The following is a 57,671-nucleotide window of genomic DNA, read 5'->3' as shown; positions in this document are numbered from 1 at the left end:
CTCAAACGGGGGAGATTCAAAAGGCGCGCTGATGAGCATCAGTTGATCTTCGAGCTGAGTTGAGGTCTTTACAGGCACCCCCGGAAAGAGGTCACGAGACAAATCTATCCTCCACGGTTGTGGGCACCCATCTTCCGAAAATCACCACATAGCTGCCAATGCTGGGTTTAATCGAGTCGAATACGGACTGGGTCCTTCGGTTGCGTCGTCAGCGACGGAACGACTTCCAGTGGCACCTCCGAAACTAACTCAAACTGATACTCTCGGAGGATCATCGCCAAGATGAGCTTCGCTTCCAACAGCGCGAACCGATCCCCGAGACATCGACGCGGCCCTGCCGCAAACGGAAAATATGCCCCTGGAGACAACGTGTCCTCGAACTTCTCCGTCCACCGACCCGGACGGAACTCGTCCGGCTGATCGAAGAATCGGTCGTCGCGATGGACGACCCACTGGTTGAGCGCAAGAATCGAACCCGATGGAATTCGATATCCTCCGAGGACGTCATCCGCGATTGGTTCTCGGAAAACTCCGTACACCGGTGGATACAGTCGCAGTGACTCTTTCACGACTCGGTCCAGCTCTACGCACTCCGCGACACCATCGACGAAGCCGTCGTCGAGCCCGCGAACCATCGACGTGATCCGCGCGGCCACACCAGGATTCCGTCCGAGTAGATACCCCGTGAACGTCAGCGCGAGCGCCGTCGTCTCATGCCCCGCCACAAGCAACGTCACAATCTCGTCCCGCATCTCGTCTTCACTCCACCCACCTTCATTTTCGAGCAAGTGAGTAACGACGGTTCGACGCCCAATCTTTCCGGTCCGGTGCGCGTCGATAATCTTCTGCACAGCAGCCTCCAGCGTGTCTAACGCACGCCGATATCTCATGTTCTCCGGAGTTGGAATCCACTCCGGGAGGTAAACATAGGTCTGGCTGATGCGCTCAAAGTGTCTCAGAACCCGTGTGAACGCGATTTCGAGTTCAGTTGCATCCTCGGCAAGATCGACGCCGAACAACGCGTCCGCGATGATACGGAGGGTTAGTCGTTTCATCTCTTCTTCGAGGTTGATGACATCGCCGGACGACCAGCTGTTCAGGAGGCGTTCGGTGTGCGAGCGAATCCGACGCGCGTAGCCTGGCATCCGGTCAGGGTGGAACGCCGGCTCCAGACCCCGACGATGAGTCCGCCACTCGTCACCTTCCGCGAGGACGAGGCCGTTGCCGAGAAGCGAGTTCGTCACGAGTTTCTGGAAACCTCCTTTCCGGTAGTTCTGGTTGTTTGCGATGAGGACGCGTTCAATATCGTCAGGATTCGAAAGCAGGATCACGGTTTGTCCGGCAACGTCGAGTTGGACGACATCACCGTACTCTACTGTGAGGTCTGTGAACCAGTCGAGGGGGTTCGCACGGAAGAATTGGATTGTGTGGCCGAGAACCGGTTGGCCGGGCGGACTGGGAGGATTGCCCGCGTTCGATGGATTTCCCCGACCGTCGATGGGTGTGGTCATTGGGGAGCGTCGACCGTGACGCGCGTTGCGTGATCAAGATATTGGGTATACTCTTCGCGAGCCCATCGGACTGCGTCCGTAGAATCGTTCGTCAACACGCCGCGCACACCCCCATTCTCGTGAACTGTGATGCCAGCGAGAGGGTGTTTATCGCGCTCCATGATCCAAAGCGCGTAAGGGAGCTCTTGATCAGTAACGTAGAAGTCGAAGTGGTCAGTCATATCCATCGCGCTGAATTGGTCTTGGTAGTACTCGCGGAGGGAGTCTAGCGTGCTTTCCTGGAGAAGGATTTCCGATTGAAGCCCATGATCACGGACGAGACTGGTGAGAACGTCCGTGTAGAGGGAAAGGATGACGGGAGCGAGACCAACGAGTCGATCGGTGGTTTCGAGCTGCGTGATACTCGCTTCGAGTGCTGACTCTGGGGCGTGGGGTGCGGCGGCCTGTACGGTAACTCCGTTAAAAAAGACAGGGTCGATATGGGCGTCATCAGGAAGAGCATTGAGGAAATCTCTTGCGCGGACAGCGCCGTCCATCGTCTCTTTGTAACGTTCGTGTTCAGTGAGGCTCACACGCCCGATTTGGGTGAGCTGGTAGTCACCTCTATGTCGTTCGATGCAACCTATCTCTTCGAGCGTGTTAATCGCTCGATCTATTGTCGAGCGGGATAAACCAACAGTCTCAATGAGTTGTGGCTTCGTCTGAGGCGTGGTCGCAAGAGCGGTGAGGACTTTGTGTCGTTTGTGGAGCGTTGCCCGGAGTTCAGTACTGTCCCCCGATTTGGGCATATTCCACGTCTCTAGTTCGAATCTAATAAATGTAATCACATCGATTAATCAAATGAAACGCCTCTGACTGTGAGCCATGTGCTACAGCAGGAGACTTACTGCGAGCCCGCCATTCAGGCACGTCGCGACCCACCCAATATGAAACCATCGTGAAACGTAGTCCGACTGTTCAAGTTCTGATTGTCCATTGATCAGTCGGTAGAGTTGTCCATACCATCCGGTCACCACTAAGAGCAGGACGCCTCCGGTGAAGTATCCCTGATTGAACACGAGCAAACTCGCAAAGAGAGTGAACACTGACGCAAGTAGGATACTTCGCGGAATGCCGAGTGTTTGCGTGAATGTCGAGAGGCCATACTCTCGATCGTAGAACGTATCGCCAGCTTGGTGTAGAACATGATAGGCAAACGTGTAGCAGATGATCGCGGTGAGCGTGAGCGCCAGTTCGAGAGTCAGGGGCGTCCCTGAGAGAATCGCGACTGGGAGAACGACACAGGCGACGTCAACACCCGTCGTCGTGATATGGTTGAAGACGCCGCGCTCCTTGACACGTGGTGGATACGAGTAAATAAATCCGAGAAACGTCATCGTTGCCCCGCAGGCGATGTAGAGGAAGGTTCCAGTCGTGCCCGTGAGCCAACTCCAGAGGACAAGTCCCAAAGTGATTTCAGAGACGAGGAGTGTGAATGCAGTGTCTCTGCCGAGGTGGGCCACGGCCTTTGCGATGTATGACTTTTCCGGGTTCTGAGAGTCGAGATCTTGGTCATGAAGTGCATCCGCGATGGAAGCCTGCATCTTCGATAGCATGACCGCGGTGAATATAACACCGATCGAGAAGAAGTGCTCATCGAGAGCGTCTAGCGGATAGGGGGCGAGTCCGAGTCCGACAGCGAAGTACGTAACATTGTAACCGAGAGTTTCGGAAAGGCGGTTGATATCAAATAATGCACGAAGTGTCTGTATCGTCGCGAATTCATCGTTTGAATTGGGAATGTATGACATATTCGGGACGTGTGAAACTCGCCGAACAAGCCAAATTAGCTCACCTACCGGTGAAATCACCGGGGGCCGGTGACCTGGTTATGGAATAATGGCATGACCATCGGGAAATGTAACGCTTATGAATCGAATAATATCTATTACCGTTCCAGGACAGCAAGTTTTCTTTCGATGTAAGCAGCTATCTTCAATTGATGAAGTTTTCAGATAGCGGTTATTTTACCAAAACGTGGGTGTTATACTATCCACCGTCTGTATATTCAGTAGTTAATGTAACGATGCCTGCCTCTAATCTCTCAATGCCGTATGACAGACCGAAACAACACATCGAAGCCCGTCAACCGCCGTCGCGTCCTGAAAATGACTGGTCTAGCTACTAGCGCTCTCACGATCCCTGGTGTTACTACTGCTCAATCGAATTCTTCCTCAACGGCCACGCCTACTTCCAGTCCCGAGGGTGACGAGCCAGAAATCACTGAGGAGGAGCGGAGGGAGATCAAGGAAAAACAGAAGGCACTAGAAAAGCAGATCCGAGAAGATTCTGAGCGTGTTTATCAAGAACGTCACAGAAAGATGATGGATGCTCAGAGATCCGGTTCTGGGGGTCCCTCAACGCAGGACATCGTCAGTAGTTCTACAGTCCCTGATCTGGACTGTGGCGGAAGTGTCGGAATTCAACAAGCAAACTGGGTGAACAGTAACTCCTCCACGTGGGCTCAAGTAGGCTCTTGGAGCAACTCGTACACCCAGCAGAGTGGGCTGACAAACAAAGCGTTCGCTGTTACTGACGCAGTCGCAGGAGACGATCTTTGGGCGTGGGCAGAAACCGGCCTTGTTTTCGACGCAAAAGGTACTGGTCGAGTGAAGGGTACCTCTCAGGGCTTTGTTCGTGGACAGAACTACCTCAAGGGATGCGGTGCAGGCTACGCTGACGCCAAACTCGACTACTATCTTCTGGGGTACAACCTGACTGACGGAAAGGTTGTCGATGGTCCGACAAATGGGACTCAAACAATCGAGAAGTTCGGTGTAGGGGTTGCAGGATTCCCAAAGAACAGGAATAAATCCTATAGCCAGTCACTTGAGTTCGATGTTGAGGCGGGTAAACGCTACCTCTTCGTCGCGAAGGTCTACAGTACAGCGCTTGCCATCGGCTGCTGGCAAGCCATCTCCGACTCAGACGATAAATACGAGGCTGTCCTCGACCCAGCAGACTGGAACGGTTACCACCAGATGTACAACATGGGTCTAAGCTGGCAATCTTGTAGGTAATCTGCACACAACATCTATACTTCTTCATATTGTAGAGATAGTATGAAACGAGAAACCACGCTGTCAGGAAGGGGGCTTATTAGCCTAATTGTAGGCTTCTTTCTCACAATGATTATTGATTGGGGAGCGTTAGAACCAATAGGGATCTCTGGCGTGATGAGGCTCTACACCCTTGGTGGAACATATCTTGCAATAGTAACCATCGTTTATATTGTAATCAGCTTTACTGAACCCATTGCAATCAAGAAAGGTCTTCCAGTTTCGACGACAATTAACGTAGTTTACGAGGTTGCAACCGCGGCAATATTCTGGACAATAGGCGTCTTTATCGGCGTTGGGGTGATAGATTATCTCTTCCCCCAGAGCAATTATCTTGTCGAAGGAGCAGCGGTTGTAGGTCTATTTGCTGTCATTCTGGGAGAATACACGTTATGGCGTGGTAGGATTGGGCGCAATAGAACTGCTAGCCCTTAACCGCCTCTTCACAATTCTTCCTTAGTCATAACGGGAAACCGTAGTAAAAATCATTTCTGGAGCGGTCAACACGAGGGCTTTTCTTCCAGTTTTGACCGAACACCAGAGTTCCATTCTAGAGAATACCTCCTTGGCCACTTTCCAGGGTCACAGCCTTGGATATAAGTCTCTCAAATCTCACTACCTCCTACCGAGCGAATTGCCAACGTTGAGCGCAAGGTTGAGATGGAGAATGATAATGGATAGGAAGTTGTGGTTGACTCGGTAATGTCTACGTCGGTCGCAGCCCGCCTACGATGCAGTTTCTATACGCTTCTTGGTTAATAGGCGAAGGTAGCTGTCTTTGCGTCGAATACTCTAGATTGGACTGGGTATGGCTAAGGCAGTCTACCTGGGCACTATCGGCGATATCGATTACGGTTGTACACTTTCGGCAATTGGTCTGCAGATCTATGACCGAAGAAAAAAGTGGTTAGAGTAGGTCAAACGGCTTTCTCTCGAGAAGAGCAGAGACGTTTTCACTGGTCTTGAGCTGGGTGTCACAGTCGAGGCAGTTGATTGAGTCGAACTCTATCTGGTTCAGTGGTTGGTGGCGGCCGCAGTTCGGGCATTCGAGCTCGACGTATTTGGTCCGGCTCATCACAAGTCCACCTCCGTTTCAACCCATTCAGAGCTACGATTCATTGTGTTTTAGCGATGCTTCTGTGTCCTTCATCGCTCCGAGCAGATGCCGATACTGTACCGGTACCATCGATCCTTTCTTTGTGGATTCGAGGGCTGACTGCCGAGTTGCATCTTTGACTACGCCCTCTAAGTCAGAAGCCGAGTAGCCTTGGCTCCAGTCAACCAGTTTCTCCCAGTCGATACCTTCCCAGTCAACTTCACGCTCGTCCTCCTCCAGTTGGACTTTGAGAATCTGTTTTCGTGCATCGCGGTTCGGCGGTCCGAGATGGAACTTTTTGTTGAAGCGACCAGTACGAGTGATCGCCGAGTCAAGGTCCTCGATTCTGTTTGTGGCCGCGATCACCAAGATTTGGCTGCCCTGGATATCTTGTAGCTGGGTGAGGAGTTCGTTGACGATCTGTCGCTCCGTCTGTGTCTTCCTGTTACCGGTGGATCGGTCGGAAGCCAATGAATCGATTTCGTCGATGAATACAACGCAGGGTTCACGACTTCGGGCCTCATCGAACAGCTTCCGCACTGTCTTCGGTGCCTCGCCAACGTATTTCGAGGTGATATCGCTGGCACTGATCTCAGCATAGTCGAATCCGAGTTCGCCCGCGAAACACTCCGCGAGATAGCTTTTCCCTGTACCCGGGGGACCAAAGAACAGGATTCCGTTTTCCATGCCTATTGCCTGTTTCCGGTAGAAATCTGGCTTCTCCAGCGGCATCTTCACGTCCTCGATGAGTTCCTGCTTCAGCTCCTCCATCCCGCCGACATCGCTGAGATCGACATCAGGAACATCGTCGAAAAACTTTGAATCAGACGTAGATGGATTTTGATTCGAAGAAGACTGGTCTCCGGTATTCTTCTCGCTATCGTTTTCAGTAGGGTCGGGGGTTTCTGTCTCGATGAGCCCCATTCTCTGCATTAGACGGTGCGAGTTGGCTCTGAGATCGTCTGCTTGGCAGAGGTGGGCCTTCACAACTTGTTGGCCCTGTACTTCGCTGGCAAGCCTCTCGTGGATTTCAGCGGCCTTCGAGAAATGGAATGCTGCTCTCTTCGGGTTTTCTCCTAGTGCTTTCTGGGCTTCCATCTTGTGCTCGTCAAGCTGTTCTTCCAGGATCTCCATCGCCTCTTCGCTCATCACCTCTTCTCACCTCCGAACAGTTCTTGGCGGCGTCTAACCCTCTCAGCCTTCTCGTCTATACGCCGCTTCTGCTTCATCCGGTACGTAGTATCGGTAGATTCCTTCCCGGCGAGATAGCTGTTCAACCGGGAGGCCCAGCTATAGCAGTACTGAGCACGTTCTGGATCAGATCTCTGCAATCGGTCTCCCCGGCCTTCATACCGGTCGGCGGATTTCTTCATCTCTGCAACCCGTTCACGGCTTGATTCAGTCATTGGCAGTCGGAGGGCCTTCTTCCCCGGGAGAACTGCCTGCACTACCTCCGGCTTCCAGGTTATTCAGCTCCTTTTCGATCTGGTCATCGATCGCAGAGTTGAGATCGCCGCCGAGCTCGAAGCTGTCCGATCGGATATCTTCGGCCTCCAGCATCTCGGCCTCTTTCTTAATGTCATCCAGGTCAAGGCTGATGCCGGTGGAGTCGTCCATCATGTCGAACTCCATCTGGATCTCCTCCATGGTCTGTCCGATCTCGTCCTGATTGAACGACGAACTCTGCAAGGCGTTAGAGATAGCGTCCGCGTTCATGCCTCCGATATCGATCTCGAAGCCGAACTCCTCCATCGGGGAGTCGAAGATCCGCTTTTCCTTCGCCTTCAGACTCAGCTTGGTGAGAAACAATTGTTGAGCCATCAGATTATCGAACAGCTCTGAGAAGAACGATTTGTGCATCTCCGCCTCTTTCGCCTTCGCAACGTACCTCAGCTTCCGCTGATTCTTCGACTCCACGGCCTTCTGCAAGTACTTCTTCTTCTGTCGATGATGCTTGTCCGCCTTCCGCTCGACCTTCTTAATCACCTTATCCCTATGATCCAGTTCGGTGTCGATATCTTCGAGCGTGTACCGCGTGCCGAACACACCGTTCGGCCTTTTCAATAGTCCAATGCTTTCGCGGAGCTGTTTTCGGAACTTCATAGGTTGATCTCACTATCAGATGGCTTTTCGGGGGTGTGACGGCTAAATTCGGGTTCTACTGCGAGGAAGACTGTGAATACCCCAAGTAGCACTCCGCAGAACGAGATGATCATGTAGACTTCTGGGTGCTGAACCAGGTCGTACACAACTGGTGGCGGGTTCTGCAGGTGCCAGTACTCTCCAAACCCGAACACACCGATTCCGAGGACTGCGGTCAATACTCCGAGGCCGTAATGGCGTTCCATCGCTCCATAGACCAGGAGCATTCCAGCGAATCCTGCGAATCCGTGGATTCCGAGCGTTACCAGTATTTCAGGTAGGAATCCGTTCTCGGTGACTGGAAGCAGCTGGGTCTGAAACATGGCTTCAGCTATTTGCATGGTTTCTTCAATTTCTCACCCGGGTATCTCGACATGGTTTGGTTCCTGAGAGCACGGCTGAGCGGAGAAAAACTGCCGGAACAAGCTGCCGGTTCGAGAGACCAAAATACGCTCCTCAGTAGATTATGGCTGAGATTTCGGGTTATTAGTTGATTCATTGTTGAGCATGGTTTTGAGAAGTCTTCGGTCGACTTCTCGACGCAGAATATACCGCCGAACTATGTTAAGACTTTTGCTTATTTATAGGATAAACCGCAAATCATTGCGGCGAAGATATACTGGGTGTATATCAACAATGGACCGAGAAACCTGTCTCAAGCTGATAATGAGTATTGAGCACCCTGAGGAAGTCGCCCAGATCTTATCTGCGCTGGATACTCCAAACCGAGTTCACACCTTCAACAAACTCCACAGTGACACCGCTCCGAAAGATATCGCAGACGAACTAGATGTGACTCGAAGCGCTATCCAACCATATCTCACCGACTTCAAAGAAGCTGACCTAGTAGAGGTCTCCGGGAAAGAATACCAGTTCACCGAGAAAGGAGAGAAAGTCTATCAGCTACTCGAACAGCTGGACCGAATGTTCCAAGACCTCACCGAACTACAAGAATTCCTTATCGAGAACCCGGAGATCATCCCCCAGGAGGTACTTGACGAGATTGAGAGACGACGTCAAAATAAGGGGAGCTAATGAGGACGACGTGCGATTCGATACTTGCGGGAGGATAAGAGCTCGTTGAGGAAGCATTTTGTCCGCCTCGAAAAAATCTGAGCCACTCAGATTTATCGGTCTGGTTCTGGCTGGTATAACGGTTTGGCGTTCTCCGCCCAATCTATGGTTTGCTGCATCTGGTCCATTTCCTCTTCATAGTTGTCGGGAAGGGCTTCTTCGAGTTGATCGTTCAATTCGGAAAGATTCTGTACTATTTTTGTGCTGGCTCCTGAGCTTGATCCGTCGCTAACGTCAATGACCTCGCAGAGGGCGCGTTCTATCTGTTGGAGGTCACTGAGATACTGCTGCCTAAGGATTTGCGCTTCCGCTTCTTGCTTCTCACGTAACTCGACGAAACGTTGGCCTTTCTCGTCCAGCTTCCTAAGCTTGGATCTCAAACCCTCGTTATCCAGTTTTCCATCAAGCTCAGATTCGAGAGAATTCCAAGTCTGTTCGAGTTGGTTACGAGCTCCGACGATTTCAGGAAGATCTACCTCACTCGTCCTGCAAGGGTCATTCTCGGCCTCCTCTGATTCAATTTGATCTCCTACCTTGTTACCGGTTGGGCTAACCGCTCGTTCTCGTATCTGTTCATCGTCAAATCCGAATGCCTGTCGAAGGAACTTGTCGTCAACTATTTCCTTAGACTCATCCGGAATATGGTCCTTCGTGTCGTCCCCGTTGTGAAACCAGTCAAGGAATCTCATTCTATCACAGTTATCTCAGTTGTCTGGTTGGTCGAGCTTTCTCCTGACGAACTTCTTAAAACCTGTAAGCTCGTTCTCTAACGAATCCACTCTCTTCTCCAGTTCACGTATAGTACAGCCTAGCTCCTGAGCATTCAGATCCTTGTACCGGGTGAGCTCTTCCCCGCTATTTCTCTCCAAATATTTCTTACCGGCATCAGTCAGTTCAGCTTGCTTCGGAGCCTCAAACTTTTGTAGAGTTCCGTTGATAACACGTTCCACCATTCCGTCCGGCTTCTCCACTGTGATCAGACTGAGGTCCTGCAGTTTCTGGAAACAGTAGTTCACCTCCGCATTCGACAACGTGGTCGCATCGGTGATCAACTGAATATCGTCGTCACCGTCGCTGATATACTGGAGGACAGTACGGTCCTTCTCACGGATCTGATCGAAGATGTCCGTCATCCGCTTTCACCTTCCAGAAGAACACACGGCTGACCGAGAGCGCTACAATAACCGTCTTCACGGTGAATGCAGTACTCCTCTAATTCCTCTTCGCTGAACTCGCCGAGCTCCGGGCACTCAATATCTACGCCATCCGTATGTTCAACGAGATCGTCTTCTCGGATTTCAAGCACCCGGTACTCAGCGTCCGCTAGTCGCTCAACATCAGTAAGCGGATCTCCATCTTCATCAGTGTAGTAATCAAAGCTGCCCTGCCCATCCTCATGCGTGTCTCCTCGTCGATTGACGGGGTCAGAGACTATATTCTCCAGCTTCGCCTGGTTACCTTCCTCAACCACGTAGAACACTTCGACACCGGCTTCGAGACCGCGCTCAAGATTCCGAAGTATCTTGACCGGCCGACTCAGAGTGCCGTGCTCTGCCTCCAGGAACCCGACCGTCTCACCGCTTGTATCGATTATTCGGCCGTCCGGTCTCTCCGTTCCCTCCGGCTGATCCAGGAGCGACACACGTCCCACCAGGTCACGTTGCTGCAACTGCTCCTTCGCCTGAATTAGTAGCTCCCGGTGTTTCTCCCCGCCAGCGTTCGCACTGCTGCCCAGAGACTGCTCCAGTTCGGTATGACTGGTCCGACCGCTCGAAGCACTTTGCTCTCGGAGCACCTGCTTCACCTTGTCACGGCTACGGTCTGCCGGCCACGGAGGCAGGGTCTTGATAAACGCCATCTCCTTTCGAGAACCGTTGCTGCTGGGCTTCGACACTGCTGCGCGGTAGTCACCAAGTGACTGCAGCTCCTCTTTTGACACATCGCGGAGCATCCGCGACAGCTTCGTCAAATCCTCGCTCTCCGCAGGATCGAACACCAGCTTAGTCCGGCAGTTCCCAGTAACGGCCTGCCGCATCGGCTTCGGCAGCTGATCGATATATTGGACTGCGCCCCAGAACCCGAACCTGTACTCGCGGCCCTCGGATAGGATCTCGTCGAACCCGGATCCCTCGCTGGCGAAGTTATCCAGCTCATCGACGTACAGGAAGTACGGCTCCCGCTCTTCTGCTGGCATACTCACCCTGCTCTGAATCGACGCCCATATTTTTGTGATTACCAAGCTGCCGACTAACTGGGAGACCTGTTTCCCGATTTCTCCCTTCTGAATCTCGACGAGAATGATCTTCTCGTCCTCAACAGCCTGCTTGAAATTGACCGACGATTGCTTAGCTGAAATGATTTCGCGGATAGTGGAGTCCATCACGAAGTCGTTCAGCCGACGCTGCAATGGCTCGAGCTCGTTCTTCCCGTAGTCGTCACGCACCGTTTTCAGCTGTTCACGAACAACCGGGTCCTCCACTTTGTCGATCAGTTCCTGGAGCGCCTCCTGCTCAGTAATACATCGGAAGACATCCAGCAGAGTGTACTCCTCATCGTGTTTCAGATTCTGATTGATAGTCGCCCGAAGCAGCGTCTCCAAGATACGACCGAACCGGTCACCCCAGTTCTCGCTCTGACGCTTGAACAAACCGATTAGATAGGAGACAACCAGGCCTTGCTGAGTATTCTTCTGCTGCTCGGTGAGATTGTCTGCGCTGTCTGATTTCAAGACGTTGATGCCGGGAATGCTCTTGCCAGCGGGATTGACGTAGATGATGTCGTCCAGCCGGTCCTCAGGTAGTTTAGCTACAAGCTCCTTGATCAGATCACCTTTCGGATTAATCAGGGTGAAGCCGTGGCCTTTCTCGGCGTCTTGGAGCGCGGCGTGCATCATTTCCGCGGACTTTCCGGTACCGGTAGCACCGATTTCAAGCGTGTGCTTCAGCCGTTGAGGATCGTCAATACCGATATCCGACTCGTATCCCTGATCGGTGCGGACACCGAGGTAGGTGGTATTACTATTCTTCGAGGATTTCACGAGCAGCTTGGTATCTTCAGGTTTCATGGACGGGCCTCCACGATATTCGACTGACTGCGGTCGGGAAGCGATGCGAGCGCTCCCACCTCCTCCACAGACGCTCGAAACCCAGCATCAAGGTCAGACAGCTGACGGTCCCTCACCGCTTTCAGCAGCCGGAAAATCGACACTGAACGAACCGATTTGAAACGTTTGACTCCGAGCTTCTGACGTGATTCTGAGTGATTGTACTGGTTGAAGCATCCTGCAAGCTCCCGAATCCGACTACCGGTGTACTCACCCGCCCCAATAGCTACGACTCTAAGCCGGACGTTGTACAATGGTCCGGCGGCTTTCTCCTCAAGCAGCTTCGCACGTTTCTTCTCCAGTGGAGTTGCGGTCCGTTCACCGACCAACAGCTGCTTCTTGTTTCGGAGCTTCCGGCCTCGGTTGAACGCCTCCCGCCGACTCCATCTCCGTCGGACTGGGTGACCTGCAACCGGTTGGAATAGGAGTTGGACGACGAACTTCGTGTCCTGCATTGCGTTCTGGTGAAGAGAACCCACCAGCTTGTTCACCGGCGGGCTATCGAAATCCGTCTCCAACGGGTTCCAGTCCCTCCTCAACAGCTCAGCCTGGCCGACGCCAATAGTCTCATCCTCAAAGACAGGCAGGCCATTGGTACTGCTTTCCTGGATTTCGGTCGTTGAAGCCGCATCTGTGAGGTGGTTACGAAGCTTTCGGTCCAGTCGAACTGAAGGGGTGCTGAACTGGAATTGGAGCTGCCCTGGTCGATGCCGCCGGATCTCGTAAGCGATGACCGGCGACGCATTTCGCAGGCCGAACCATTTTGTACTGGCCTCGGTCGCTCCTCTAATTACTGAGTCAAGTCGAGCTGGCGGAGTCTCACGTGGTGGCCGGACCTGGATGCTGTACCAGCCTTTGTTGCTGTGCTGGAGTTGCTGAGCCTGTTCCTCTGATGCCGTGATCTGAGACTTCCGAATTTTCATTGGTTTCTGATGGTAGCGGCGGATGAATCTGAAACGGTTCTACGGGCCTCCGATGCACTGATGATCAGGTCGTGCTCTTTGTCGGTAGATTGAACTCGGAGCTTGGCGTCAACCTGATCCGAGACTTTCAGCAGGGACTCGCTGTACGGTGCATCGTCCCCTGTGGCAAGGCCCTGAATCTTCTGAGCCTCCTGCTGAGAGAGATCGAAGTAGTCACGCATCGACTCCGTGACGTTATCGTGGTTCATCAGCACCTTCCCCGGCATGTTGTCGAGGATGTCCCTACCCTCCCGGTAGTCGGTGAAGTGTCGGGCACTCTGACTGATCGCCGTAATCGCCGTGTTCGTATCACGCGCCTCCAAGACAAACTGGTTGAACGCGTGGCGGCCGGCCTCATGCTCCAACAGCCGCTTCGCCTCGTCGATCAGGATCAGGGTCTTTCGGTCGTCACGGCTGGCAGCCGAGTACATCTGCTTCAACCCGTCAACCATGTGCTCAACGCTCTCCAGATCACCACGGTCCTCGGGGACCAACACGGCGTAATCCGAGTCGAAACTGTACTCGGTGTCACTCCCGAGAGTCTGCGCAGTACCGCCGAGGTAATTGATCAACGCAGCGTATTCCTGCTTCGGATCAACCGCGTACACCTGCAGATTTGGATGCACGAGCAAGAGTCGGAGCAGCTCCAGCTTCGCGGCGTACGACTTCCCAGAACCGGTTACTCCCATCCGAGCCATTGAATGACTTTTCCAGCCCCATCTATCGAGAACGACCGGCGTTCGGTCGCTGCTATCAACTCCGTAGACAACCCCAATATCCTCAATCCCGTGAGTGGCGAACGGGAACCCTGCCGCCGCTGAGATACCGGGCATCAGCAGCGACTCATCAAGCGGGTCACCGGTCAACGGGTTCTCAGTCCTCGCCGCAAGATCGGTCCGGGTAACCGGCTGCCGGTAGTCAATCTGAAGCGTGTCCAACCGCCGGACCAGCCTCTCGAACGTCTCGCGACATTCCTGCTTGTCCTCGCTATGGGCAGTCAAAACTGCCTCGTAATCAACGACAACGTCCTCCTGTTTCGCCAGCAGATCCTGAATCTGATCGATTTCCTCGCCTATCCGCCGCAATTTGCTGGTGCTGCGGCCGTTCGAGATGTGGGTAGAGAGCTCAGCGTCCTGCTTCCGCTTCAGCTTCTCCAACGTCTTCACAGCGTCCCCAGTCTTCCGAGGCTCGATGACCTGGGTGACATCGACCTTGCCGTCGATACGGAGCATAGACAGCGGCCATCCCAGCGGAACGTTGTTCGCGAACTCGTGGACGTAGACCGACTTCCGGTACCCATCCGCGTCGCTACCAGCCTTCTGAGTCCACGTTACCCCGGTCGAGAAGCTGTGGCTATTCGTCTCAACGAATTCCTCAAGTTGGTCTCCAGCCAGTCCATCGACGTTCAGACCTGCGGCCTCTAACTCGGTGCGTAGATGCTTGCACCGCCGGATAAGCCCCGAGACCTGACTACAATGGTCCTGCTCATTATCATCACCGACTCGATTACGGATGGTATCAGGAACCCAGCTCGACAGCCAGCCGGTTTTACCCTTCTCAACTCGGATTACGACGTAGTGAGTAGTCGCCGTCAGTCCACGGTCGGAGAGCGAATCCACGTACCTGCTGTAGCTCTCCTGCAGTTCCCCATGACCCGTGGCCTTCTCCTCAACGTACTCTCGGTAGTCATCGAGATCAAGATCCTGTTGACACGAGTAGACGTGCACGGGATGATCAACCGATTTGAATATATCCCGGTACGTCGCTCGTAGAGCCTTCTGCCGCCCCGGTTTCTGCATCTCCAGGTGCGTCGGATCAACCTCAAGGACTGCGGTTAGAGCGCTATCAGCACCGGAGAAATAACCGAGTTCCCGGCCCTCAACCTCGATAGAGCCGCGTGATTCACCGAGGTACCGCACAAAGTTTCCGATCAGGTTGTCCAGGGTCTGCCTGTACGGCCGTAGCCTCCACCACGCTAACCCTATTAGACCGGCTGCACCATACACGAGACCAGGATGAACCGGCGGCGCTGTCTGCACAACTGCGTGAGCTGCAGCTGCCGGCACTCCCATCCTGATGATGTCCTTCGGCGTGAAATAACCGAAAAACCGGATAGGAGTATTCAGTCGGCTGGGCATCCCGGTTTGAACGGTATCCTTAGTCATCGTTCTCCGACCAGTCGAAATCACCAAACTTGTTCGATCCACTCTCACCGCCGAACCGGGAACTCCGCCTCATCGAGTGATCCATACGGGAGCTACCGCTGGATCTGAAATCCCGAACCTGCCTCCGAGCGCTACGTTTTACCCCATTGCTCAGAATGTACGCCTGTCCGATCGCAGCCTGAGAGGCTCCGTACAGGTGATAGGGAACCAGCAGCATCAGCGTGAACGCCGCCAAGCTGTACACCCAGTTCTCGAGGGCCTGAATGCTCCCCGAGCTACCGGCGAGAGCCAAGCCGAACTTCAGCACCAGCATATCCAATGGAGCCATAGCTAATGCCGTCCACCACCCACTGATGAACGCATCCGCGTACTTCCGGCTGGTCGGGAACGCCCAGGCAACTGCGATCAAGGGGCTGATTGCCGCGACGAACAGCAGGTAGACGTTTCTGATCGCGAACGCAACGATCAGCACCAGCAGCAGCACGGCTTTCGCCGCGAGCAGGATAATCAGCTGAAACGTAACCGAGGATAGTTCTGTCTCCGTGAACATCAGCTTGTCAGGAGCGAAGCCCTGAGTCAACGCATTCGTCAAATCGACCGACAGCTGCAGCACCGGGAGAGAGACGGCCGCGAACCCGACCGCGATGACTATCCGGGGAAGCGTGGCCCGTAGCTTCTCGTAACTGACCAGCGGGAACACCCCGTCGGTGATGTAGAGCAGACCGGTCGCGGTGGCTGCTACCGTAGCGAACCCGAGAGCAACCGGCATCAATTCCCCGTGGACTTCCTGAACCGCAGAGTTCGGATGGACGTTGGGCGTATGCATTAGGATCTGCGGCAAGATCTGGAACAATTGAGTCAACAGGAACCGGACTGGATCCAAGATTAGCGCTTTCAACACCTCATCAACGGTCTCGCCGACCACCTCCTGCAACAAGTCCTCAAGACCGTCCAGCAGATCGTCCACTAATTCGTCGATGTCGATGACTTCGATCTCCGGCCCTCCGCTTGACTCACCTCCGCTCTCCGCCTCCGGCGTGTCGTCAGATTCGTGAGGCACTGTTGGAACTCTATGAAGGCGTTTAGCTGAGCGGTTGGGAGATGAACTGGATGGCGGCTCCTGCCGAAAGCAGGATGATGACGCCAATGATCGTCGACTTTCCGATGCTCTTCGCCGCCCCCGGTTTGTGCATGATGTACATGATTCCCGCTGCGGCCATGCCGACGACCGCGGCCGCCAGGCCAACGCTCTCCAGCAACTGGCTGATCCTATTCAGTAAGTCCACGATCTGCTGGAGGTCTCCCGTCCCGCTACCGGACTGGGCCAGCACAGGGCTCTGAGAAAGGACAAAACCTGCTGCACCTGCTACCAGATGCGTGATCTCCTGGTAGACAGCACTTCTACCGTTCGTATCGGGCTCTTTCGCCCCTCTACTCCTCTCAGCCAGGGTCTGCAATGGACCTTTCATGGCCTGACTCTGGATTGTAGCTATACTCAAAAATCAACATCCTAATTCGGATGTTTCGTCACCAAAGACAGATCTGGCTGCGATTGTAGTGTTCGAAACGCAGATAATGTCGAGGATGGAACTAAAGTCAGAACTGGTGTGGTAGTCCCTAACAGTTATGCATTTGATTCTGGTTAGAGTTTCGTAGATGAGCTCAGGAAGCAAGGAACCAGAGGGTCTGCTGCTCAGCTCCACGACTAGGGAGGGTAGTAAGCTGCCAATCCCGGAGAAGTGCCGCGAACACCTATGCGTCGGCTACCCTGATGACCCTACCTCACTCTGGGGCTACTTACCTGATCTTTCTTTGGCCCTACTCACCAAGACCTGGCCGCCCAGAATAGAGCAAGACGCTGTCCTAATTGGCACGTACGAGGTTAGCGACGGCCGAATCTTTATCGCTGATGAAATCGCAGAGAATACCCAGCTCAGTCAAGAGAGCGGCCAGACGGTCTACTTCTTCATAGACGGCGATATTGAGGGCGAGCAGATGGCTTTCGTAATGTCGGAAGTGCAAGCGTGGCGGCTTCTACCTGTTGATAACCTACCGGAAGATCCAGATATAGATCAGGAAGAATTTGAGGAGACGGTGATTAGAGACCAGCCTGGATTCCTGTCTGGACTGTAGAGGAATGAAAGTCAGCGAGCAGAGATGGCGTATCGAAGGTCAAGCCCTCTCTGCCAGTAAAGTACGAGACAGAATCCATGATTGCTGCGACGAATCAAGAACCGAATACTGGGAAAACGACGGCCAAGAAATCTGGTCCCAACCTCTAAAAAACGGGATACATCAACGAAAATTCCGGTACTCCCCAGCAGATGGCATTATCATAGAGGAGCTCCACACGGCAGACTGGACAAAATCTCTCGCCCCCTTCTTTGCCCTCGCCATAACTGTCTCAACAGCGTTCTTCCTTAGTCTCGACCGCCCGATCGTCCTCACCACGCTCAACGATACACACTCCTTCATCTTCCCGAAGCGACCTGCTCTGATTTCAGCTCTATTCTACTACTGCATCGGATTCCTCGCTCAGATTGGCTTAGATATAATCTCCGGTGGATATGGACTCAACTCGGATACCAGCTTCCGGCTCAAGATACCTGAAGACGCCAGAATCGAATCCATCAAATGGGACCGCTACTCACAGATCGCAACCTTCTCTCGATTCTCCCTCGTCTGGGTTGCCGGACTCGCCTTATTCGTTGACAACTTCCTGCTCAAAGTTTCGTTGCCTCTCTCCCTGGTAGTAGTCGGTGGACTCTACCTCGCTCAAACCTCTTTGAGCCAATCCAAATCTGTAAATTGGCCGACCGCACTAACCCTGATTCCATTCCTCAGCATGGCGTTCTTCGTATTCCCTCTCTTTACAAGTTGGCTGACTCCTCACTTCCTGCTGGCCGCGTACCTCCAACCCATAGTCTCTTGGGTATTTATCGTCACTACGATACTGGCGCTGTTCACAGGCATCGGATACGTCTGCAGAGGCTGCAACTTTCTGATACAGAATCTGAAGCAAAGCGAACCAAGCTGGTTCGAAAATAGAACGCTGGCCTACGCCGCCCTCACCGCTTACATAACTACAACTGCCCTTATCGTGACAGGGACCCTCATCTCACTCAACCAGCTCACTCTCGAGCTTACCAACTCTTCCTTCCTCCCAGCATTTCTCTCATCCCAACCCACGGAGAACATCTACTCGTCCGCGGCCAAATCCCTCGCTTCATCCGAGACCCCAGATTGGAGCCCGCTCAACTACACAACTGCGATATATACCATCCTCCTCTCACCAGTACTCATCTTCCTCGGAATGTGGATCTACAGCGTAGCAAACCATGCTCGTTCCCGACTACAATTAAACTCAGAACTCAAACACGGCGAAACCTTGCGATCCGAAGCAGTACCTCGAAGGGTCGATGCTGCAATCATAGAGGACGGTGGCTTCCCCGCTGCATACTCTGGATCACTATTCTTCGGCCTCAAACACTTCATCACCGTCAACCAGCCAATGGTCGATCTACTAAACGAGAAGGAACTGGACGCAATCATAGCCCACGAAGCCTACCACATCCAGAACCGGGACTGGGCAGCAAACCTCCTCGCCGGAATATTTTCACTATTATTCCTCGGCCGAAACACCCTGCTCGTATTCCGCGGCTACCCAGAGATAGAACAAAAAGCCGATGATCACGCCGCCCACACAGTCGGCAGTCACCACCTCAAATCCGCCCTACAGAAACTCGAACTCGAGAAACTGAAGCACCAACGCACACAAGACACCAGCCCGGGAGAAGCCGATCTCCCTCCGCTACAAGAAATCCTTACCGCAGCATATGCTCAGAAAACCCTTCAACCACTCACCCAGATCAAACAGTATCTCTACGCACCCTACGAACTGTTCTTCGGATCCATCATCTTCCAGTCCGCACACCACAGCCTCGAACAACGACAAAGGAGACTACAAAAATAGGGTTCGGCCAGGGTTCTGAACCACCGAACCCAGAGGGTTATCTCAGGCCCGGTCTCTCCCCGATAGGCTCCAGCCACAGGCCTCTGAAAGGGTTATTTCCAAGTAACGACTAAACGCTGTTCTGCGTTCTCCATATTTTCACTCTCCGCCAGAAAACAAAGGATAGACTCCGAGTACGATATCGATCAGAAACTGTCAGCAATGACTTCCCGATGGGTGTCAGGGTCGTCTGTCGTTCCAGTGTGGTGGTTTGCCGTATTTGTCTACAAACCGAGTGTAGTGTTTTCGTTCGAGCTTCTGATGACTTTGAAGCCATCCTGCAGTTTCGAAGCGGTACTTGTTCGGGCTTCGTTTTTCGAGATGGGTTAGCAGACGTTCCTGCAGATTCCGGCTGCTTCCAACGTAGACTTGTTCTCCGAACGATTTCAGTTCATAGACACCGCCCTTTGCCGGCACATTCGCTTCGATATGCTTTTTTGTCGCCTTGGACCAGTTCTTGTTTATCGGCATGAAATAGACGAGCAATATCCGTATATTTGAATATTCTGTCTCATAATTGAGCGATCAAGGCTGGTGCCGGCCTCCAAGAAGTTAGAGGCCAGTTGACATAAGTTCGGAAGGTTGGGATGGGTATAAACGTAACCGGGATGATTTCGAGGATTCACCGCGACATTCTCCACCTTGACGAAGAAGATAGGGATGATTTGGTAAGGCTAGTTTCAGAAGCCGAGTTCATTCATATGCGATGTAGTTTGGGTGAGCTATTCATAGCTATTTTCGTTACTCTTAAGCGCTTTAAATTACGAACGATTCAACACTATGGGCGGAGGGAGCGGCGGTTATCATCGACCGTCTGGAGGTGGTGAATCAGGAGGAGATACTGGGGGGTCTGGTCAGGATGAACCAGATAGTGTTCCTGCCCCTGGGTCAGGGCTTGAGGAAGAGACGACTGGAGACCAGACTGATGAGTCGGATGATTCAACCGACGAACCAGAAGAGACTCCAGACGACTCACCGCCAAGGGGTGGTGGAGGCGGTGGTGCACCAGTAGCTGGTCCCGGAGGAGATACTGATGGTGCACCTGAGGACGATGGTTCAGAGACTGGTGAAGAGGAAACGCCACAAGATGACAACGGTGAGAAGGAAGAAATAGAGAGCCCAGACGATCCGGTAGGTGACGAGGGGGCCGAGGAGGAGGAACGGACAGACCCAGGTACGGACGACGAACACGAAGAGCCCAATTCTGGAAGAGATGAACAAGTGGACGGTCAGCAAGATCGTGAGGAAGAGCAGGAAGGAGACCAAGAAGACGAGACGGACGACGAAGAGGACCAAGAGGAGGATGATAATGACGATGAGGATGATGAAGAAGAGGAGGACGAGTGCTTAATTGCGGAATCGGCGCTTCTCCACTCGCCAAACCCAGAACCGCTGGGAGATGCAACTGAAGGCGATATCTGTTCGGTATGCCTCCGAGAGCAGGTGGTCTGTGTCGTAGATTCGCAGGGCCGAACTATCGGTGCAATCGCTGAACCGTGGATTGACACATTGAAGCAGTGTATTGAGGAGGGCCGACAGTACCGCGCCCGGATTCTCGACATCGAGGGGGGAAAATGCGAAGTCCGGGTAACGAATAAGTGCCTTCTAAACCATAATTTCAACTTATATTTCATTAACACGGCTGTGCAAGACCAGCTTCACCCAGAACTCTCCCTTCTAGTCGAAGCGACTACCGAAGAGGTAGTTGTAGTCATGGCTGACGGCAGCCGAGTCGGTAACGTTCCTGATCCATGGGCGGAACTGCTCAGCGAGTGTATTGATGAAGGCAAGTCGTACAGGGCAGAGGTTCGTGACGTAACACCGGACTCTTGTACGGTTAATATCCGGAACGGCTCCATAGACGAATGATAATCACGGGTGGCGCGTACCACGAGCTGTGTCAGTTCCCTTCCGACTCAGCGTTCTTCGGCTCAGGGGTACGAGCAGCTGCGGCTACTGAGGGCATCGTCTCTTCCCGGAACCAACTCCACACCTGCATCGCCGCTGAAGACATAGAGACACTCAAGACCTACGCAGCTACGTTTAATTTCGACATCCATACAACTGAGATACCTGAGACAGTCACCTTCGACTACCTGCATAACCACTCGCATCCTACGCTTTCTCCACCAGACGCACCTGATTATGGTCGCAAGCTATCAGGAATTAATGGTGACGCTGTCCTGCGGTTCGGACTCGTTGAAGGGACTGCTATCGTCTCCGGCGAACGCGTGGTCTACGATCCTCAGTCCGCAGACCCGGTTCCATTCGACTCAAACGGCTCAACTGCCGATGAGCTTGCTCTCGTTCTGAACCGCCACGAAGCCGAGCAGCTGGCTGGAGAGGACGACGTAGAATCGATTCTCACAGACCTCATGGCAGGCACGACTGGTGCGGACGTGGTCGTCCTTAAGCGAGGCGCGAGAGGGGCACTCGTCAAAACAGCCAGCACGACGACTCAAATCCCAGTTTTTCAAACGGAGTCCGTTTGGGGAATTGGAAGCGGGGATGTGTTCAGTGCTGTCTTTGCTGGAGAGTGGGCAGAAAATGGCGAAGCTGCTGTAGACGCGGCACTGACAGCGTCGAAGGCGACAGCATACTACTGTAGACACCGTCACCTGCCGATTTCCAGAGAACTTATCGGAACAGTAACCAATAGTGCTTCATCAACGTTCATCTCACCAGACGCTACTCCTCCGACAATCTATCTGGCAGGACCGTTCTTTGACATTGGAGAGCGGTACGTCGTCGAGGAGGTCAAACACATCTTGGAGAGCGAGGGAGCCAACGTGATTTCTCCCGTTCACGATTTCGGACGAGCAGCCGACTACGACAGTGCTGAGGAGGTGGCGAAACAAGATCTGGAGGCAATTGAACGAGCGGATCTGGTGTTTGCGTTGTTGGATCATTTAGACTCGGGAACACACTTTGAGTTGGGATATGCTCGGAAGACTGGGATTCCAGTCGTCGGTTACGCGAACGATTTCGAAACCGGTAGTGAGACTATGATTAGCGGCTCTGGGTGCGAGGTGTACGAGGATCTGTCGTCAGCGATTTTCAATGCGATTTGGAGGGCGTATGTCTGAGTCCGTCTTACTATTATCAGGCGGGCTGGATTCTGCGACACTCGCGTATACACACCAACCGGATCTTACGGTGACAGTTGATTACGGGCAATGCTGTGCGGATGCGGAGATTCAAGCTTCATCACAAATCGCTGGTCAGCTTGGTCTGGACCACAAAGTAATCCAAGTGGACTGCCAGAGTCTCGGTGCTGGCACAATGGCAGGACGACAGGGAATCGACCTCGGTGATGCTCCAGAGTGGTGGCCGTATCGAAATCAGCTCGTAATCACACTGGTAGCAATGGATGTCGTCCGTCGAGGTGCAGATCGATTGCTTGTTGGAGCAGTTGCCGACGATCAGAGCCATGCTGACGGACAGGCAAAATTCTTCGAACTGATGGATTCACTACTCTCCTTTCAGGAAGGCAATCTCAGGGTTGAGACTCCTGCAATCGATAGAACAACAGAGGAGTTCGTACGCGAGGCGAACCCACCTGAATCACTCCTCGGGTGGACTCACTCCTGTACAGCATCGAACGCCGCTTGCGGCGAATGCCGTAGCTGCAAGAAACGGCAACGTGTCCTCACACGCATCTACTGACATTCCGCATGCTTGGATTTGGTGAAATATTCTTGGCATTTGCCGTCCCGGTTAGTCTTGACACCGTATTCGAAGCCGTAGAAAGGGTACTAATCAATTGAGCGCCGAGTTGGTGGATAGAATCAACCGCTATCGACTCGTTTCCCACTTCTGAATTGTAGACCTCTTCACTTTCACCCTACTCCCGCTACATATTTTTACAGACAGTACATGGATTCGATATGGCTACTCTCCCGTCCCTTTTCAAGCAATTCCTATCGGATATCCGTCCGACAGAAGAGAACAAGCAGGACTACAAGGACGGCCACGAGACGCTTCGTGAGCGGTTGCATGAGGACGACACGATGAGTGAGTACTACGTCGGAGATTTCCTCCAGGGTAGTTATCGACGCTGGACTGCCGTGAAGCCAATTGGAGACGAGAAATCCGACGTGGACATTATTCTCGTTACGAAACTCGACAAGAACGACCATTCTCCCGCCGAAGCGATGGAGAACTGCGAGCCCTTCCTGAAGGAACACTACAGCGGGCAATGGGAGCGGAAACACCGAGCCTACCAAATCGACGAAGAGAGCGTCGAACTCGACCTCGTGTTGACCGCCGCACCCAGTGAAGCGATGCAGGACGCGATAGGCCCAGACGGCTCCATCGGATCACTGTCAGTCGATGCAGCCTTGGACATGGGACAGACCGAAGAATTGTTGCAAGGGCTCGGATTCGAACCCGGCACGAAAAGCGACGAGTGGAAAGTCGATCCGCTCGACATCCCCGACCGCGAACTCGAAATCTGGGAGAAAACCCACCCACTCTACACCACCGCTTGGACCATCGACAAGAACGCCCGCACCAACAAGCACTACGTCAACGTCGTGAAGACCATCAAGTGGTGGCGGCGGACCCAAGTCTCAGAGCCAAAGCGCCCAAAGGGCTACCCCCTTGAGCACATCGTCGGCTGGTGCTGTCCGGACGACATCGAGAGCGTTGCAGAAGGTGTAACCCTCACCTTCGAAGACATCGCGCAGCGCTACGCCGCCCATGCACAGAACGAGGAAACACCATTCCTCGGAGCCAGGGGCCTCCCCGACAACAACGTCTTGGCCCGCATCGATGGCGAAGATTTCGCTGCGTTCCACGAGAACATCGTTGAAGCCGCCGAGGTCGCCCGGCAGGCCCTCGATGAGGAAGATCCGTCTACCTCCCGTGATTTGTGGCACTCTCTTCTCGGAGACGAATTCCCACCGTACGGGAGCGATGACGACGACAGCGACGGCGAGCGTCATTCTTCACAGTTCCGCTCTTCGTCAGGATCTACTAGTGTTTCCGACCAGCGATTCGCCTAATCCACTGCTGAACTAACGTATGCCTCCTAAGGAACTAACGCGAGCAGTAGATGCGCTTGACAAACTCGACGCAGTCACGGTGCGTGAAGACCTCCGACAGCAAGAGGACGGGCGTAAATGGATACTCAAGGTCCAGCTTCGCCTCACCGACCTCCCAGCGGACACGCAGGTTCCACGAGAGACCGACTGGTATGTCCTGATCGAAGATACCTATCCGTGGGGATCAATCGAGATTCATCCGTCTCAGGAAAATAGCATCACCGCAACCTTCCCCCATCAACGACGGAACCACCCCGGTAGTGAAGATGAGCCGTGGCGGAGGGGGAACATCTGTGTCTCTCAATACGGCCACATCCTTGGCCGGTCAGGTGCAATTGCCGAACCATACGACCCTGACGAACGGCTCTGGTGGCACCTAGAGAGAGCCCTCGCGTGGTTGGAGACTGCCGCGCACGGAAACCTTCAGCAGCCAGGCGATCCGTATGAAGTGCCAGAATTCGATATCGGAGCAGCCCCGAATCGAACGCTCGCGTTCAACGAGACCTACGACTCATTCGAAGACTGGGAATCAGTTAGCGAATCATGGGGCACTGTCGAACTTCGCCAGTTAGCCGAGCCCACGGGAACACTCGCCACCGGACAATTTAGAGATCAGGACGGTCACGTCGTTCATCACCCCGAGTGGGGCGACTACATCAAGGACAATACCGAGGACGTATTCCCAGGAGCTTGGATTCGCCTCGATTCGACACCGTTCGAACCACCCTGGGAAGCACCAGGAACATGGCGTGCACTGGAGAACGTCTTCGAAGATGCTCCCATTGAGCTGTACGAACTCATGGGAAAGGTCAGCTCAACTGTCACGGAGGAAGATGTTCAAATCCTACTCATTGGGTTTCCGATTCCCGAAGAGATTGGTGGCCCTGACGCTCTCATCCGGTGGCAGGCTGTCAAGCTTCTTAGTCTCAAACGACCAGTCGAGCACGTCGGTGGATATCGGAATACCGAGCGAAACCGCGAAATCCTTGCCCGGGTCGATTTAGTGAACAGGGAGATTCAATGGCTGGACTCGGAGAACTGGGCGCACGACCAACTCGCACGGCGTGGATCGCTGTCGAAGCCTCTCTCTGAGACGAAGGTACTTCTCATTGGGACTGGCGCGTTGGGAAGTACACTTGCGGAATGCCTTGTACGAGGAGGTGTTCAGGAGTTGACGCTCATCGATGGTGAAACATTCGAAATCGGGAATCTCGCGCGACACACGCTGACGCTCTCCGACGTTGGCGAAAAGAAAGCCACCGCGCTCGCTGAGCGACTTCAGTCACTCTCCCCGCACGCCTGCGTCGAAGCGATAACCGAGGATTTCCCACCGACCGGCGAATCACGGGATGCAGTCGCTTCATCAGAGATTGTTATCGATTGCACTGGGTCGAACGCCGTGCTGGAAGCACTTCGCCGCTTCCCGTGGAAGCACTCGACGCTGTTCACCTCCGCCTCAATGGGACGACGCGGTAACCGGCTGTTCGTCTATTCTACGTACGATACTGCCTTCCCACATGATCGCTTCCGGGAGGCACTCAAACCGTGGCTGCTCCAAGAACGATTAGAGTGGTCGCATGGCGAGGATGCTGTGCCGGAACGAGTTGGCTGTTGGCACCCGGCGTCCGTCGTTCGGATGGACCGAGTGACCACGTGGGCAGGGACGATCTCTCGCCTCCTCAACCAAGCAATAGACCTCGGGCACGGACAATCCGACCTCACTATTCTTGAAACCCAAGCAGAAGGCGAAGTACCACTTGTGTCTGAAGCCGAGCCGCCATTCCAAGACGCGATAGAGTGGACATCCGCAAACTCGTCGATTACTGTGAGACTCCCGGCGAATCGTCTCGCCGCTGTGAAAAACTTGTGTACCGAAGCAGGAGGGGTGGAAACCGGCGGGATTCTAGCGGGGACGTACTTCTCGGGGAGTGGAGCGCTCGTTGTTCGGGCGACAGATCCGCCGAGCGATTCGGCTCACGGGCCGACGACCTTTCACCGGGGAACCGAGCAAGTAGATGAATGGCTCAAAACGGCTAACGAACGCCTCGGCATCCAGTATCTCGGTGAGTGGCATTATCACCCGGCCGCGCCACCGGAAGCAAGTGATGACGACCAAGACGAGATGGTGTCCATCGCAACGAACGAGAGTTACCACTGCCCCGATCCAATCCTCGTCGTTGTCGGCGGAACACCACCCGATGACCTCTCCGTGAACGTGTACGTTTTCCACCGCGAAGGCGACTTCGAAGAACTCCATCGTGCGAACCCGGAGGACGAACCGGAAGATAGTCAGTGAGATACGAGTAACCATCTCTTCAGATCAACGGTGACCGACTATGACTAACCCGACGGGAAAAATGTTCGTCAGCTACCGAAGGAGCCAAGCTGACATCGCTGAAGCGCTCGTCACGTCGTTACACGAGCATGGGATACGGACTTGGCAGGATATTTCCGATCTGCGTACCGAGCCAACGCAGTCCGAGATCAGGGAAGTGTTAGAGGTGGAGAATCCTGAACTCGCCGGTGGTGTTGTACTGGTAAGTGGGGACGTTGTCGATTCTGGAATCATTCTCGAACTGGAACTCCCGGGCCTTCATAATCGGTGGAAGAACGAAGAAGAGTTCTTCGTGGTAGTCGCACTCTGTCCCGGAATTGACTATGATGACGCGAACGCAATCCTCTCTAAATCCCCTACACTGCTTGACTTCTCTGATTGGAACATGATTAAGCTGGGGTCTACAGCGGAGCCAGCAGCAGCCGATGACGTCGCCACGGCCGTTCTCTCTGAACGGGTTCGTCTCAACCATGAACGACTTGATACGGACCACCCGCTCGACGTATCTCTCGATACGTACGCTCCCCCCTCCTATGCATCTCAGCCAGCGATTACCATAGATTGGTCATCGTATTTCACAGACGGTCCTCCAACGTCTTATCGCTGGAATCGACGGCTTCTCCCCAGACTCCAGAGAGTCATCGACCTTGTGGAAGAATCTGCTCCCGGGAGATCTCTGCGCGTCCGCGGACAGGCTCACTTGCCAGCCGTGTTCGCACTTGGACGATGCCTGCGAACGACGAGAGGGATCGATGCGACGTGGCTGCAACACAGCGCAGGCCAGCATTGTCCATGGAACGTCCATACCGATCAGCAAGACAGTGGATTGGAGATCGACTTTCATGTGAATGACATTACTGGTTCTGACTTGGCCGTTCTGGTCAGTGTCACGAATGATGTAGACGCAGCTGTCGGGAGATCCAAATCATCGCTTCCTAATTTCGGCGGTGTTCTTGAACTCTCGCTTGGCGATGACAGCGGGTCGGTACTGAGTGCTTCAGAGGCCGCACATACTGCACATGTGTTTCGCCAAAAGGTTCAATCGGTATTGAATGAACTATCTGCCATATCTACAATACACCTCTTCATGGCGGTCCCAGCGGGCCTCGCGTTCCTATTCGGCCAACAGAGCAACACCTTCCCCGAAATCCAGACGTATCTCTTGGAGACTACGGACGGAGCAAGAACTTACCAACCTGCTGCCTCACTAGGAAATTGACTACACTCAAAAGCACCTTGTTGTGCCCAACTAAAGACTCCGGCAAAGATGACTGAGGACTCAAACGATTCAGAGAACTTTACAGACCTCTCAGACGAGGAGATTCAAGATCTCTCACAAGAATTTACCGAGGCAGTTCCAGAGGCGCTGGGAAGAACGTTGGGTCTAGACTTGTTTAGCGGTGCTAGAGCAAGTGAACCAGATGAGTTTGAGGAGGAATTCTCTGAGCGGATAGCGGGGTTTCTCACTGGGTTCCGAGATGCGATGGCTGCAGAATCAGAGGACGAGACGGTTATGGCCATATTCGACCTCCAAAGCGACGTGATCGAACAGTACATGATGGAGCCCGATGATCGACAGGAGTTCGATAGTGGTTTGACATTCATTACCGAGCAGCTTCGGTCATCTCTCGAAGTTAACCGTGAAGGGATGAAAGAACTCGGGCACGCCAACTACTTTGATTTACTTGATGAGTTTGCGAAGGAGATCGTAGAAGCCGGTCAGGCGGGTGACGTCAAGGAATTCTTTGACGGGTTGGAAAATGGTTCTCAGCAGATGATGTTACAGCGGTTATTTAATCCGGTTCTCACGGAATATTACGACTATCTTGAGGAACATTCTGAAATTTCAAGTGCCAACGAGGCTCGGCAGTACGCCGATATGTATCATAAATTGGCTGAGCTTGTTGGAGACATCCTCCCTCAGTTCATCGCGGTTCTACAGATCGTCAGCGGCCGAGAGGAGACGTATGAAGCATTGTCGAAGATGGGATTGAATAATCTACTCCAGAAATTACAGAGCAAGAAGTTCAACCGTTTCAACGAGCTTGCCGACGGTATTGATCGGGAGCTTCGGAACTCGATTGTTCACGGGGAGTTCATAGTGAATCCGATAGAGAACAGAATCGAGTTCTTTGACCGTGGTGACCCGGTAGCTGAACTAGATTACTCGGAGTTCCAAGACGAAGTCTTGAGATTACTCGCTTTGTTCAATGCTCTGTGGGTGTTCCGCCTAATGCTCATGTATTACCGCGTTCGACACCTTCCAGAGGTGGTTGAAAATCTACGTGAGGCCAATTCAAGTGAATAGAATTTGTACAGATTCAAAGCACGTAACCTCCAGATGTTCTACTGGAGCGTATCGTGTAGGCCGATTCAATCAGGATTGCCAATAGAGACCGAAACGACGGTGTGGGGGTTAATAGGCATGCCTTGAGATGGTAACCCCGTCATTCGAGTTTCTTTGTCGCTGCTGAGAATAGAGAGAATGTACTGTAACCGTGACCGACTAAAGGATTAGGAATTCGCGTCGTCTTCATCAAGGATGAATTCGTCAATTCTTCACTCCTTACCGATTAGCCGTCTTTTTGTGGCCAGTCGGCCTCTGCAGTTCCGAGTGGTGGGATCCTCTGATTCGCTATAAGTTATTAAGAGGAACTGGGGCTTAGTCTGCCGACATGACGCAGAGCGTTACCAGCGTCGACAGACCGCGGTAAGTCCGTCTCTTGCTACTCACGTTCAGTATAGTCGTGGTTGGGGTTGCTGGTCTAGCTGAATGACCTAGAGGACTATCGAGGACGACTTCCCCGACTCACCGGAGTCACGTGATCTTGCTCTGGTCTATCTCGCGAAGCACTACTCCTCCATTGGTCAGACATATCGTCGAGTGTGACTCCTCCGTCGTTCGCTCGCTCAATCCCGGTTAGTCAGGAAATGAGATGCGTAGGCCGGAGGGCATTGAGAACTACTCCGAGACGTGCTGAGTGACGAAATGTGGAGAGAACTTCATCAACTGATGCTCTGGGCTGGCGTGTAGTCCCCACGCCGCACTAGTGTAAGGTACCTGATTTGAAGGTACTGATTGAACTGATGAAGGCGTCAATACTATTCCCCCCACAAAATTACCAAATAAGCACTATTTTGTAGACTCGTACCTTTCGATCTTGTGTTGATGAGGTTCTGCTGTCCTTGTTCTTCCATCCGAAGCTTGGTCTGCCGGGGGTAGTGTGAATTTGCGGTGTTGTTTCTGCGGACATGGAGGTGTTTACTCTATTGCTGAATGGGCGGCACGCCACCAGCTGAAATCACTGAAGAGATGGATGACCGACTTCGGAATCGAACAAGAAGATCTCTCGGTGCTATTGAACCCTGAGATCAGGGAATACGATCTACGTACCGGTGAACAGTTGGAGCATCCGTACTGTGAAATCAGCATCCACGGCCGAGACCGGAAATATCTCTCACGAAAGGATTTGGGTGGCTATCGGTTCAACTCCACAGTCAGGTACAACGATATCAGCGTTGAAGAGTTCCTTGAAATCGAGTACCCGACGTACGTCGTGGTTTTCGAATCCGAATTACCCGGTGCAGAGCTCCAGTACCCGGTATTCGACTGAAGAAAGTCGAGAAACGGGTCGGTTCATGGTTAAGTACTCTAGCATAGCCGGTGCTAGGAGAGAATTAAAAGTTTCACACGCCAGAATAAGACACTCGAGGCGGCCAAACCGTGACTAACACAGTAGATGAGATTTTCAACAAATTCCCTGCTCAGGACAGCGAAGAGGATTTGATAGAGCTGGTCGACTCAATCCTGAAAGGCTCCGCAAATCAGCTGGACTCAGAACGGTTTCAAGAAGCTTACAGCCAGCTCAACTCAGTTGAGAGAGCAATTTTTCTGGCATATCTCTCCCGTTGCCTTCGAGACCAAGCCATCGAAAAAGTGCTGTCAAGCTGACCTATTCCTATGGTTGGCAGATTATAGACAGTAATAATTTTCTCTCTGCCAGTTATTGAGTTATAATGATGGACGCATCCAATATGGCTTGTGACGGAATTACTGTCGATTCTGACTGAATTCCAGCGCAGGCTGTATATGATTGCAGGTGTAACAGAATTGTTGGCTGAGAGAGTATGGGTTTTGCTTTGGGATTTGGAGGAGAGATGAAGGTAGCAATATAGCTTTCTGTCAATTCCAGCCGGCTAAATTGGGGCCAACGTATAAAAGTTTGCATGTCCAGTAGTACTTATGGCGGTTGATATGCGGGCTGAGAAGGTAGACGATCCAACGGAGTATATTAGAGAAGCCCGTGAGTCAGCCCAATTTGAAGCCATTTTGGATGAGACGGAGTCATATGTCGAAAGCCGTGAGGAGACAAATAATTCTGCTATCTGCCTCTACGATCGGGAAACCAATGAATCAGCGCATAGAGTCGATTTTCTATACGATGTAGTTGGAAGAGATGGGTCAGAGGACCTCTCTCTAAACGTTCAGGTCTTCTTCCCAGAAAAGGGTATGCAAGAGACAGTTGGTTACCTGCGAGACAGGAATCTTTTGCTAACCGAGTTTTATACAAACCATGAACTCATGCCGGATTGTGTAGTAGATGAGTGGGATGGCGATGTGGTGTTAGAGGCACGAGATTACGAGCTAGAAAATATATTAGAGTGATCTATTCTCGAGAACGGTCAGGAGTGGTAGATAACGATGTAGGACTGGCGTTGTCGGTCGGTTATCTGAACAAACCGATGGCTGGTGTCTACGGGAATCATCTGCAAGTATGTACTATCTATTCATTTGATGATAAGAAAGGTGGGTACTACTCTCCGGTTCTTCGGGATTTATCGATAACTGTGGAGGAGGTAAGCGGAATCAGTTCTGCTGAGACCGAGTTTAAGATACGCGATTCGAATGTACTTAGAGGCGGCTCAAGTCGTCTCAAGCAACTGGTTCCAAAGTGGGGGAAACCGTTGGTAATAGAAACTGCTAAATTCGCTGCAGGGAACGTGAACCCAATTTTTGGTATCTTCCTAAACGCAGCATTCGCACAAGTGGGTGGTAGCGGCCATATTGGGAAAACGGCAAGGAAGAAAATAACTGCAAAGGAGGAAAGAAAATGGAGCGTGAAAAAGTGGCGTCGAAGCCCCGGATCATTCTCAATTAACCTTGAAACCGCATTACTACTTGCATTACAATCAACAAATATGAATACGTCTGGATCGGTGGTATATCGACTAAAAGTGAGAGCCACCACAGGGAAGCAAATCCGTCAGAGCAAATTAGGAGATGCACTCCAGAAGACTGGAACTATCTCTGATCAGGTGAGATTCAAAATCGACTGGCAATAGGAAAAACCGAATTACATGTGGTCGAGTGCGTTTCTGCGTTCTTCGACGGGTGCATGGTCGTATTTCATTGTGGTTATTTCTGATTTGTGTCGAAGTTGTTCTTTGGCGGCTTTGAGGTCTTCTGCGTGGCGCATGTAGGTGCCGACGCTGTGGCGGATGGCGTACCAGGACATTCCTCGTTCGCTGCTTGTGGAGTCGTCGTTCCGGTGTGGAATACCGGCCTCAGTACACAGGCTTTCGAGTATCCGTTTGAGCGAGCTGCTGCCGTACGGGTTGCTATACCGGGTCAACCACAACTCATCTCGGTCGTTGTATTTGCTGTACTGGCTGCGTTCATCCAGCCAGCGGCTCAATATTTTCGCGGTGTCTCTGCGTAATGCGGGTGTCCAGTTGTCCCGGTTCTTCGCGGAGTCCTGCTTCGGAATCCGGAGCACGGCATTCTCAACGTCAACCCATTGGACGACTGCTCGTTCGACTTCGACTGGTCGTAGGCCTACATCGAGTGAGACCATTACCATGCTCGGGATTTTCCAGCTGTTCATCCGCTGCCAATCACTGGGTTTGACCTGGGTCTTCGGCTTATCCAACCGCTGGGCGATATACGCCTTCCACCGATCACGCTCCTCAGGACTCAGATCGTTGTAGGCCGGTATGCTGCCGTACTCTAATGCGGCTTCACGTACCTTTTGACGCTCTTCGAGAGTGAGGTAGTTCTGTGGCTGCGTAGGTTCAGAGGAGAAGCTGCGTTTCGGCTTCCAGAGCTCGCTGCTGCGTTCGTGGTGCCGCCATTTGAAGTACCGTTTCAACGCCTTCAGGCACTTGGATTTGTGGGAGTTGCTGTTCTCACCGTACGCCAAGTGATCGATATAGTTGCCCGCGTGCGTGTGTGTAATTGAGGTGGTGTAGCCGTCTTCTTGGCTCCAGACCCAGCGGTAGAACTGGTCGAGTCGGTAGGCGTCACGTTTGACTGTAGATTGGCTGTAGCCCTCGGCTTGATCGGGGTTCTTCCCGAGGTGGTAGAGCCATTCGAGGTAGGTTTCTCGGTGTGTTTCGTAGTCGAGTAGCTGGCGCTGGTTCAACTGTTTTTCTGCGGGTTTTGGTACGAGCTTGATGTCTTCTGGTAGGTTTGCCATAGGTTATCGCGTCTCCGTATGGCTAGAACTAGAATTCTTTCGGCCTGACTCTTTTAAAACCACGGGACGGCGTCGGGGTGGTACTTCCGAGTTATCGCATCGGCCTAACGGGTGCATTTGGTGAAACTCCTGAGTAGGCCGGAAACAGCGCGTAGAAGCCGTGAAAGTGCTCGGTACGGGATTTGAACCCGTGTCATCGGCTCGAAAGGCCGAAATGATTGGCCGGACTCCCGCGCCGAGGGCGCGGTATGTCGAGCGTAGAGCGCCGAAATCTGGCTTCTTTCAGCCGTGGATACTCATTAGACAACTCGTTGGTACTTAAAACCCACTATGTTGGCCCCCAGCCAAGTGACGTTGAGCCACACTTAGACTCGGTACATATTCATCGACGAAAAGTACTTGTGAAAATGAATGTATGGGTACTGGTAGGTTAGATATGGGAGAAGCAAAGAAGCAGTTCGGAGAACGGGCGGAGAAAATAGCAAATTCAGCGCAGCATTCTTCGGTAAAGCGTGGGATATTAGACAACACACTTGGGTTTCTAAACTCGACCCCACCTGTTGCTGTACTCTCTCGTGACGAATGCGTTCAGTTTGTTTTCTTTAATCGGAGCGAAGGCGTCCGAGGTGATCCACCGAACATCCCGGACTATTCACCAAGTGAGTCCCGAGGAACGATTTTGATAATCACGGACAAACGAGTGATTCTCCTGATCGGCGAGGAAGAAACCGACCGTGTGGTAAGCATTCCTCATGGAGTCATTCAGGGTAGTTCGTACAAAGCATCCTTACTCGGGTCGAACTGGATCGGAGTCGCAGGAGTTAGCCGAATCTCGATACAGACTGCCGATGGTGAATACTCGATTCCTGTAATACGGGCCACTTGGGAAGACGTTGAGCGAGGAAGCCATCATATCGAAGCTTACAGCCGCGAGTTCAACGGCGGGGAGATCGAGGAATTTGAACCAGAAGTCGAATATGACCCCCGAAGCGACGGTCCCGAATTGGAGACGATATTCGTTTGTCGGAAGTGCATGGAACAAGTGGATAGAAATATCGAACGTTGCCCGCATTGTAACTTCCATCCGCAGTCGGACACGAGAGGATTCGTGTGGCAGACCGTCAGTATCGGTCTCCTGATGACTCTTCTTGCACCTTTCGGAGTCGCGATGGAACATGACACATTCAAGAAGAGACGGCAAGCTAAGCGAGGTGTAGTTATACGGAAGACAGCCGGAGTCATGGAAAGTGACCACGAAGACGATGAACCGGATAGTTTGAACCAAAGCTCGGCTGACAAACTGAGAGAGCTGAGCGAATTACAGTCGGATGGTGTGATAAGTAGCGATGAATTCGAAAACAAGAAGTCGGAGATCCTGTCCGAATACTGAGGACGCTCCACTCATCCCCTGATCGGTGATGGTGGAACTTCATTGAGGTGCCGAGGTCAACCTCAGCTCTGTACGCAGACGAGAGGAGTGAAGCAGTAGGGTCGTTACTCTCTGTCCATGAACCGTATCGCCAAGGGGGACCGGGTTCGAGTCGATATTCCCGACGAAGCCGATCCCGACCACGACTTGCACCACGGGAGACACGGAACTGTGGTCAAAGTCATACAGGACGACGCATCGAGGACCACAGGAGACGACCGCGACGGAGCGCTGTTCCGCATCAAGTTCGACGAGGGTGGAACTGGAGATTTCCGACGACGCGACCTCCGTCCACCTCTCGAATGAGTACCCAACACATGACTTTTATTGGATGACTGTCTCGGGACGAAATATGCCCGACACATCGGCCATTCTCGATTCACTTCATGGAGTCGCGGCTCGACTTGATGACGACATGAGCGAGAAGGACGTTGAGAACGCCTTCCTCAACGAGGACTTCTACACTCTTCTTGGTTACAAGGGCGCAGGTACCGACCTCCGAAGTGAGTTCACTCTCCCTGACAATCGACGCCCCGACTATGTGACGCTTGACTCAAATGAAACGGTCACCGCCGTCTACGAGTTCAAGACCACCGGCCGAGATCTCGCTCCACACGAGGACCAGCTGTTTCACTACGTTGACGAGCTGAAGGCCGACTACGGTGTCCTGACGAACGGAGAGGAACTTCGGCTCTACCGACGAGAGAACCGCGCGCGTCTCCTCACAATCTCACTCGAAGAGGCGACGGAGAGTGACGCGGCTGATATCGGGTCGGCACTTCAGAAACCGGCCTGGGACGTTACAGACCCGGAGAGTGTCAGCCGGTACCTCGATGGTCTCGATGAAGTCGAACTCGATGGTGAACTTGGTCGAGACCACTTTTTCGACACCTTCCGCTTAGAGAAGGGTAGTCCCTTCGCCAGCCTCGTCACGGCGATGATGGACCTACTGGAGGAGCTACGCGACGAGCAGCACGCGAAGTTCGTCGAAGGAGCGTACGACTTCTGGGAGGCGAGCTACGCGAGCGAACCCGACGAGACTCCTGATTCGTGGGACTCGTTTATTGACGGGAAGCAGTCTCTCCGTGACTTCATGTTCTGCCTGGAGTCCGGGCACGCCCTTCTCGCTCGGCTACTACTGGCGAAAGCCACAGACGACCACGATTTCTTCCCCACCGAGAAGGGTCTCCGACGATACTTTGACGAACTTGGTGGCTTCAGCGGAACCATTACTCTCGACGCATACCCTATCGCGGCGAACGGCATGATCGAAGATATGCGGAACCAGCTCGTCGAGAGCCTCTTTGAGGACGACATCTTCATCTGGTGGACCGACGGCTACGGTGAGCAGACCGCCAGTCAGCACGAGAACCCCTACAACCGATTCCGAGAGGTCGCTGAGGAAGGGACAGACGTATCTCGTGTCACCCCTGCTACTCGGGAACGCTTCAGCCGTGCTATCGCAAACGTCTCGTTCGCCGTGCTGAAGTTCGACTTCTCGCGAATCGAAGGGGACCCACTTGGGAACCTCTACCAGCGCTACTTCGACCCCGAGACACGCAAAGCCCTGGGAGAGTTCTATACTCCACAGCCGGTGATCGACTACATTATGGACGGCGTGGACTACAACGTCGGTGTCTCCGGGGAGCGTATCATCGATCCCTCCTGTGGCTCGGGTACGTTCCTCGTTGAAGCGGTAAACCGTTATCTCGAAGACGTACGCCGGTACAACGACGACCCCGATTGGGCAAAGCACCTCTCCGAACTTTGTACCCGCCCGCATATCGTTGGACTTGACATCCATCCGTTCGCCGTCCTGATGGCGCAGATTCGGTTCATGGTGACGATTCTCCCTGAGTATAAGCAAGCTAAGCGGGGCAGGGAGGACTTCACCATTCGGCGGCTTCCCATCTTCCGTACGGACTCACTTCGTAACGAGCGCGAGCTGACCGGTATCAACCTCGGTGACGAGGGGAAGACGCAGATGACGTTCGACTCGATTACCGAGGACAACCAAGACGTAATGATTCCGGTGCCTCTTCCCATTGAGGTCGACGAGGACGAGGTAGACGAGTCGGATATCGAAGACGGGTTCCTCGTTCAGCGAGTTCGAATGCCGAAGTACGACACCGCGAAGGTGAACGCGGGAGTCCGAAACTTCGGGGAATACTTCGCCGCGTTGCAGGGTGTTCTCGACGTGGTGAAGTACCACATGCACGAAGGAATGTGGGAATACACAGGAGGTCTCGAAACGGGCATCAATCGGTACACAACGCGCGAGTACGAGGGGGTGGAGGACTTCTTCGAGCCGTACGTGAACGACGTGCTGGGTACGGTTCGATATCTTCGTGAGGACCACGGAGACGGGCGGCTGTTCAAGATGTTTGAAGACAGCGTCCTCGCGCTCGTCGTGAAGAACTACATGGAGTACGACTATGTCGTCGGCAATCCTCCTTATGTTCGAGTTCAGTATCTACCTGACGAGCAGAAGAAGGTACTAAACCAGCTCTACGACTCCACGACTGGCAATTATGATATCTATTGCACATTCTACGAGCGGGGACTGCAGCTTCTGAAAGAGGGTACCGGGAAACTCGGATACATTACGTCGAATCAGTTTTTGCTGACGGACTACGGTGAAGGTATCCGAGAAGTGTTACAAGACGAAGCAGCTATCGAGGAGGTGTATGATTTCCGAGACTCTGGGGTATTCGAAGATGCAGCGAACCTTCCTGTTATTTTATTTGCACGCGACGAGCCGGATGAGTCCGCTCGGCAAGAAAACAACATCCGATGTGTAAGAGTGAAATCAAATATTGGTGAACATAGTCAGAATCAACTGGATGAAGAAGTTGTTCTGAGCGTCCGAAAACATAATGATGACCCTGGGTACAGCGACGCATTTATTGATGTCTTTGACTTCCCTCAGTCAAAGCTTAATAAGCAATTCTGGTCGTTGATGCCACCCGAGGAGCTTGGTGTCTTCGAGAAACTCAAACAGGAACGTGATGCTACCTTAGGGGATGTAACTGATTCGATATCTTCAGGAACACAGACGAGTTCCAACAAGACCTATGTGGTCGTTCCCCAGGACGCTGATCGAATTGAGTCACACGATCGTGGGGACACGGTACGGATTGTACCGACCGGTGAGTCAAAAGAGTATGAAATCGAGACAGATTTGCTCCATCCGTGGCTGCAAGGAATCGATGTTCAGCGGTGGCGGGGTGATTGGGCAGGTCAACACGTTCTCTTCCCATACTCCATCGAAAAAGATGATAGTGGTGAATTTAGTGCCCGTTTGTATGGTGAAATGGAACTAAAAGAATCATACCCTAAAACCTGGAAGTTCCTGACTGAACATGAGGACACTCTTCGAGGAAGAGAGAGTGGCCGGTGGGAGAATAGCGATGTCTGGTGGGAGTTTGGTCGTCCACAGAATTTAGAAAAATTCCGACTTCCGAAGATCATCAATGCGGACATGGCGAGCAATGCTCGGTTCATGATTGATGAAGAAGGACATTGGTATTTCAAAACCCCATACGGAATCTACCTGAATGAAGACCTGCGACCGAATACTGAAAGTGTAGCATGTCTGGTGAACTCAAAGCCGCTTGACTTCTACCTAAAACACATAGCTCCAATGCTTCTTGGGGGAAAATACCGATACCAGGCTCGATATCTCAATGAACTTCCGTATACCGATGTGACCACTTTGTCGGCGGAGAAGCTACAAAACAGAGTTCGACCGATTCTGAATACTCTGGATGTCAAAAACAGAATGGAACGATTCCCTGAAGCATATCTCGGAGACTTTGACGGTGATCTCGGCTACATAGACTACGAGTGGCAAACACGGCGGTATCCAGTCAATGCGGACATCCAAGAGAAATCAGATGGTCGATTCGCAGTAACTGCCGGTCGCTCTGACGAAATCACCCACCAACAGATGGACAAGGGTGATCGAGAAGAAAAGAAACTCCGTTCGAGGTACGTTCATGCCGCCGTCAACGGTCGAAACATGAAGAAGGGTGAAGAGCAGACTATACCCATCCCCGAGTCCTCGACCGGCGTGAAGCAACTCATTGACGCCTTGGAGTCCGACCGTCGGACCGTTGAGGAGACCGACATCGAGGAACTGGAAGCCGAAATCGACCAAGTGGTGTACGACCTGTTCGACCTCACCCAGGACGAGAGGGCGGTCATCGAGGACTACCTCGAAGTGTTCTGACTCTGTATTTCTCTTCTAAGAGTCGATTGACGAGCTGTCCCTTGGTGGGCCAACCTGTCGAGAAAAGCCGTCTCCATTCATCCTGTTTCCGCACCTCCGTAACGGTCGAAATCACGGGGCGTTTCTTGGCACGAAGGGCGTTCAGAGTGCGGTGTTCGAAGCAGCTCTCTGAGAGGCGCCGAAGGTAATAGCCGGAAGATCAGCCGCGACGGCGCGATGGAAGTCGACGCCTCAAACCCGGACTTCTCCCGTATCGGGATTCCGGGCGGACTCGGAAAGGAACTCGACGAGTACGAGTGGACCGACGGCACCCCGAAGGGAGCCTCACCCCGAGCGGGGTTCTTCGGGAACACGTTCCTCAACGACGTGAACTTCGGAGAAGGGAACACGGTGAACCGACTCTACCTCAAGGGTGTGACGCTGGAGGCTGAGGACCGCGCCTTTAGAGTCGATACGATTGGGTACGAGCGCCCCGCCCAGCTCGCCCCAATTCGAGATAAAATCTCCCTGGACGTACCCCGAATGCGGGACGTGCTGATTCGCAACCCGATGGTGGATATCCTCGACGCGGTTGACGTGGATGTGGATGCAGCCATTGAGGGGCAGCAGCAGATGGGGCTGGCGGCCTTCGGAGGGGCGTAATGCCCTGCACCGTCTGTGGTGAGTCGGCCCGAGAGAAGTGCGGTGGGTACTGCTTCTGTTTCCGACGAGACGACGATGGAACCGCCCGATACATCTGTCTCGACTGTGGGAAGAAACAGATCGAAGAAGCTGCCGAGGGGAACACACCCCCGAACAGGAGAGACGAATGAGACACCCAACAGCACGACCGGCGAACTGGCCCGGAATCGACCGAGACGAAGATGAAGACGATGAGGAAATCGACCCTCTCCGAGTTTACGACGACGAGTGAAGACCCGATTGAGGGATTCAGTAACGGGTTAGACGCATCTCCCCCACGTGTACGCTCACACCCTCAATGCAACGAAATCGCTGATGGTAGTCCTCCTTCGAGGCGAGTGGGACGAACCGAGCGACGAGCTGTCGGCGTTGGCCGAGAAGTACGGCTTTGAATTCTACCCTCGACCCGGCGACAACCCACCGGGATTCTACTCGACGGTCAGCGACACGACGAACTTCAAGTATCGAGTTCCATAGCCCATTTCCCCTCACCCCACTCCGGGGTGGGGGGCCTTTTTTATTTAGAACAAGTGATGAAGCGAGCAATCATCGTTGGGTGTGGGAAGCAGAAGCGAGACGGGGAGAGCCGGGCGGAAGACCTCTACACTTCACCGTACTTCGCGTTCAAACGGCAGTACGCCGAGACGTTTTCAAACGGCAAGTGGTTCGTCGCCTCGGCGAAGCACGGCCTCCTCCCGCACTACCGGGAGGTTGAACCCTACGACAAGCACATCAAGGAGATGGACTACGACGAGCGAGTCGCCCTGTTCGAACACGGGACGCCGTTCGGGTCGGTCACGAGCGCATTCACCGATCTCTTCGAGTACGACGAGGTTGACGTACTCGCCGGGAAGGACTACGTGAAGCCGATTCGAGAGGCGTGTCGGAACACCAAGGACCGATGGGGGAAACTCAGCGACACGGCGTTTCAGGACCCGCCCACGGTCAATGGAGTGTTCCAGCAGGCGAACCTCGGGGGGATGGGCGAGCAGATATCGTGGATGAAGACGGCGCTGCGAGAGAATCTACGACAGCCCGGAGAGAAATACAACGGACAGGTCGGCCTCGACCGCTACAACTACGAGGTGGAGGTATGATGGAACTCCCCGAGGATACCCCGGAGTGCTGGCCGGAGAACGTCGAGACGAAGCATGGGCCGTTCCGGTTCGTCCGACTGTACCGGGCGCTCTCTCAGATGAACCACGGGGCGGTGGGATGTGGCTCAGTCCGACGACGAAACTCGGTGTGATGAAATACGGGGATGGGGAGGTGGGACTCTCAGCGATCCCCACTACTACGACCCCGACCAAGACTCCCACGTCTACGAAGAATACAAAAAGGACGTTCGCTGGTTCGAGGATATTCCGACGGCTCTTCGATACGCCGTGCGGTACATGGAAGGCGACGACTCGGTGATTCCACAGGCCGAGGTGTCAACCACACAGACCACATTCTCGTCAATACAGTCATAGAAATACTTATTTTAGGCTACGTTGTTATGTTGGGTGAGGCGGTTTCTCAGAGGGTTTGGTTTCATTGACCTGAGAGCAACCGCTGTAGCTGAAGAATGTTGGCTAAAGAAAATAATGATGCAAAGAGTTGCAACGCTATCGAATCACTCCGCCCGCAATTTTGCGAAGACCCTCGTCGGGAACCGCATGAGAAAGAGACAGCTATCCACTTGGAGGGAGACGCCAGCCGTGCAAGTGTCACCTCGTTCAAGAAGGTAACATACATGAAAATCCTTCAACATTCTGACTTTGACCTCCAGCGACTGAACATCCTTGACGAGACAGGACGTGAACGGACTGTACAGTCACTTGATGAAATCATTGATAGCCCCACTCTGAAGATTATCGGGGCTTCGGGAACCATTCCGGTGGGGTGTGTGTCCATTGGTTCAGGTCGAAACAGTGACAGCCATGCACTCATCGTGAAACCATAAGAAATGGTAGGACCCAGTAGCGGTCAGAGGGGTGGTTGAAGACACAATCCAACAACCCCCTCTCTGGTTCACGTTGCTGGCTCCTACTTTCCAATCGGAAAGTGTCTGTACAATCTGTTTTCCCAAGGACTGCACCACTTCAACGACTGATCCCGACCGAACATGATCCGCCTCCATCGATACTGACCATGATTGACACCGTCGACTCTGATGTTGCTACTGATACAATAACTAATACACCCTCAAAGAATACGCCATATGTTCGATACGGGTTCCCCGAAGGAATCAACAAACCTCGCCAAGCTCCAAGTCTTCGGTCAGTCGACGCGCCAGTCCCCGAGAAGGCCGAGACAGCCAGCCCAATCTACCTTCTCACAGACGAGCAACTTGATCGCCATCAGTCGTTCACGAATCCGTATGCCGTAGCAAATGCGAGCTGCATAGCAACCGCTCTACAAAACGAATGTGAACAGGCCGACCGGGTGGTATACCCTATCCATGTTGAAAGCGACGCATTCCCAGACATTCCATTTGAAAGAACAATCCAGCATATCGCCGAGTTTGTAGAAACCGAATTGGAATGTATGGTCGGTGATTGCACATTTTATTACTCAGGAAACCGCTCGATTCATGCTCATATCCCCCGTGTCGTCACGACTGAACGAACACGAGAACGACTCAAAGAGCGAGCTGCACGGTTTTCGGAGGAGGTCGGTTCGGAGTTTGACCTCGGTATTTACTCTCGGAAGCGTCAGTTCCGACTTCCTGGTGTTCTTCATCCGAAAACAGGCTTTCCGAAGGTCGAGGTCGAACCGGAGTGGGAGCATGACCGGATTATACAGGAAGCGACCAACAGCACCCCCAAAAGACCGGCAACATATGCTGAGGTGCTGTTGAGTGTGTTCGGTCCACCGCGCCGGCAGAACGCGGAGAGTGTCCCTTCAATTGGACCCAATGCACCAGCCTTGCTACAGAAACTTGGCGGTGACCTGGCCGTGCTGTCGTTCGGTAACACTCAGTGGGTGATAGATTGTCCCCTCATCGAGCAGGAACAACACCCGACTAATCCTACTGATGTTCCGAGGTGGGCGCAGTACAACTACCACGAATTTTCCCCGTACGCCCACTCCAGCGGGAATGGCAGAAGTGTTGCAGTTGTGAAAGTGAAGGGTGGAGCGTTCGCTCGGAGGGGAAAACGAAATGCGGCAACGATGGTGCCGGCGTACTTCTACGGGGCGCGAGGCTGCAACGGCGGAGAGTTCACGAAGGCTGATGAACACGCCCCGCTCCAACTCTCGGATCGAGACTTCGAGAAATGGGAATTCCATAACGGTGACCCGGTAGTCATCATTGGTGGTCAGAGTCGAAGCTCCCGCATCTTCACCGTAGAGTCGTGGCAGGCGACCGTCGCCGGTCACGCACTTACTGGTAAAGAGGGGAGTCGTCAAGCTGCTCTCGACTATTTGGTGGACGAAGGATACGACGTGGGCAGAGGTGGCGCCAGTGAGACAACAAGCGCCTCGGAGACCACGAGATCGAAAAAACGCCGCGACAACATCCCGCCCATTCGGACACCACGTTCCAAGGCCGCCAAACTCCAACAGCAGGCAGAACAGGAGGGAATCGAGACATTGACTCACATGGAAAAATGGCGCGTGGCTTGCCGACTTCTTCTGTATGGCTGGAACCCAGCATGGGAATGGTTCCAGTCACAGTTTGGGGCCGAATTCAGCCCCGAATTAACGCGAGAGCAGTTTCAGAGCGTCATTGGGTCATTCCCTGCAGACTACGATCACGTTGAGATTCCAGCCAACCTCTGATGCTGTGGATTCCGGGAGATTTCTTCATTTCTGTCACCTCCCTTGAGGTGTAACTCCTGATGAGTCTCTACTCCATCGTAGGACAAGCTCTCCCCCTATGTTATGATGCGAGAAGTGCAAGACGGCGGGGGGCCATACACTCTGACCCCCGCAGGTAGTATATAAAGTGGAAATGTCGGCATCTGAGGTGTGTAGAGCGATAGTTTATCGATATGATGGATTGCATCCGACCACTTCTCGTAGTTCGCCAGAGGTCAATAGGTGCCGAAGAATCCAGTAATCTGAGAGAAGGCATATTCTCGGGACGCTCCGAAAATCCGGAAAATTCTCGTGCCAGGTTCCCAATGATATACACTTACTATTCAACTGAATGTTCCAACCGGGGTGACTCACTTCATTGAGGTGGGGGTTAACCCCGAGTCCTTCACTAGGGGTCTTGTGGTGGTTAATGTCGGGAGAACGAGCCGTACCTCTACCCGGATTGATCGAAGGCTGTGTGGGTCACATATCGCTACGTGACCAGCCATCTGCACCTGTATCGTCATGGGAGTTGAAGCCGAGGGTGAGGATCAGGGAGCGCGAGCGGGTCCACAGGGCTTCGAAACGAGTGTCCCCCCTCGGATTTACTCGGATGGCGTCAGAAACGGACTACGGCCCACTCTCGACGACCTACGGGACTGGCACCGAGAGACTGCACCTGTACTCGCGCCCCGCTCAATGCCTCGAAGCACACGTATTCGCTCCACACCAGTAATCCCTCCCGCCGAAGTGGGAACATCATCTCCGTAGCCTACTGTGCTAAGACACTCAGAGCGAGTCAACGGCGTACCCGCTCTCTGCCAGCTCGATCTACGCTGTCAGCGGCATCTCGGCACGGTCAACGGCCTACAGCCAAGGGGTCGCTCGTCGTCTTCCATCCGGTTGATTCCTATCGAACATCGAAGCTACGATTATTTGTCAATTCGACTGGGACTCAAGCTCCTAAAATATCAAATTAAGTAACCATACAGAAGTTTTATAAGTAATTCGGAGAACTTGGTCACATGGCTCATTGCCGTGGATGCGGTACAGATGTCTCACGTTCTGGACTGGAGTGTCCAGGATGCGGACATCAATTGAAGTCAGTAAAGAATGTTGAAGAACCCAACCTGCGGTCAAACTGGTGGCATATTATCGCTGCGATGGCAGCGTACTTCCCCCTTGCAGTAGTTACGATTCTCACCCTTGGTGTTAATCCCTACATCTTCCAGCTACTGCTGGCTCTTCTTTACCCAATTGCAATTTGGCGAGATATGAACTTCATGCGAAAGACCTCCGAATGGAACCCTAGCTCAGGCAGATGGGTGATTGCGGGTATCTTCGTTACGCTGACGCTTGGAATCGGTTCGCTGATCATCTCACCGTACTATATGTACAAGCGACGAAACGCCGCGCGAGGGGGTCAATAATGAAGCTAACTCGTCGTGCTGCTCTCAGCTCTACTGCTGCCGGGTTCCTCTCAATTTCTGGATGCGCCAAAGTAGCAGTCAAGGGCGCTGACGAAGCTGCAAGCGGTGCGGATGAAGTAGCAAGTGGTGCAGACGATGTAGGCCAAGGCGTACCGAAGGGCGCTTCTGCACTTGATGACCTCGCAGAAGTAACTACCTCAGCGGAAACTACGCCGCACGAAACCGATACAGATTTCCAAGATATCAACGAGTTGCTTCCACTCTACTCTGCGGACGAAGATGTCGAAATTGAAGAAGGCTACTACCGTTATTGGGAGCTATTCTTTTCCGAGGATGCAGAACTGGACGTATCTGGTGTTGAACTCTCATATACTGTTGTCGTTCGGAATGGTCCCTCTGTTGACGTTGTGTTGACCTCCCGTGATGAATTCGAATACTTCCGTCAGGGACAATCGATTCAGTACTATCCTGAAGCAAGCCGACTTGATACTGAGTATGCCAACGTAACCGGGAACCTTCATACCGAAGACTATGTTCTCATTGTGGACAATAGTGGATACGGTGAAGCTAAAGGGTTACAAAAAGCGGAATTGTCTGTAGAGATATCTGGAGAGAGGATATAAAGACAGACGTCTAATATTAAGGGAGACCAATACATTGAGGCGCTACTGAGCGGGGATGGACGATGCTTGTTCAACCCGTTCGTCACTCGTCCTCAGCTAAAGAATCCTCGATAGTAGACCGAATGGGCGTGTCGCCCATTTCATGCAGGTACTGAAGCTCGTCGTCGGACAGCCCGGACGGGTCGAAGCGGTCGTCAGTCGATTCCGATTCGACCGACTGCTCGAACGCACCTAACTCCTCGGCTATCCGGAGCCGCGTGTACCGAGCGATATCCTTGTGCTGATGCCACATCGACTCGTGTATCTCTATCATCTCCTCAACGGACGCATCAACAGAGGGCCGCTCGTTGGGTCGAGGCACAGCAACGAATCCGACTGCCGTAGCGCGGATCTCCTCGTAAATCAGGTCCCGTGCTGGCCCGTCGTCCATCTCCCGATGAAGTCGAATGAGCGCCTTCATGAGAGCGGTTCCAGTCAGCCAACTATCTACCATGACTTCGTTCTCTTCGTTGTCTCCGTTCATCCCATGCGCTCCAAGGCTTCCCGTCGCTGTTCGATAGGCACGTTGTCGTACTTCATCGTCGTCTGTTCGCTCTTGTGTCGGAGCTGTGCCTTCGCCGCAGCGAGGTCGCGCTCGTGGGCCATCGCTGTCCCGGTCGAGTGCCGAAGGGCGTACCAGCTCATCTTCCGGTTCTCGGTTCGTATCTCGGCCAGGTCGCACAGCTTCAGCAGTAGCCGGCGGAGACTCTGCGATTGATACGGGTTCGCTTCACGCGTCAGCCACAGCGACTCAATGCCGTCGTACACAGCGTACCGGTCGCGCTCGTCGATCCACCGTTCGAGTGCGTCGGCCGTACGGTCCTGAAGTGCGACGACCCAGTCTCCCTCGTTCTTCGCAGAGTCCTCCTTCGGTATCCGGAGGACGCCGTTGTCGGTGTCCACCCACGAGGTCTTTGCCCGCTCGACCTCAACCGGCCGGAGGCCACAGTCGAGCGACACCCACACGAGCGAGGTGAACTTCCAGCTGTTCGCGGTGTCCCAATCGTCGGGGGTGACCTCGGACTTCGGCTTCCCGAAGCGCTGGGCGAGGTGTGCTTTCCACTCGCTTCGCTCTTCAGGGGAGACGCTGCTGTAGGAGGGAATCGACCCGTACCGCAGCGCCGCTTCACGGACCTTCTTGCGCTCCTCAATGGTCAGGAACTCCCGAGGCCCACTGCTCCCGTTCGAGCCGCTGAAGGACCGACTCGGCTCCCATTCGTCGCCGTTCTTCTCGAAGGAGAGCCACTTGTAGAAGCGCTTCAGCGACTTCTGGGTGTTCGCCTTGTGGGTGCTGGTAGTATCGGAGTACAGCAGCTCCTCCATGTACTCGTCAGCCTGTGCGTGCGTGAGGGACATGGTGTAGCCGTCTTCCTCCTGCCATACCCACCGGTTGAAGAGGTCAGTCCGGTACGCCGTGTTTTGAATTGTGTCCCGTCCGTACCCGACGGCCATGTCCGGGTTCTTCCCGAGGTGGATGAGCCACCGGAGGAAGTCAACTCGGTGACTCCGGTAGTCAATGAGTTCCTTCTCGGTGAGTAGTTCCCGGCTCTTCTTCGTCGTAATAGCGAAGTCCTCGGGGTCGTAGCTCACGGGCTACCCTCCGGGAATGTGTAGTAAGCCCGACGCGTCTCGAATCGCTGTACGGCGTCGGGGTGGCTGTTCGTTCGAATCGAATTGGCCTGTGGTGCGTTCATTTTCTCGCTCACACCACGACCGAAAAATGCCAGACGGCGTCGACTTGGGATGCTCGGTACGGGATTTGAACCCGTGTCATCGGCTCGAAAGGCCGAAATGATTGGCCGGACTACACCAACCGAGCGACGATTGAAACTGGCGCCGGGATTCGTTTAAAGATTCCGTTACGGGACGGCTACTTCCCCTCGAACTCGGGGTCGCGGTCCATCGAGAAGGCGGTGATGCCCTCCATCAGGTCGTCCGTCGACCGGAGGAGTCCGAAGGCGTTGGCCTCGACTTCCAGGCCGGCCTCCACGTCGTCCCAGCCTTTGTGCATCGCGCGCTTGGTGTGGCGCTGGGCAATCGGCGGGCCGCCGGCCAGACTCGTCGCGAGCTCCATCGCCCGGTCGAGGAGTTCGTCGTCGGCGACGACCTCGTTGACGAACCCGTAGTCGGCCATCGTCTCCGCGTCGAAGCGTTCTGCGGTGAAGATAATCTCCTTCGCGCGACCCATGCCGACGATGCGCTGGAGACGCTGGGTGCCGCCCCACCCCGGAATCAGACCGAGGTTGTGCTCCGGCTGGCCGAACTGGGAGCGCTCGCTGGCGACCCGAAGGTCCGCACACGTCGCGAGCTCCATCCCGCCGCCGAGACAGTAGCCGTCGATGCCGGCGACGACCGGCTTTCCGCACTCCTCCAGCTTTCCGAAGGTGTGCTGACCCTTCCGGGAGAACTCCGTCGCCGTCGCGGCGTCGGCGAGGCTCGGGATGTTGCTCTGGACGTCGGCGCCGGCGGAGAACGCCCGGTCGCCGTCGCCGGTGACGAGGAGTGCCCGGACTTCGTCGTCCTCGGCCAGGCGGTCGACCGCGTCGCTCAGCTCGTCGAGCAGTTCGTCGCTGATGCTGTTCATCCGGTGGGCGCGGTCGATGACGAGGTGGCCGACGCGGTCCTCGACCTCGACGCGGAGCGTGTCGTAGTCGTAGCCCTCGCCCGCGTCGGCGCCGGCGCCGTCGCCGCGGAAGCCGGCGCCCGACTCGGCGAGCTCGCGGAGGTAGTCGTTCGCCTCGTAGCGCGCGGCGCCGGTCTCCTCGTGGAGCTCGTCCAGCTTCTCGACGAGCGGGGCGATGCCGTGGTCGTCGGCGAGCTTCGCCGGGCCGTCCGGGTAGCCGGCGCCGAGCTGCATCGCGCGGTCGATGGCGTCGGGGTCGGCCACGTCGCCGCCGACGAGCGCGGCGACCTCGTTGGCCGTCACGGCGAGCAGGCGCTCCTCCACGTCCTCGCGAACCTCGTCGGTCGGGACCTGTGCGCCCTCGCCGTCCTCGTAGTCGTAGAACCCCTTCCCGGACTTCTTCCCGAGGTTCCCCTCCTCGACTTTCTCCGCCAGTAGGGGGCACGGTTCGTAGGCGTCGCCGAGAGTCTCGTGCATGTACTCGAGGACGTGATAGCCCACGTCGATGCCGACCTGGTCGGCGAGTTCGAACGCGCCCATCGGGAGGCCGAGGCCGTACTTCGAGGTGCTGTCGACCTCGCTCATCGTCGCGGCGTCCTCGTGGAGAATCCACGCCGCCTCGTTCATCTGCGGGACGAGGATGCGGTTGACGATGAACCCAGGGCTGTCCTTGCGGACGCGGACGGGGGTCTTGTCCATCGACTCCGCGAGCTCGGTGATGAGGTCGAGCGTCTCGTCCGAGGAGTGCGCCCCCGAGATGACTTCGACGAGGTCCATCCGGACGGGCGGGTTGAAGAAGTGCATCCCGCAGAACTGCTCGGGACGGTCGGTGACCTCGGACAGCTCGGTGATAGAGAGGCTGGAGGTATTGGTGGCGAAGACGGCCCGGTCGGGGGCGTGTTCCTCGACCTCGCCGTACACCTCCTTCTTGATGTCCATCTTCTCGGGGACGGCCTCGATGACGACGTCGGCGTCGGCGACGGCCTCGCCGAGGTCGACCAGCGGCGTGACGCGGTCGAGGGCGGCCTCGGCCTCGTCGGCGCCGATGCGCTCCTTCTCGGCGAGCTTGTTCAGGCTCCACTCGATGCTGTCGTACCCGTTCTGGACGAACTCCTCCTTTATATCGCGGAGGTTCACCGTGTAGCCCGCGAGCGCGGCCACTTCGGCGATACCGTGACCCATGTTTCCGGCGCCGAGTACGGCGATCGTCTCGACCTCGTCGAGTTCCATGGGGGAACCCACAGACGTGAATCGTTTCAACGTTCCCCTTTCACGATTTTTCAACGGGGTTCCTGTTTACCGCTTCCATCGACCGGGATCGGGGCGAGAAGTCCTATGAGGGGCGAAAAAGCCCATCTGCCGGAGCGAGAGACGTTCACCGTGACACGGCGACGCTCGCTTCTCGGACTGAGTGGTACCGCGCGCGCGGTCGCTTTCTACGAGCCGATTCCGGCGCCGATGCGCCGCGGTACCGACGCCGAACCCGCTCGCGTGTCGGCGGCCGGGGGCGACCCGGGCTTAGAGCGGATGTGGACGGCGGTCGACCCGGGGTGTGGCCTCCTCCGTCGAAACCGCCGCAGACTCGCCTTCCACGGTGTCCGACCGACGAGCCCGAAACCCCTATTTCTCGACGACGCGACTGACCGGTGTGACCGACGACGACTCCGACGCCGGAGCTGGCCGGGGCTCGGACGGCGACACCGGCGACACGACGATTCGAGCGACGGAACCGGACCACGAGGCCGTCCTCCGGGAGGACCCCGTGATGGCCCGCCTCGTCGACCGCCACGGTCCGCTTGACCCCCCGACGACGGACAACGAGTACGAGCGGCTGGTCGTCTCCATCGTCAACCAGCAGCTGTCGACCGCCTCGGCGGACGCCGTCCGCGAGCGGGTGTTCGCGCTGTTCGACGGGGACGTCACGCCGGCGGCGATGCTCGACGCCGACGAGAACGCGCTCCGCGATGCGGGGCTCTCGGCCTCGAAGGTGGAGTACGTTCGCAACGCCGCGACGGCGTTCCGCGAGAAGGACTACACGCGGGCGGGGATGGCGCACCTGGACGACGACGAGGTCGTCGACGCGCTCACCGACATCCGCGGCGTCGGCGACTGGACCGCTCGGATGTATCTCCTGTTCGTGCTCGGGCGCGAGGACGTGCTCCCGCTCGGCGACCTCGCGGTTCGACGGGGTATCGAGAAGCTATACGGCGACGGCGAGGAGCTGACGCGGGCGGAGATGCGCGAGGTCGCCGAAGCGTGGCGACCGTACCGCTCGTTCGGCACCCGGTACGTCTGGCGGGCGTACGAGTCGGACTGAGTCGCACGTACGACTTCGACCGGTCCACACACGACTCCGACCGAAGCATCCGCGGACTCCGTCCGGGGCCCGTTCGCCGGACCCTCCTTTTTACCGGCGGGCCGAGAACTCAGACCGATGCACGTCACCGTCCTCAGTACGGGAGGAACCATCGCCAGCAGCGACGACGCGGCGGGCGCCGGCGCGGCGCCGACGAAGAGCGGCGCCGAACTGCTCGACGCGGTGCCCGGCCTCGACGCCTACGCCACCGCCGACGTTGAGGAGGTCGCGCAGGTGCCGAGCTTCGAAATCGACCGGGAGACCCTCGAACGCGTCGGCGACCGGGTCGCCGCGCTCAATGCCGACTCCGACGTCGACGCGGTCGTCGTCACCCACGGCACCGACACGCTGGAGGAGACGGGGTTCTACCTCGACGCCGCGCTCCGACCGTCGACGCCGGTGGTCCTCACCGGTGCCCAGCGGATGCCCGACGAGGTGAGCCCGGACGGGCCCGCGAACCTCCTCGCGGCGTTCCGCGCCGCCGCGGCGATTCACGAACGGGACGGCTCGGGCGTCTTCGTCGCGTTCAACGAGTCGCTCCACGCCGCACGGGTCGCGACGAAGGCCCACACCTCGAAGCTGGAGACGTTCGCCTCGCCCGGTCCTGGTCCGGTCGCCACGCTCGACCACGCGGGCGTGCAGTTTCACCGCCCACCCCGAAACGAGGCCGACCACGTCCCGGCCACCGACCTGGGCGCGACGGTCCACGTCGTCGCCAGCGGGAGCGGCGTCGACGCCGACCTCTTCGACGCCGCCGTCGACGACGGCGCCGGCGGAATCGTCCTCCAGGCGACCGGCCTCGGCAACACCACGACGGCGCTGGGTCGGGCCGTCGAGCGGACCGCACCCGACCTCCCGGTCGTGGTCGCCTCCCGGAGCGCCGCGGGCCGGACCGTCCCCGTCTACGGCAGCGTCGGCGGCGGCGAGAAACTCCGCGAGTACGGCGCGCTGTTCGCCGGCGACCTCCCGGCGCACAAGGCCCGGCTGAAACTCCAACTGGCGCTCGCCGCCGACGGCGTCGAGCCGCGGGACGTGTTCGAGACGTTCGAAGCGCACGGGGACTGACCACGACGCGGCTGACCGCCCGGGAGGCGCGAACTGGTCGGGATACGGCGGGCGGACCGGAACAGGGCGGGCGGACCGGAACAGGGCGGGCGGACCCGGACGAGGTGGCGGCCGCGACGCCTTTGCCCGCCGACTCCCGAGTGCCACCCGTGAGTGAACCCACGGAGCTCGACGACTTCGGCGAGGGAGACGAGGCCACCGGCTCCGAGAGCGGCGTCGGCGCCGACCCGACGACCGCCGCCGCGTCGGACGCCTACGACCACCTCCGCGGGACCGACCTCGCGCCGCTGGTCGAGGAGTACGGTGAACTGTCGCTATCGACGCGGGGGGACCTCTTCGAGCGCCTCGTCGTCTCTATCGTCCGCCAACTCATCTCGACCGAGCAGGCCGACCGCATCGTCGCCGACCTGCGGGAACGCTACGAGATTACGCCGGCGACGATGCTCGACGCCGACGAGGGCGACCTCCGCAAACTGGGGCTGTCGGGACAGAAAATCGAGTACATCCACAACGCGGCGCGCTGGTGGCGAGAGCACGACCCGGACCGGGAGACGTTCGAGACGATGAGCGACGGTGCAGTCGTCGGATACCTCACCGAGATTTCGGGCGTCGGCGATTGGACCGCGAACATGGTGCTCATGTTGGGGCTCGAACGACCCGACGTGTTCCCGGTCGGGGACTACGCGCTCCGGAAGGGGGTCGAACGCCTGGTCGCGGACGGTGCGGAGCTGACGAAGGCCGAAATCAGGGAGGCGGCGGAGCCGTGGGCGCCGTTCCGGTCGTACGCGACGCTGTACGTCTGGTGGTGGTACGTCGACGAGGAACTGGGGGTGGACCCGGAGGAACTGGTCCTGTAGCGGTGTCGGGCGGTGTGACGCGGGTGTCGCGGAGGCGACCTGGTGGGAGCTACTCCTCCAAGAACTCCTCGTCGTCCCTGTCGGCCGGGTTGTCGCGGTCCGCGCGGCGTCGCACGTCGACGCGGTAGTGTTCGAGGATGTCGCGGCCGAGCAGGATGGGGTAGTCCATGTGACTGCGGTCCTCGACGCTGGCGGTGACGGTGTGTTGGTTGCCGCCGATGCCGATGACGAGGTCGACGACGGGGCGGGCCTTCCCGCCCTTCAGACTCCCCGACTTGACGCGGGTCATGCTCTTGATGGGGCCGGCGCCGATTTCCGCGGCCAGCGAGGTGTCGATGCTGGTTCGGGTCGCGCCCGTGTCGGACTTGGCGAACGTCTGCTTCGAGCCGCTGGTGCCGCTGACGACGACCTCCTCGATGTAGCCGGCGATGGGCGCCTCCTCCTGTTCGGGCGGGGCGACCCGCGGCTTGCAGGACGGCTCGGAGTCGTCGAGCGTCGCCGAGAGGTCCTCGACGCGCTCTTCGTCCACCTCGCCGCCGGCGCGCTCGATGGCGGCCTTGGCGATGTAGGGCGCCGGGCTTCGACTCGTCGCCTGGTAGAGTCCCTTGAAGCCGGCCGTCGGGTTCACTTCGAGCACGAACCAGCCGTCCTCGCCCTCGATGAGGTCGACGCCGGCGTAGTCGAGACCCATCACCTCGGCGGCGTACAGCGCGGTCTCCTTCGCGTCCTCGGGCATCTCGTCGGTGGCGTCGGCCACGTCGCCGCCGAGGGCGACGTTGGTCCGCCAGTCGCCCTCCGGGGCGTAGCGGTACATCGCGCCGATGAGCTCGCCGTCGACGATGTAGACGCGCAGGTCGCGGTGGCGCTGCTCGTCGCGCTCGATGAGCGACTGGAGGAACGCCTGCCGGTTGCCGACTTTCGGGTTGACGGGTTCGGTGAGGTCGACCTTCCACGTGCCGCCGCCGTGGGTGCCGATGGCGGTCTTGTAGACGCCGACCTCGCCGAAGCGTTCGCGGTCCTGGTTGAGCCGCTCGTTCGAGAGCGCGAGCAGCGCGTCGGGGACCTTGATGTTCCAGTTCGTCAGCGTCGCCGCGGTGGCGAACTTATGGATGGCCGTGAGGACGGGTTCCGGCTCGTTCAGCATCGGCCGGATGCGGTTGAACGTCGTCGCCAGCCCGAGCAGTTCGGCGGGCTCCTCCGTGTTCGACAGCAGGAGGCGGTTGGCGACCACGTCGACCTCCGGTTCGAGCGTGAGTTCGCCGTCCTCGACGTTGATGGCGGTGTTCTCCTGGCGTAGCCACTCGGGTTTGTGCCCGAGGTCCTCGACCGCGTTCAGGATGGCCTTCGTCTCCTTACTGTTGTGTAGGCTCAGCACCCCGACTCGGACCTTGTCGTCGTCTCCGGTGGCCATATACCCCGGGTTTCCCGCCGGGCTTTCAAATGCGTGCCGGTATCTCAACCCAGATGTATCACGAGTAGAGAACGTCTCGCCGGCGACGACGGGTGGTTCGGGGCAGGGAGGTCGGAGGGGCCGTCGCCGGTCTCCGGAGATTCCTCGCTCCGCGCGGGGCGAGAACCGCTGCACGGCTACGACGACCCCTATCGGCGCCCGGCACCGGGACTCCCGAGAACGACAGGTTAAGAACGGCGCTGGAGTATCGGACAGTATGAGCGACGAGCGGGCCTTCACCTACAACGGGGGGAAGGTCGAGCCTGGCGACGTGCAGAACGTCCGCTACGGCATCAGCGAGACGTATCTCGGCGACCCCATCCGCATCCCGGTGACCATCATCAACGGGGCGCGCGACGGGCCGACGGTGTTCCTGTCGGCGGCGGCACACGGCGACGAACTGAACGGCATCGAGGTCGTCCGCGAAGTGGCCTTCGAGTGGGACCTCTCGGACCTCGCGGGCACCCTCATCTGCATGCCCGTTCTCAACGTCCCGGGGTTCCTCTTCCAACAGCGGTATCTCCCCATCTACGACCGCGACCTGAACCGCTCGTTCCCGGGCAGAGAGGACTCCACGAGCGCGAAACGCATGGCCCACCGCATCTTCGCGAACTTCATCGAACCCTGCGACTACGGCCTCGACTTCCACACCTCGACGCGGGGTCGGACGAACATGATTCACGTCCGGGCGGACATGGCTCGCCCCGACACCGCCCGACTCGCCAAGGCGTTCGGGACGAACGTCGTCATCGACAGCGAGGGGCCCGAAGGGACCCTCAGACGGGAGGCGACCGACGTGGGCGTTCCGACCATCACCATCGAGATGGGCGAGGCCCACCGCTTCGAGCGCCGCCTCATCGACGAGGCGCTCGCCGGCGTGGAGTCGGTGTTCGCGGAGTACGGCCTCCGGGACACCTCCGCCGTCCGGTGGCCCGGGTGGCGGACGGTCATCACGGGCGACAAGGAGAAGACGTGGATTCGCGCCGACGTGGGCGGCATCGTCGACATGCACTTCGACCGCGGGGCGCTCGTCCACGCGGGCGACCGCATCTGCACCATCACGAACCCGTTCAAGGACGACAACACCTACGTCGAGGCGCCGTTCACCGGCCTGCTCGTCGGGGTGCTCGAGAACCCCGTCGTCTACCCGGGGAACCCCCTCTGTCACCTCGTCGAACTCGGCGGCCCGACCCTGCAGGTGGTCGAACAGGAGCAGTCGCCCGAGGTGGAGGGCCGGACCTGAGAAAATAGGACTCGGAACCGAGTTAGTGTTCGGTCAGAGCCGGCGCTTCGCGCGCACACGTTAAACCTTATGCCGCACCGCCCCCGAGTCCCGGACGAGTATGAGTCAGTCTTACAATCGAGGGCTCGTCGAGGACTTCGGGCGGTGGCGCGAGTTCTCTGCCGGGATGTGGGCCTGGATATTCCACAAGTTCACCGGGTGGGTGCTGATCGGCTACCTGTTCACGCACATCGCCGTCCTGTCGACGGCCCTGCAGGGCGACGCCGCGTACACGAACACCATCGTCGCGCTGGAGAGCCTGGCGGTCGTGCGGCTGCTGGAGGTCGGTCTCCTCGCCGTCGCCGTCTTCCACATCCTGAACGGGCTCCGTCTGCTCCTCGTCGACCTCGGCGTCGGGCTGGACTCCCAGGACAAGAGCTTCTACGCATCGCTGGTGCTGACGGGTGCCATCGTCGTCGCGTCGGTGCCGACGTTCATCTCGGGGGTGTTCTGAGATGGCGGAACGCTACTCCTCGTTCAACCCGGGCGGGACCCTGTGGCTGCTCCAGCGCATCACCGCGGCGTTCCTCGTGGTGGTGCTGGCGTTCCACTTCTTCCTGCTGCACTTCGTCCACCACGCGGACGAGGTGACCTTCGGGATGAGCCAGGCGCGCATGAGCTCCATCGCGTACTTCTCGCTGATGATTACGTTCCTCGTGACGGCGACGTTCCACGGGTCGAACGGCATCTACAACGCGCTGGTCAACCAGGGGCTCAGCGGCACGAAGAAGACGGTCGTGAAGTGGACGCTCGTCGTCGCCAGCGTCGTCCTCGTCGTCAACGGCGTGCTGACGGCCATCGCGTGGAGCGACCTCATCAACATCGGCGTGCAGGGCATCTTCGGTTAATCAGCAATCAATGAGCACACAAGTACCCGAACAACAGGCCGAGGAGACCGAGGCCGAACAGAGCGCACAGGCACACGAACAGACCCCGCAGCAGAAGCGCCAGGACAAGAAGCGCGAGCGGCAGGAGGACGCCGCGAAGCGCCTGCAAGAGGAGGAACAGCGCCGGGAGATGGACGCGGACGACACCTACCACCTGAAGGTGTTCCGCTTCGACCCCGAGGTGGCGGCGAAACAGGAGCCGCGTTTCGACGACTTCTACGTCCCCTTCGAGAAGGGGATGACCGTCCTCGACGCGCTGATGTACGCCCGCGACCACTACGACTCGTCGCTCACCTTCCGGCACTCCTGCCGACAGGCCGTCTGTGGCTCCGACGCGCTGTTCGTCAACGGCAGTCAACGATTAGGGTGTCAGACCCAGCTCTCCGACCTGGAGGAGCCGGTTCGCATCGAGCCGCTCCCCCACCAGGACGTGGTGAAGGACCTCGTCGTGGACATGGAACACTTCTACGAGCAGATGCACTCGGTGCAGCCGTACTTCGACCCCGAGGAGACCCCGGAGGGCGAGCAGCGCCAGAGCAAGGAGAACCACGAGAAAATCAAGATGTCCACGCGCTGCATCTGGTGTGCGGCCTGCATGTCCTCGTGTAACATCGCCGCCGGCGACAACGAGTACCTCGGGCCGGCGGCCATCAACAAGGCCTACCGGTTCGCGATGGACGAACGCGAGGGCGAGAACCGCATGCAGGAGCGCATGGAAATCGTCGAGCAGAACCACGGCGTCTGGCGGTGTCAGACCCAGTTCTCCTGCACCAACGTCTGCCCCAAGGACATCCCCCTGACCGAGCACATCCAGGAGCTCAAGCGCGAAGCGGTGAAGCGAAACCTGAAGTTCTGGTAACCCTCAGCCAACCTATGAGCACGAATACCACGATGTACGAACACGACGTCCTCGTCGTCGGCGCCGGCGGCGCGGGACTGCGCGCCGCGGTCGCCGCCCACGAGGCGGGCGCCGACGTGGCGATGGTGACGAAACTCCACCCCGTCCGCTCGCACACGGGTGCGGCGGAGGGCGGCATCAACGCCGCGCTCCGCGAGGGCGACTCGTGGGACCTGCACGCCTACGACACGATGAAGGGGTCCGACTACCTCGGCGACGCCGCCGCCATCGAGACGCTGGCGAAGGACGCCCCCGACGAGGTCATCCAGATCGAACACTGGGGGATGCCGTTCTCCCGCGAGGACGACGGCCGCGTCTCCCAGCGACCGTTCGGCGGCCTCTCGTTCCCGCGTACCACGTACGCGGGCGCCGAGACGGGCCACCACCTGCTGCACACCCTGTACGAGCAGGTCGTCAAGCGGGGTATCACCGTCTACGACGAGTGGTACGTGATGAACGTCGCCGTCACCGACGAGCAGGACCCCCGCGACCGAAGCTGTCACGGGGTCGTCGCCTACGACGTGCAGACCGGCGAAATCGCCGGGTTCAAAGCCAGCGGCGGGGTCATCCTCGCGACCGGCGGTCCCGGGCAGGCGTTCGACCACACCACCAACGCCGTCTCCTGTACCGGCGACGGACAGGCGATGGCCTACCGCGCCGGCGTCCCGATGGAGGACATGGAGTTCGTCCAGTTCCACCCGACCACCCTGCCGTCGACGGGCGTCCTCATCTCCGAGGGGGTCCGCGGCGAGGGCGGTATCCTCTACAATAAGGACGGCGAGCGGTTCATGTTCGAACACGGGTACGCGAACAACGACGGGGAACTCGCCTCCCGCGACGTTGTCGCCCGCGCGGAACTCACCGAGGTCAACGAGGGCCGCGGCATCGAGGACGAGTACGTCCACCTCGACATGCGTCACCTCGGCGAGGAGCGCATCCTCGACCGACTGGAGAACATCCTCCACCTCGCGCGCGACTTCGAGGGCGTCAACGGCCTCGAGGAGCCGATGCCGGTCAA

Annotated in this window: 55 protein-coding genes and 2 tRNA genes (1 of these 57 running past the window's edge); 34 read left to right on the top strand and 23 right to left on the bottom strand. The window is 56.0% G+C overall.

Features of this window, described 5'->3' with window-relative positions; all coding sequences use genetic code 11:
- Window positions 1–167: 167 nt before the first annotated feature.
- From N5095_RS10860 to N5095_RS10850, 3 genes are all read right to left on the bottom strand, one after another.
- Window positions 168–1,511 carry a cytochrome P450 gene (locus N5095_RS10860; protein WP_267622848.1) on the bottom strand — a complete coding sequence of 448 codons (1,344 nt, stop codon included), beginning with the start codon at window positions 1,509–1,511 and terminating at the stop codon, window positions 168–170.
- On the bottom strand, window positions 1,508–2,299 hold the full coding sequence (locus N5095_RS10855; protein ID WP_267622847.1) for a helix-turn-helix transcriptional regulator: 792 nt from the start codon (window positions 2,297–2,299) through the stop codon (window positions 1,508–1,510). The genes N5095_RS10860 and N5095_RS10855 overlap by 4 nt, the downstream gene beginning before the upstream one ends.
- 81 nt (window positions 2,300–2,380) lie before the next feature.
- Window positions 2,381–3,301, bottom strand: coding sequence for a UbiA family prenyltransferase (locus tag N5095_RS10850; RefSeq protein ID WP_267622846.1), 921 nt, complete (start codon window positions 3,299–3,301; stop codon window positions 2,381–2,383).
- 303 nt (window positions 3,302–3,604) lie between these two features.
- Between N5095_RS10850 and N5095_RS10845 the strand changes: the two genes are divergently transcribed.
- Window positions 3,605–4,570 carry a hypothetical protein gene (locus N5095_RS10845; protein ID WP_267622844.1) on the top strand — a complete coding sequence of 322 codons (966 nt, stop codon included), beginning with the start codon at window positions 3,605–3,607 and terminating at the stop codon, window positions 4,568–4,570.
- Window positions 4,571–4,612: 42 nt separating this feature from the next.
- Entirely contained in the window at window positions 4,613–5,044 is a 432-nt protein-coding gene (locus tag N5095_RS10840) for a hypothetical protein (protein ID WP_267622842.1), read from the top strand.
- Between the two features lie 472 nt (window positions 5,045–5,516).
- Here the strand turns inward: N5095_RS10840 and N5095_RS10835 are convergent, their stop codons facing one another.
- Genes N5095_RS10835 through N5095_RS10815 form a run of 5 tightly spaced genes read right to left on the bottom strand, consistent with a single transcriptional unit; the run spans window position 5,517 to window position 8,188 of the window.
- Window positions 5,517–5,684, bottom strand: a complete 168-nt coding sequence (locus N5095_RS10835) for a hypothetical protein (protein WP_267622840.1) — start codon at window positions 5,682–5,684, stop codon at window positions 5,517–5,519.
- Window positions 5,685–5,717: 33 nt separating this feature from the next.
- Window positions 5,718–6,854, bottom strand: coding sequence for an ATP-binding protein (locus N5095_RS10830; RefSeq protein ID WP_267622838.1), 1,137 nt, complete (start codon window positions 6,852–6,854; stop codon window positions 5,718–5,720).
- Window positions 6,854–7,111, bottom strand: coding sequence for a hypothetical protein (locus tag N5095_RS10825; protein WP_267622837.1), 258 nt, complete (start codon window positions 7,109–7,111; stop codon window positions 6,854–6,856). The genes N5095_RS10830 and N5095_RS10825 overlap by 1 nt, the downstream gene beginning before the upstream one ends.
- The gene (locus N5095_RS10820) at window positions 7,104–7,808 is read right to left on the bottom strand and encodes a hypothetical protein (RefSeq protein WP_267622836.1); all 705 of its coding nucleotides are present in this window, start codon (window positions 7,806–7,808) and stop codon (window positions 7,104–7,106) included. Before N5095_RS10820 ends, N5095_RS10825 begins: the two co-directional genes overlap by 8 nt.
- Window positions 7,805–8,188 carry a hypothetical protein gene (locus N5095_RS10815; protein ID WP_267622835.1) on the bottom strand — a complete coding sequence of 128 codons (384 nt, stop codon included), beginning with the start codon at window positions 8,186–8,188 and terminating at the stop codon, window positions 7,805–7,807. The genes N5095_RS10820 and N5095_RS10815 overlap by 4 nt, the downstream gene beginning before the upstream one ends.
- A 295-nt stretch (window positions 8,189–8,483) precedes the next feature.
- Here N5095_RS10815 and N5095_RS10810 point away from each other — a divergent pair, with 295 nt between their 5' ends.
- Window positions 8,484–8,882 carry a winged helix-turn-helix domain-containing protein gene (locus N5095_RS10810; protein ID WP_267622834.1) on the top strand — a complete coding sequence of 133 codons (399 nt, stop codon included), beginning with the start codon at window positions 8,484–8,486 and terminating at the stop codon, window positions 8,880–8,882.
- A gap of 92 nt (window positions 8,883–8,974) precedes the next feature.
- Here N5095_RS10810 and N5095_RS10805 read toward each other — a convergent pair whose 3' ends face one another.
- The 7 genes from N5095_RS10805 to N5095_RS10775 are packed head-to-tail and all read right to left on the bottom strand — an operon-like array spanning window position 8,975 to window position 16,620.
- Window positions 8,975–9,610: a hypothetical protein gene (locus N5095_RS10805; protein ID WP_267622833.1), complete on the bottom strand. Its 636-nt coding sequence runs from the start codon at window positions 9,608–9,610 to the stop codon at window positions 8,975–8,977.
- Between the two features lie 15 nt (window positions 9,611–9,625).
- Window positions 9,626–10,054, bottom strand: coding sequence for a hypothetical protein (locus N5095_RS10800; protein ID WP_267622832.1), 429 nt, complete (start codon window positions 10,052–10,054; stop codon window positions 9,626–9,628).
- On the bottom strand, window positions 10,051–11,985 hold the full coding sequence (locus N5095_RS10795; protein ID WP_267622831.1) for a type IV secretory system conjugative DNA transfer family protein: 1,935 nt from the start codon (window positions 11,983–11,985) through the stop codon (window positions 10,051–10,053). Before N5095_RS10795 ends, N5095_RS10800 begins: the two co-directional genes overlap by 4 nt.
- A complete protein-coding gene (locus tag N5095_RS10790) occupies window positions 11,982–12,947 on the bottom strand; it encodes a DUF8128 domain-containing protein (RefSeq protein WP_267622829.1) in 966 nt (321 codons plus the stop codon). The genes N5095_RS10795 and N5095_RS10790 overlap by 4 nt, the downstream gene beginning before the upstream one ends.
- A complete protein-coding gene (locus tag N5095_RS10785; protein WP_267622827.1) occupies window positions 12,944–15,151 on the bottom strand; it encodes a helicase HerA domain-containing protein in 2,208 nt (735 codons plus the stop codon). Before N5095_RS10785 ends, N5095_RS10790 begins: the two co-directional genes overlap by 4 nt.
- Window positions 15,144–16,211 carry a TrbL/VirB6 family protein gene (locus tag N5095_RS10780; protein ID WP_267622825.1) on the bottom strand — a complete coding sequence of 356 codons (1,068 nt, stop codon included), beginning with the start codon at window positions 16,209–16,211 and terminating at the stop codon, window positions 15,144–15,146. The genes N5095_RS10785 and N5095_RS10780 overlap by 8 nt, the downstream gene beginning before the upstream one ends.
- A 22-nt stretch (window positions 16,212–16,233) precedes the next feature.
- Window positions 16,234–16,620, bottom strand: coding sequence for a TrbC/VirB2 family protein (locus N5095_RS10775; RefSeq protein ID WP_267622824.1), 387 nt, complete (start codon window positions 16,618–16,620; stop codon window positions 16,234–16,236).
- A gap of 187 nt (window positions 16,621–16,807) precedes the next feature.
- Between N5095_RS10775 and N5095_RS10770 the strand changes: the two genes are divergently transcribed.
- Window positions 16,808–17,284, top strand: coding sequence for a hypothetical protein (locus N5095_RS10770; RefSeq protein ID WP_267622823.1), 477 nt, complete (start codon window positions 16,808–16,810; stop codon window positions 17,282–17,284).
- A 4-nt stretch (window positions 17,285–17,288) separates the two neighbouring features.
- The gene (locus N5095_RS10765) at window positions 17,289–19,124 is read left to right on the top strand and encodes a M56 family metallopeptidase (protein WP_267622821.1); all 1,836 of its coding nucleotides are present in this window, start codon (window positions 17,289–17,291) and stop codon (window positions 19,122–19,124) included.
- A gap of 219 nt (window positions 19,125–19,343) precedes the next feature.
- Here the strand turns inward: N5095_RS10765 and N5095_RS10760 are convergent, their stop codons facing one another.
- Window positions 19,344–19,634, bottom strand: coding sequence for a DUF7508 domain-containing protein (locus N5095_RS10760; protein ID WP_267622819.1), 291 nt, complete (start codon window positions 19,632–19,634; stop codon window positions 19,344–19,346).
- Window positions 19,635–19,943: 309 nt separating this feature from the next.
- Here N5095_RS10760 and N5095_RS10755 point away from each other — a divergent pair, with 309 nt between their 5' ends.
- The 11 genes from N5095_RS10755 (at window position 19,944) to N5095_RS10705 (ending at window position 31,886) form a co-directional block, all read left to right on the top strand.
- Complete coding sequence (locus tag N5095_RS10755; protein ID WP_267622818.1) at window positions 19,944–21,032, top strand: hypothetical protein; 1,089 nt, start codon at window positions 19,944–19,946, stop codon at window positions 21,030–21,032.
- Window positions 21,029–22,249 (top strand): PfkB family carbohydrate kinase, encoded by a 1,221-nt coding sequence (locus N5095_RS10750; protein WP_267622817.1) that lies wholly within the window; start codon window positions 21,029–21,031, stop codon window positions 22,247–22,249. Before N5095_RS10755 ends, N5095_RS10750 begins: the two co-directional genes overlap by 4 nt.
- Window positions 22,224–22,829, top strand: coding sequence for a 7-cyano-7-deazaguanine synthase (locus N5095_RS10745; RefSeq protein ID WP_308203533.1), 606 nt, complete (start codon window positions 22,224–22,226; stop codon window positions 22,827–22,829). Before N5095_RS10750 ends, N5095_RS10745 begins: the two co-directional genes overlap by 26 nt.
- 221 nt (window positions 22,830–23,050) lie before the next feature.
- Window positions 23,051–24,169 carry an SMODS domain-containing nucleotidyltransferase gene (locus N5095_RS10740; protein WP_267622814.1) on the top strand — a complete coding sequence of 373 codons (1,119 nt, stop codon included), beginning with the start codon at window positions 23,051–23,053 and terminating at the stop codon, window positions 24,167–24,169.
- A gap of 19 nt (window positions 24,170–24,188) precedes the next feature.
- Window positions 24,189–26,504: a ThiF family adenylyltransferase gene (locus N5095_RS10735; RefSeq protein WP_267622813.1), complete on the top strand. Its 2,316-nt coding sequence runs from the start codon at window positions 24,189–24,191 to the stop codon at window positions 26,502–26,504.
- 40 nt (window positions 26,505–26,544) lie between these two features.
- On the top strand, window positions 26,545–27,762 hold the full coding sequence (locus N5095_RS10730) for an SAVED domain-containing protein (RefSeq protein ID WP_267622812.1): 1,218 nt from the start codon (window positions 26,545–26,547) through the stop codon (window positions 27,760–27,762).
- 48 nt (window positions 27,763–27,810) lie between these two features.
- Window positions 27,811–28,851: a hypothetical protein gene (locus N5095_RS10725; protein WP_267622811.1), complete on the top strand. Its 1,041-nt coding sequence runs from the start codon at window positions 27,811–27,813 to the stop codon at window positions 28,849–28,851.
- Window positions 28,852–29,860: 1,009 nt separating this feature from the next.
- A complete protein-coding gene (locus tag N5095_RS10720; RefSeq protein WP_267622810.1) occupies window positions 29,861–30,157 on the top strand; it encodes a hypothetical protein in 297 nt (98 codons plus the stop codon).
- A 110-nt stretch (window positions 30,158–30,267) separates the two neighbouring features.
- Window positions 30,268–30,495, top strand: coding sequence for a hypothetical protein (locus tag N5095_RS10715; protein WP_267622809.1), 228 nt, complete (start codon window positions 30,268–30,270; stop codon window positions 30,493–30,495).
- 291 nt (window positions 30,496–30,786) lie between these two features.
- Window positions 30,787–31,209 (top strand): hypothetical protein, encoded by a 423-nt coding sequence (locus tag N5095_RS10710; protein WP_267622807.1) that lies wholly within the window; start codon window positions 30,787–30,789, stop codon window positions 31,207–31,209.
- Between the two features lie 23 nt (window positions 31,210–31,232).
- Complete coding sequence (locus tag N5095_RS10705; protein ID WP_267622806.1) at window positions 31,233–31,886, top strand: hypothetical protein; 654 nt, start codon at window positions 31,233–31,235, stop codon at window positions 31,884–31,886.
- An 11-nt stretch (window positions 31,887–31,897) separates the two neighbouring features.
- Here N5095_RS10705 and N5095_RS10700 read toward each other — a convergent pair whose 3' ends face one another.
- The gene (locus N5095_RS10700) at window positions 31,898–33,019 is read right to left on the bottom strand and encodes a tyrosine-type recombinase/integrase (protein ID WP_267622805.1); all 1,122 of its coding nucleotides are present in this window, start codon (window positions 33,017–33,019) and stop codon (window positions 31,898–31,900) included.
- A 167-nt stretch (window positions 33,020–33,186) separates the two neighbouring features.
- Window positions 33,187–33,251, bottom strand: a tRNA-Glu gene (locus N5095_RS10695).
- 204 nt (window positions 33,252–33,455) lie between these two features.
- Between N5095_RS10695 and N5095_RS10690 the strand changes: the two genes are divergently transcribed.
- The 10 genes from N5095_RS10690 (at window position 33,456) to N5095_RS10645 (ending at window position 45,196) form a co-directional block, all read left to right on the top strand.
- Window positions 33,456–34,409, top strand: a complete 954-nt coding sequence (locus tag N5095_RS10690) for an SHOCT domain-containing protein (RefSeq protein WP_267622804.1) — start codon at window positions 33,456–33,458, stop codon at window positions 34,407–34,409.
- A gap of 117 nt (window positions 34,410–34,526) precedes the next feature.
- The gene (locus N5095_RS10685) at window positions 34,527–34,754 is read left to right on the top strand and encodes a DUF8139 family protein (RefSeq protein ID WP_267622802.1); all 228 of its coding nucleotides are present in this window, start codon (window positions 34,527–34,529) and stop codon (window positions 34,752–34,754) included.
- A gap of 46 nt (window positions 34,755–34,800) precedes the next feature.
- Window positions 34,801–38,679: an Eco57I restriction-modification methylase domain-containing protein gene (locus tag N5095_RS10680; protein ID WP_267622801.1), complete on the top strand. Its 3,879-nt coding sequence runs from the start codon at window positions 34,801–34,803 to the stop codon at window positions 38,677–38,679.
- Window positions 38,680–38,895: 216 nt separating this feature from the next.
- Complete coding sequence (locus tag N5095_RS10675) at window positions 38,896–39,321, top strand: hypothetical protein (protein WP_267622799.1); 426 nt, start codon at window positions 38,896–38,898, stop codon at window positions 39,319–39,321.
- A gap of 318 nt (window positions 39,322–39,639) precedes the next feature.
- Window positions 39,640–39,837 carry a hypothetical protein gene (locus N5095_RS10670; RefSeq protein WP_267622797.1) on the top strand — a complete coding sequence of 66 codons (198 nt, stop codon included), beginning with the start codon at window positions 39,640–39,642 and terminating at the stop codon, window positions 39,835–39,837.
- Between the two features lie 56 nt (window positions 39,838–39,893).
- Window positions 39,894–40,457 carry a DUF6884 domain-containing protein gene (locus tag N5095_RS10665; protein WP_267622795.1) on the top strand — a complete coding sequence of 188 codons (564 nt, stop codon included), beginning with the start codon at window positions 39,894–39,896 and terminating at the stop codon, window positions 40,455–40,457.
- Window positions 40,454–40,609 (top strand): hypothetical protein, encoded by a 156-nt coding sequence (locus tag N5095_RS10660; protein ID WP_267622794.1) that lies wholly within the window; start codon window positions 40,454–40,456, stop codon window positions 40,607–40,609. The genes N5095_RS10665 and N5095_RS10660 overlap by 4 nt, the downstream gene beginning before the upstream one ends.
- Window positions 40,578–40,832, top strand: a complete 255-nt coding sequence (locus tag N5095_RS10655; RefSeq protein ID WP_267622792.1) for a hypothetical protein — start codon at window positions 40,578–40,580, stop codon at window positions 40,830–40,832. The genes N5095_RS10660 and N5095_RS10655 overlap by 32 nt, the downstream gene beginning before the upstream one ends.
- 661 nt (window positions 40,833–41,493) lie before the next feature.
- Window positions 41,494–43,125, top strand: a complete 1,632-nt coding sequence (locus tag N5095_RS10650; RefSeq protein WP_267622791.1) for a hypothetical protein — start codon at window positions 41,494–41,496, stop codon at window positions 43,123–43,125.
- A gap of 1,447 nt (window positions 43,126–44,572) precedes the next feature.
- Window positions 44,573–45,196 carry a hypothetical protein gene (locus N5095_RS10645; RefSeq protein WP_267622789.1) on the top strand — a complete coding sequence of 208 codons (624 nt, stop codon included), beginning with the start codon at window positions 44,573–44,575 and terminating at the stop codon, window positions 45,194–45,196.
- Between the two features lie 82 nt (window positions 45,197–45,278).
- Here the strand turns inward: N5095_RS10645 and N5095_RS10640 are convergent, their stop codons facing one another.
- The 4 genes from N5095_RS10640 to N5095_RS10625 form a co-directional block, all read right to left on the bottom strand.
- Window positions 45,279–45,719, bottom strand: coding sequence for a hypothetical protein (locus N5095_RS10640; protein ID WP_267622788.1), 441 nt, complete (start codon window positions 45,717–45,719; stop codon window positions 45,279–45,281).
- Window positions 45,716–46,825, bottom strand: coding sequence for a tyrosine-type recombinase/integrase (locus N5095_RS10635; protein WP_267622787.1), 1,110 nt, complete (start codon window positions 46,823–46,825; stop codon window positions 45,716–45,718). The genes N5095_RS10640 and N5095_RS10635 overlap by 4 nt, the downstream gene beginning before the upstream one ends.
- A 154-nt stretch (window positions 46,826–46,979) precedes the next feature.
- Window positions 46,980–47,054 (bottom strand) — tRNA-Glu (locus N5095_RS10630).
- A gap of 51 nt (window positions 47,055–47,105) precedes the next feature.
- Window positions 47,106–49,088, bottom strand: coding sequence for a 3-hydroxyacyl-CoA dehydrogenase/enoyl-CoA hydratase family protein (locus tag N5095_RS10625; RefSeq protein WP_267622786.1), 1,983 nt, complete (start codon window positions 49,086–49,088; stop codon window positions 47,106–47,108).
- A 535-nt stretch (window positions 49,089–49,623) separates the two neighbouring features.
- Between N5095_RS10625 and N5095_RS10620 the strand changes: the two genes are divergently transcribed.
- The 3 genes from N5095_RS10620 to N5095_RS10610 all read left to right on the top strand — a co-directional run bounded on the left by N5095_RS10620 (window position 49,624) and on the right by N5095_RS10610 (window position 52,136).
- Window positions 49,624–50,175 (top strand): DNA-3-methyladenine glycosylase family protein, encoded by a 552-nt coding sequence (locus N5095_RS10620; protein ID WP_267623037.1) that lies wholly within the window; start codon window positions 49,624–49,626, stop codon window positions 50,173–50,175.
- 117 nt (window positions 50,176–50,292) lie between these two features.
- Window positions 50,293–51,279, top strand: coding sequence for an asparaginase (locus tag N5095_RS10615; protein WP_267622785.1), 987 nt, complete (start codon window positions 50,293–50,295; stop codon window positions 51,277–51,279).
- A 149-nt stretch (window positions 51,280–51,428) separates the two neighbouring features.
- Entirely contained in the window at window positions 51,429–52,136 is a 708-nt protein-coding gene (locus tag N5095_RS10610; RefSeq protein WP_267622784.1) for a DNA-3-methyladenine glycosylase family protein, read from the top strand.
- Between the two features lie 49 nt (window positions 52,137–52,185).
- Here N5095_RS10610 and N5095_RS10605 read toward each other — a convergent pair whose 3' ends face one another.
- Window positions 52,186–53,547: a putative ATP-dependent zinc protease gene (locus N5095_RS10605; protein ID WP_267622783.1), complete on the bottom strand. Its 1,362-nt coding sequence runs from the start codon at window positions 53,545–53,547 to the stop codon at window positions 52,186–52,188.
- 256 nt (window positions 53,548–53,803) lie between these two features.
- Here N5095_RS10605 and N5095_RS10600 point away from each other — a divergent pair, with 256 nt between their 5' ends.
- The 5 genes from N5095_RS10600 to N5095_RS10580 all read left to right on the top strand — a co-directional run.
- Window positions 53,804–54,829: a succinylglutamate desuccinylase/aspartoacylase family protein gene (locus N5095_RS10600; protein ID WP_267622782.1), complete on the top strand. Its 1,026-nt coding sequence runs from the start codon at window positions 53,804–53,806 to the stop codon at window positions 54,827–54,829.
- A 100-nt stretch (window positions 54,830–54,929) separates the two neighbouring features.
- A complete protein-coding gene (gene sdhC, locus N5095_RS10595; RefSeq protein ID WP_267622780.1) occupies window positions 54,930–55,322 on the top strand; it encodes a succinate dehydrogenase, cytochrome b556 subunit in 393 nt (130 codons plus the stop codon).
- A gap of 1 nt (window position 55,323) precedes the next feature.
- Entirely contained in the window at window positions 55,324–55,716 is a 393-nt protein-coding gene (locus N5095_RS10590) for a succinate dehydrogenase/fumarate reductase transmembrane subunit (protein WP_267622779.1), read from the top strand.
- Between the two features lie 10 nt (window positions 55,717–55,726).
- Entirely contained in the window at window positions 55,727–56,614 is an 888-nt protein-coding gene (locus N5095_RS10585; protein WP_267622777.1) for a succinate dehydrogenase/fumarate reductase iron-sulfur subunit, read from the top strand.
- Between the two features lie 32 nt (window positions 56,615–56,646).
- On the top strand, window positions 56,647–57,671 hold the 5' portion of the coding sequence (locus N5095_RS10580; protein ID WP_267623036.1) for an FAD-binding protein. It continues 835 nt past the right edge of the window; the window shows 1,025 of its 1,860 coding nt (coding positions 1–1,025); it begins with the start codon at window positions 56,647–56,649; its stop codon lies off the right edge, out of view.

Source organism: Halobium salinum, from assembly GCF_026586625.1.
GTDB lineage: Archaea > Halobacteriota > Halobacteria > Halobacteriales > Haloferacaceae > Halobium > Halobium salinum.
This window is presented reverse-complemented; position numbering and strand designations above follow the sequence as displayed.

Bases quoted from the DNA above. Each gene is read 5' to 3' on its own strand.
- N5095_RS10860 (WP_267622848.1), bottom strand. From the start codon at position 1,511: ATGACCACACCCATCGACGGTCGGGGAAATCCATCGAACGCGGGCAAT.
- N5095_RS10855 (WP_267622847.1), bottom strand. From the start codon at position 2,299: ATGCCCAAATCGGGGGACAGTACTGAACTCCGGGCAACGCTCCACAAA.
- N5095_RS10850 (WP_267622846.1), bottom strand. From the start codon at position 3,301: ATGTCATACATTCCCAATTCAAACGATGAATTCGCGACGATACAGACA.
- N5095_RS10845 (WP_267622844.1), top strand. From the start codon at position 3,605: ATGACAGACCGAAACAACACATCGAAGCCCGTCAACCGCCGTCGCGTC.
- N5095_RS10840 (WP_267622842.1), top strand. From the start codon at position 4,613: ATGAAACGAGAAACCACGCTGTCAGGAAGGGGGCTTATTAGCCTAATT.
- N5095_RS10835 (WP_267622840.1), bottom strand. From the start codon at position 5,684: ATGAGCCGGACCAAATACGTCGAGCTCGAATGCCCGAACTGCGGCCGC.
- N5095_RS10830 (WP_267622838.1), bottom strand. From the start codon at position 6,854: ATGAGCGAAGAGGCGATGGAGATCCTGGAAGAACAGCTTGACGAGCAC.
- N5095_RS10825 (WP_267622837.1), bottom strand. From the start codon at position 7,111: ATGACTGAATCAAGCCGTGAACGGGTTGCAGAGATGAAGAAATCCGCC.
- N5095_RS10820 (WP_267622836.1), bottom strand. From the start codon at position 7,808: ATGAAGTTCCGAAAACAGCTCCGCGAAAGCATTGGACTATTGAAAAGG.
- N5095_RS10815 (WP_267622835.1), bottom strand. From the start codon at position 8,188: ATGCAAATAGCTGAAGCCATGTTTCAGACCCAGCTGCTTCCAGTCACC.
- N5095_RS10810 (WP_267622834.1), top strand. From the start codon at position 8,484: ATGGACCGAGAAACCTGTCTCAAGCTGATAATGAGTATTGAGCACCCT.
- N5095_RS10805 (WP_267622833.1), bottom strand. From the start codon at position 9,610: ATGAGATTCCTTGACTGGTTTCACAACGGGGACGACACGAAGGACCAT.
- N5095_RS10800 (WP_267622832.1), bottom strand. From the start codon at position 10,054: ATGACGGACATCTTCGATCAGATCCGTGAGAAGGACCGTACTGTCCTC.
- N5095_RS10795 (WP_267622831.1), bottom strand. From the start codon at position 11,985: ATGAAACCTGAAGATACCAAGCTGCTCGTGAAATCCTCGAAGAATAGT.
- N5095_RS10790 (WP_267622829.1), bottom strand. From the start codon at position 12,947: ATGAAAATTCGGAAGTCTCAGATCACGGCATCAGAGGAACAGGCTCAG.
- N5095_RS10785 (WP_267622827.1), bottom strand. From the start codon at position 15,151: ATGACTAAGGATACCGTTCAAACCGGGATGCCCAGCCGACTGAATACT.
- N5095_RS10775 (WP_267622824.1), bottom strand. From the start codon at position 16,620: ATGAAAGGTCCATTGCAGACCCTGGCTGAGAGGAGTAGAGGGGCGAAA.
- N5095_RS10770 (WP_267622823.1), top strand. From the start codon at position 16,808: ATGAGCTCAGGAAGCAAGGAACCAGAGGGTCTGCTGCTCAGCTCCACG.
- N5095_RS10765 (WP_267622821.1), top strand. From the start codon at position 17,289: ATGAAAGTCAGCGAGCAGAGATGGCGTATCGAAGGTCAAGCCCTCTCT.
- N5095_RS10760 (WP_267622819.1), bottom strand. From the start codon at position 19,634: ATGCCGATAAACAAGAACTGGTCCAAGGCGACAAAAAAGCATATCGAA.
- N5095_RS10755 (WP_267622818.1), top strand. From the start codon at position 19,944: ATGGGCGGAGGGAGCGGCGGTTATCATCGACCGTCTGGAGGTGGTGAA.
- N5095_RS10750 (WP_267622817.1), top strand. From the start codon at position 21,029: ATGATAATCACGGGTGGCGCGTACCACGAGCTGTGTCAGTTCCCTTCC.
- N5095_RS10745 (WP_308203533.1), top strand. From the start codon at position 22,224: ATGCGATTTGGAGGGCGTATGTCTGAGTCCGTCTTACTATTATCAGGC.
- N5095_RS10740 (WP_267622814.1), top strand. From the start codon at position 23,051: ATGGCTACTCTCCCGTCCCTTTTCAAGCAATTCCTATCGGATATCCGT.
- N5095_RS10735 (WP_267622813.1), top strand. From the start codon at position 24,189: ATGCCTCCTAAGGAACTAACGCGAGCAGTAGATGCGCTTGACAAACTC.
- N5095_RS10730 (WP_267622812.1), top strand. From the start codon at position 26,545: ATGACTAACCCGACGGGAAAAATGTTCGTCAGCTACCGAAGGAGCCAA.
- N5095_RS10725 (WP_267622811.1), top strand. From the start codon at position 27,811: ATGACTGAGGACTCAAACGATTCAGAGAACTTTACAGACCTCTCAGAC.
- N5095_RS10720 (WP_267622810.1), top strand. From the start codon at position 29,861: ATGACCGACTTCGGAATCGAACAAGAAGATCTCTCGGTGCTATTGAAC.
- N5095_RS10710 (WP_267622807.1), top strand. From the start codon at position 30,787: ATGGCGGTTGATATGCGGGCTGAGAAGGTAGACGATCCAACGGAGTAT.
- N5095_RS10700 (WP_267622805.1), bottom strand. From the start codon at position 33,019: ATGGCAAACCTACCAGAAGACATCAAGCTCGTACCAAAACCCGCAGAA.
- N5095_RS10690 (WP_267622804.1), top strand. From the start codon at position 33,456: ATGGGAGAAGCAAAGAAGCAGTTCGGAGAACGGGCGGAGAAAATAGCA.
- N5095_RS10685 (WP_267622802.1), top strand. From the start codon at position 34,527: ATGAACCGTATCGCCAAGGGGGACCGGGTTCGAGTCGATATTCCCGAC.
- N5095_RS10680 (WP_267622801.1), top strand. From the start codon at position 34,801: ATGCCCGACACATCGGCCATTCTCGATTCACTTCATGGAGTCGCGGCT.
- N5095_RS10675 (WP_267622799.1), top strand. From the start codon at position 38,896: ATGGAAGTCGACGCCTCAAACCCGGACTTCTCCCGTATCGGGATTCCG.
- N5095_RS10665 (WP_267622795.1), top strand. From the start codon at position 39,894: ATGAAGCGAGCAATCATCGTTGGGTGTGGGAAGCAGAAGCGAGACGGG.
- N5095_RS10660 (WP_267622794.1), top strand. From the start codon at position 40,454: ATGATGGAACTCCCCGAGGATACCCCGGAGTGCTGGCCGGAGAACGTC.
- N5095_RS10650 (WP_267622791.1), top strand. From the start codon at position 41,494: ATGATTGACACCGTCGACTCTGATGTTGCTACTGATACAATAACTAAT.
- N5095_RS10645 (WP_267622789.1), top strand. From the start codon at position 44,573: ATGAAGCTAACTCGTCGTGCTGCTCTCAGCTCTACTGCTGCCGGGTTC.
- N5095_RS10640 (WP_267622788.1), bottom strand. From the start codon at position 45,719: ATGAACGGAGACAACGAAGAGAACGAAGTCATGGTAGATAGTTGGCTG.
- N5095_RS10625 (WP_267622786.1), bottom strand. From the start codon at position 49,088: ATGGAACTCGACGAGGTCGAGACGATCGCCGTACTCGGCGCCGGAAAC.
- N5095_RS10620 (WP_267623037.1), top strand. From the start codon at position 49,624: ATGGCCCGCCTCGTCGACCGCCACGGTCCGCTTGACCCCCCGACGACG.
- N5095_RS10615 (WP_267622785.1), top strand. From the start codon at position 50,293: ATGCACGTCACCGTCCTCAGTACGGGAGGAACCATCGCCAGCAGCGAC.
- N5095_RS10605 (WP_267622783.1), bottom strand. From the start codon at position 53,547: ATGGCCACCGGAGACGACGACAAGGTCCGAGTCGGGGTGCTGAGCCTA.
- N5095_RS10600 (WP_267622782.1), top strand. From the start codon at position 53,804: ATGAGCGACGAGCGGGCCTTCACCTACAACGGGGGGAAGGTCGAGCCT.
- sdhC (WP_267622780.1), top strand. From the start codon at position 54,930: ATGAGTCAGTCTTACAATCGAGGGCTCGTCGAGGACTTCGGGCGGTGG.
- N5095_RS10590 (WP_267622779.1), top strand. From the start codon at position 55,324: ATGGCGGAACGCTACTCCTCGTTCAACCCGGGCGGGACCCTGTGGCTG.
- N5095_RS10585 (WP_267622777.1), top strand. From the start codon at position 55,727: ATGAGCACACAAGTACCCGAACAACAGGCCGAGGAGACCGAGGCCGAA.